This is a genomic window from Serratia sp. BW106 (assembly GCF_002607755.1).
Classification (GTDB): Bacteria; Pseudomonadota; Gammaproteobacteria; order Enterobacterales; family Enterobacteriaceae; genus Serratia; species Serratia proteamaculans.
Genome location: NZ_MCGS01000050.1, coordinates 1 through 55,082 on the forward strand (window position 1 = coordinate 1; position 55,082 = coordinate 55,082).

Annotated in this window: 49 protein-coding genes and 1 pseudogene; 14 read left to right on the forward strand and 36 right to left on the reverse strand. The window is 56.4% G+C overall.

The features are described 5' to 3' along the window. Positions 1 to 24 precede the first annotated feature (24 nt). From hemG to BEI65_RS24490, 5 genes are all read right to left on the reverse strand, one after another. Positions 25 to 558, reverse strand: coding sequence for a menaquinone-dependent protoporphyrinogen IX dehydrogenase (hemG, locus tag BEI65_RS24470; RefSeq protein WP_099065465.1), 534 nt, complete (start codon positions 556 to 558; stop codon positions 25 to 27). A 22-nt stretch (positions 559 to 580) separates the two neighbouring features. Then, positions 581 to 2,032: a Trk system potassium transporter TrkH gene (trkH, locus tag BEI65_RS24475; protein WP_012004734.1), complete on the reverse strand. Its 1,452-nt coding sequence runs from the start codon at positions 2,030 to 2,032 to the stop codon at positions 581 to 583. Between the two features lie 34 nt (positions 2,033 to 2,066). Beyond that, positions 2,067 to 2,681: an IMPACT family protein gene (locus BEI65_RS24480; RefSeq protein ID WP_099065466.1), complete on the reverse strand. Its 615-nt coding sequence runs from the start codon at positions 2,679 to 2,681 to the stop codon at positions 2,067 to 2,069. After that, positions 2,681 to 4,012: a Xaa-Pro dipeptidase gene (gene pepQ / locus BEI65_RS24485; protein ID WP_099065467.1), complete on the reverse strand. Its 1,332-nt coding sequence runs from the start codon at positions 4,010 to 4,012 to the stop codon at positions 2,681 to 2,683. Before pepQ ends, BEI65_RS24480 begins: the two co-directional genes overlap by 1 nt. A 117-nt stretch (positions 4,013 to 4,129) precedes the next feature. Continuing rightward, the gene (locus BEI65_RS24490; RefSeq protein WP_099065468.1) at positions 4,130 to 5,326 is read right to left on the reverse strand and encodes an MFS transporter; all 1,197 of its coding nucleotides are present in this window, start codon (positions 5,324 to 5,326) and stop codon (positions 4,130 to 4,132) included. Between the two features lie 233 nt (positions 5,327 to 5,559). On the opposite strand from BEI65_RS24490, the gene fadB reads away from it, so the two are divergent. Further along, positions 5,560 to 7,749, forward strand: a complete 2,190-nt coding sequence (fadB, locus tag BEI65_RS24495) for a fatty acid oxidation complex subunit alpha FadB (RefSeq protein WP_099065469.1) — start codon at positions 5,560 to 5,562, stop codon at positions 7,747 to 7,749. Positions 7,750 to 7,759: 10 nt separating this feature from the next. Then, the gene (gene fadA / locus BEI65_RS24500; RefSeq protein ID WP_012004729.1) at positions 7,760 to 8,923 is read left to right on the forward strand and encodes an acetyl-CoA C-acyltransferase FadA; all 1,164 of its coding nucleotides are present in this window, start codon (positions 7,760 to 7,762) and stop codon (positions 8,921 to 8,923) included. 171 nt (positions 8,924 to 9,094) lie between these two features. Here the strand turns inward: fadA and fre are convergent, their stop codons facing one another. From fre to pepE, 3 genes are all read right to left on the reverse strand, one after another. Then, entirely contained in the window at positions 9,095 to 9,796 is a 702-nt protein-coding gene (fre, locus tag BEI65_RS24505) for an NAD(P)H-flavin reductase (protein WP_085116546.1), read from the reverse strand. Positions 9,797 to 9,846: 50 nt separating this feature from the next. Continuing rightward, the gene (ubiD, locus tag BEI65_RS24510) at positions 9,847 to 11,343 is read right to left on the reverse strand and encodes a 4-hydroxy-3-polyprenylbenzoate decarboxylase (protein ID WP_099065500.1); all 1,497 of its coding nucleotides are present in this window, start codon (positions 11,341 to 11,343) and stop codon (positions 9,847 to 9,849) included. A gap of 88 nt (positions 11,344 to 11,431) precedes the next feature. Continuing rightward, positions 11,432 to 12,157, reverse strand: a complete 726-nt coding sequence (gene pepE, locus BEI65_RS24515; protein WP_099065470.1) for a dipeptidase PepE — start codon at positions 12,155 to 12,157, stop codon at positions 11,432 to 11,434. A 244-nt stretch (positions 12,158 to 12,401) separates the two neighbouring features. On the opposite strand from pepE, the gene rfaH reads away from it, so the two are divergent. Beyond that, the gene (rfaH, locus tag BEI65_RS24520) at positions 12,402 to 12,890 is read left to right on the forward strand and encodes a transcription/translation regulatory transformer protein RfaH (protein WP_099065471.1); all 489 of its coding nucleotides are present in this window, start codon (positions 12,402 to 12,404) and stop codon (positions 12,888 to 12,890) included. 44 nt (positions 12,891 to 12,934) lie between these two features. On the opposite strand, the gene hemB is transcribed toward rfaH, so the two are convergent. From hemB to udp, 12 genes are all read right to left on the reverse strand, one after another. Further along, on the reverse strand, positions 12,935 to 13,957 hold the full coding sequence (gene hemB, locus BEI65_RS24525) for a porphobilinogen synthase (RefSeq protein WP_099065472.1): 1,023 nt from the start codon (positions 13,955 to 13,957) through the stop codon (positions 12,935 to 12,937). Positions 13,958 to 13,971: 14 nt separating this feature from the next. Beyond that, on the reverse strand, positions 13,972 to 14,754 hold the full coding sequence (tatD, locus tag BEI65_RS24530) for a 3'-5' ssDNA/RNA exonuclease TatD (protein ID WP_099065473.1): 783 nt from the start codon (positions 14,752 to 14,754) through the stop codon (positions 13,972 to 13,974). Between the two features lie 52 nt (positions 14,755 to 14,806). Beyond that, the gene (tatC, locus tag BEI65_RS24535) at positions 14,807 to 15,577 is read right to left on the reverse strand and encodes a Sec-independent protein translocase subunit TatC (protein ID WP_099065474.1); all 771 of its coding nucleotides are present in this window, start codon (positions 15,575 to 15,577) and stop codon (positions 14,807 to 14,809) included. Positions 15,578 to 15,580: 3 nt separating this feature from the next. Continuing rightward, positions 15,581 to 16,147 (reverse strand): Sec-independent protein translocase protein TatB, encoded by a 567-nt coding sequence (gene tatB, locus BEI65_RS24540; RefSeq protein ID WP_099065475.1) that lies wholly within the window; start codon positions 16,145 to 16,147, stop codon positions 15,581 to 15,583. Positions 16,148 to 16,150: 3 nt separating this feature from the next. Next, a complete protein-coding gene (gene tatA, locus BEI65_RS24545) occupies positions 16,151 to 16,414 on the reverse strand; it encodes a Sec-independent protein translocase subunit TatA (RefSeq protein WP_085116539.1) in 264 nt (87 codons plus the stop codon). Positions 16,415 to 16,494: 80 nt separating this feature from the next. Further along, positions 16,495 to 18,126 (reverse strand): ubiquinone biosynthesis regulatory protein kinase UbiB, encoded by a 1,632-nt coding sequence (gene ubiB / locus BEI65_RS24550; RefSeq protein WP_099065476.1) that lies wholly within the window; start codon positions 18,124 to 18,126, stop codon positions 16,495 to 16,497. Beyond that, entirely contained in the window at positions 18,123 to 18,731 is a 609-nt protein-coding gene (locus tag BEI65_RS24555; RefSeq protein WP_099065477.1) for an SCP2 domain-containing protein, read from the reverse strand. Before BEI65_RS24555 ends, ubiB begins: the two co-directional genes overlap by 4 nt. 13 nt (positions 18,732 to 18,744) lie before the next feature. Beyond that, positions 18,745 to 19,500: a bifunctional demethylmenaquinone methyltransferase/2-methoxy-6-polyprenyl-1,4-benzoquinol methylase UbiE gene (gene ubiE / locus BEI65_RS24560; RefSeq protein WP_085116537.1), complete on the reverse strand. Its 756-nt coding sequence runs from the start codon at positions 19,498 to 19,500 to the stop codon at positions 18,745 to 18,747. 79 nt (positions 19,501 to 19,579) lie between these two features. Further along, positions 19,580 to 21,127 carry a DNA recombination protein RmuC gene (rmuC, locus tag BEI65_RS24565; protein WP_099065478.1) on the reverse strand — a complete coding sequence of 516 codons (1,548 nt, stop codon included), beginning with the start codon at positions 21,125 to 21,127 and terminating at the stop codon, positions 19,580 to 19,582. A 140-nt stretch (positions 21,128 to 21,267) separates the two neighbouring features. Continuing rightward, entirely contained in the window at positions 21,268 to 21,798 is a 531-nt protein-coding gene (locus tag BEI65_RS24570) for a DedA family protein (RefSeq protein ID WP_085116535.1), read from the reverse strand. Positions 21,799 to 21,885: 87 nt separating this feature from the next. Continuing rightward, complete coding sequence (locus tag BEI65_RS24575) at positions 21,886 to 22,668, reverse strand: tyrosine-protein phosphatase (RefSeq protein WP_099065479.1); 783 nt, start codon at positions 22,666 to 22,668, stop codon at positions 21,886 to 21,888. 172 nt (positions 22,669 to 22,840) lie between these two features. Further along, positions 22,841 to 23,602 carry a uridine phosphorylase gene (udp, locus tag BEI65_RS24580; protein ID WP_085116533.1) on the reverse strand — a complete coding sequence of 254 codons (762 nt, stop codon included), beginning with the start codon at positions 23,600 to 23,602 and terminating at the stop codon, positions 22,841 to 22,843. Between the two features lie 508 nt (positions 23,603 to 24,110). Here udp and BEI65_RS24585 point away from each other — a divergent pair. Then, entirely contained in the window at positions 24,111 to 24,947 is an 837-nt protein-coding gene (locus BEI65_RS24585; protein WP_099065480.1) for a dienelactone hydrolase family protein, read from the forward strand. A gap of 36 nt (positions 24,948 to 24,983) precedes the next feature. On the opposite strand, the gene fsa is transcribed toward BEI65_RS24585, so the two are convergent. Together fsa and ptsP are read right to left on the reverse strand one after the other, a co-directional pair. After that, positions 24,984 to 25,649, reverse strand: a complete 666-nt coding sequence (gene fsa / locus BEI65_RS24590) for a fructose-6-phosphate aldolase (protein ID WP_099065481.1) — start codon at positions 25,647 to 25,649, stop codon at positions 24,984 to 24,986. Positions 25,650 to 25,698: 49 nt separating this feature from the next. Then, positions 25,699 to 28,200, reverse strand: a complete 2,502-nt coding sequence (ptsP, locus tag BEI65_RS24595; protein WP_099065482.1) for a phosphoenolpyruvate--protein phosphotransferase — start codon at positions 28,198 to 28,200, stop codon at positions 25,699 to 25,701. 361 nt (positions 28,201 to 28,561) lie between these two features. Between ptsP and BEI65_RS24600 the strand changes: the two genes are divergently transcribed. The 5 genes and pseudogenes from BEI65_RS24600 to BEI65_RS27045 form a co-directional block, all read left to right on the forward strand. Then, on the forward strand, positions 28,562 to 29,641 hold the full coding sequence (locus BEI65_RS24600; protein ID WP_099065483.1) for a PTS fructose transporter subunit EIIC: 1,080 nt from the start codon (positions 28,562 to 28,564) through the stop codon (positions 29,639 to 29,641). Positions 29,642 to 29,659: 18 nt separating this feature from the next. Continuing rightward, positions 29,660 to 29,980 (forward strand): PTS fructose-like transporter subunit IIB, encoded by a 321-nt coding sequence (locus tag BEI65_RS24605; RefSeq protein WP_085116528.1) that lies wholly within the window; start codon positions 29,660 to 29,662, stop codon positions 29,978 to 29,980. Positions 29,981 to 30,041: 61 nt separating this feature from the next. Continuing rightward, the gene (locus BEI65_RS24610; RefSeq protein WP_099065484.1) at positions 30,042 to 32,339 is read left to right on the forward strand and encodes a formate C-acetyltransferase; all 2,298 of its coding nucleotides are present in this window, start codon (positions 30,042 to 30,044) and stop codon (positions 32,337 to 32,339) included. Beyond that, complete coding sequence (locus BEI65_RS24615) at positions 32,305 to 33,201, forward strand: [formate-C-acetyltransferase]-activating enzyme (protein ID WP_099065485.1); 897 nt, start codon at positions 32,305 to 32,307, stop codon at positions 33,199 to 33,201. Before BEI65_RS24610 ends, BEI65_RS24615 begins: the two co-directional genes overlap by 35 nt. Positions 33,202 to 33,229: 28 nt before the next feature. Then, a pseudogene (locus BEI65_RS27045) lies at positions 33,230 to 33,544 on the forward strand (PTS fructose-like transporter subunit IIB); the annotation flags it as partial. 18 nt (positions 33,545 to 33,562) lie between these two features. On the opposite strand, the gene BEI65_RS26925 reads toward BEI65_RS27045, so the two are convergent. Beyond that, a complete protein-coding gene (locus tag BEI65_RS26925; protein ID WP_085116524.1) occupies positions 33,563 to 34,429 on the reverse strand; it encodes an AraC family transcriptional regulator in 867 nt (288 codons plus the stop codon). 166 nt (positions 34,430 to 34,595) lie between these two features. Next, positions 34,596 to 36,872 (reverse strand): 5-methyltetrahydropteroyltriglutamate--homocysteine S-methyltransferase, encoded by a 2,277-nt coding sequence (gene metE, locus BEI65_RS24630; protein ID WP_099065488.1) that lies wholly within the window; start codon positions 36,870 to 36,872, stop codon positions 34,596 to 34,598. Between the two features lie 105 nt (positions 36,873 to 36,977). Between metE and metR the strand changes: the two genes are divergently transcribed. Beyond that, entirely contained in the window at positions 36,978 to 37,928 is a 951-nt protein-coding gene (gene metR / locus BEI65_RS24635) for an HTH-type transcriptional regulator MetR (RefSeq protein WP_099065489.1), read from the forward strand. A 32-nt stretch (positions 37,929 to 37,960) separates the two neighbouring features. Here the strand turns inward: metR and BEI65_RS24640 are convergent, their stop codons facing one another. Next, on the reverse strand, positions 37,961 to 38,824 hold the full coding sequence (locus BEI65_RS24640; protein ID WP_085116521.1) for a carboxylate/amino acid/amine transporter: 864 nt from the start codon (positions 38,822 to 38,824) through the stop codon (positions 37,961 to 37,963). Positions 38,825 to 38,975: 151 nt separating this feature from the next. Between BEI65_RS24640 and BEI65_RS24645 the strand changes: the two genes are divergently transcribed. Continuing rightward, positions 38,976 to 39,305, forward strand: a complete 330-nt coding sequence (locus BEI65_RS24645) for a hypothetical protein (RefSeq protein ID WP_099065490.1) — start codon at positions 38,976 to 38,978, stop codon at positions 39,303 to 39,305. Positions 39,306 to 39,364: 59 nt separating this feature from the next. Here BEI65_RS24645 and ugpQ read toward each other — a convergent pair whose 3' ends face one another. The 11 genes from ugpQ to BEI65_RS24700 form a co-directional block, all read right to left on the reverse strand. Beyond that, the gene (ugpQ, locus tag BEI65_RS24650; protein ID WP_099065491.1) at positions 39,365 to 40,111 is read right to left on the reverse strand and encodes a glycerophosphodiester phosphodiesterase; all 747 of its coding nucleotides are present in this window, start codon (positions 40,109 to 40,111) and stop codon (positions 39,365 to 39,367) included. Then, the gene (locus tag BEI65_RS24655; RefSeq protein ID WP_099065492.1) at positions 40,108 to 41,184 is read right to left on the reverse strand and encodes a sn-glycerol-3-phosphate import ATP-binding protein UgpC; all 1,077 of its coding nucleotides are present in this window, start codon (positions 41,182 to 41,184) and stop codon (positions 40,108 to 40,110) included. The genes ugpQ and BEI65_RS24655 overlap by 4 nt, the downstream gene beginning before the upstream one ends. A 16-nt stretch (positions 41,185 to 41,200) precedes the next feature. Continuing rightward, positions 41,201 to 42,046, reverse strand: coding sequence for a sn-glycerol-3-phosphate ABC transporter permease UgpE (ugpE, locus tag BEI65_RS24660; RefSeq protein ID WP_085116517.1), 846 nt, complete (start codon positions 42,044 to 42,046; stop codon positions 41,201 to 41,203). Continuing rightward, positions 42,043 to 42,930: a sn-glycerol-3-phosphate ABC transporter permease UgpA gene (gene ugpA, locus BEI65_RS24665; protein ID WP_099065493.1), complete on the reverse strand. Its 888-nt coding sequence runs from the start codon at positions 42,928 to 42,930 to the stop codon at positions 42,043 to 42,045. The genes ugpE and ugpA overlap by 4 nt, the downstream gene beginning before the upstream one ends. A gap of 113 nt (positions 42,931 to 43,043) precedes the next feature. Beyond that, on the reverse strand, positions 43,044 to 44,363 hold the full coding sequence (gene ugpB / locus BEI65_RS24670; RefSeq protein ID WP_099065494.1) for a sn-glycerol-3-phosphate ABC transporter substrate-binding protein UgpB: 1,320 nt from the start codon (positions 44,361 to 44,363) through the stop codon (positions 43,044 to 43,046). A 315-nt stretch (positions 44,364 to 44,678) separates the two neighbouring features. Next, complete coding sequence (locus BEI65_RS24675) at positions 44,679 to 45,866, reverse strand: PLP-dependent aminotransferase family protein (RefSeq protein WP_099065495.1); 1,188 nt, start codon at positions 45,864 to 45,866, stop codon at positions 44,679 to 44,681. A 198-nt stretch (positions 45,867 to 46,064) separates the two neighbouring features. Beyond that, positions 46,065 to 46,766: a high-affinity branched-chain amino acid ABC transporter ATP-binding protein LivF gene (gene livF / locus BEI65_RS24680; protein WP_085116513.1), complete on the reverse strand. Its 702-nt coding sequence runs from the start codon at positions 46,764 to 46,766 to the stop codon at positions 46,065 to 46,067. A gap of 3 nt (positions 46,767 to 46,769) precedes the next feature. After that, complete coding sequence (livG, locus tag BEI65_RS24685; protein WP_099065496.1) at positions 46,770 to 47,537, reverse strand: high-affinity branched-chain amino acid ABC transporter ATP-binding protein LivG; 768 nt, start codon at positions 47,535 to 47,537, stop codon at positions 46,770 to 46,772. Further along, positions 47,534 to 48,817, reverse strand: a complete 1,284-nt coding sequence (locus BEI65_RS24690) for a high-affinity branched-chain amino acid ABC transporter permease LivM (protein WP_085116511.1) — start codon at positions 48,815 to 48,817, stop codon at positions 47,534 to 47,536. The genes livG and BEI65_RS24690 overlap by 4 nt, the downstream gene beginning before the upstream one ends. Then, the gene (livH, locus tag BEI65_RS24695) at positions 48,814 to 49,740 is read right to left on the reverse strand and encodes a high-affinity branched-chain amino acid ABC transporter permease LivH (protein ID WP_012004699.1); all 927 of its coding nucleotides are present in this window, start codon (positions 49,738 to 49,740) and stop codon (positions 48,814 to 48,816) included. The genes BEI65_RS24690 and livH overlap by 4 nt, the downstream gene beginning before the upstream one ends. A 116-nt stretch (positions 49,741 to 49,856) precedes the next feature. Beyond that, entirely contained in the window at positions 49,857 to 50,972 is a 1,116-nt protein-coding gene (locus BEI65_RS24700) for a branched-chain amino acid ABC transporter substrate-binding protein (protein ID WP_099065497.1), read from the reverse strand. Between the two features lie 406 nt (positions 50,973 to 51,378). Here BEI65_RS24700 and panM point away from each other — a divergent pair, with 406 nt between their 5' ends. The 3 genes from panM to BEI65_RS24715 are packed head-to-tail and all read left to right on the forward strand — an operon-like array spanning position 51,379 to position 55,029. Beyond that, the gene (gene panM / locus BEI65_RS24705) at positions 51,379 to 51,771 is read left to right on the forward strand and encodes an aspartate 1-decarboxylase autocleavage activator PanM (protein ID WP_085116510.1); all 393 of its coding nucleotides are present in this window, start codon (positions 51,379 to 51,381) and stop codon (positions 51,769 to 51,771) included. Continuing rightward, positions 51,768 to 52,985, forward strand: a complete 1,218-nt coding sequence (locus BEI65_RS24710; protein ID WP_099065498.1) for a DUF3142 domain-containing protein — start codon at positions 51,768 to 51,770, stop codon at positions 52,983 to 52,985. Before panM ends, BEI65_RS24710 begins: the two co-directional genes overlap by 4 nt. Before the next feature lie 46 nt (positions 52,986 to 53,031). Continuing rightward, entirely contained in the window at positions 53,032 to 55,029 is a 1,998-nt protein-coding gene (locus BEI65_RS24715; RefSeq protein WP_232519156.1) for a hypothetical protein, read from the forward strand. Positions 55,030 to 55,082 lie beyond the last annotated feature (53 nt).

A 55,082-nucleotide genomic window follows, 5' to 3' on the forward strand; every position in this document is an offset into this window, starting at 1 on the left:
GCGCTGCACAAGTCAGCGTTTCCGTCATTTTTCATACTGAATATGGCCAAACTCCTGAGCAAAACGGTCCACCTGCTGCCAGTCGGTATACTCCACTTCTTTACTGGTATCCGTTTCGCCGCCCGTCATTCGCATAATAAGTTGAATCATGACTCGATCGAACCAGCGATAACGTGGATAACGAAGCGCGCCGGCAAACACGACACACTGTTTTGGCTGCCAGGGGGAAGACAACAGGAACTTGCGGGTATAGGCGTTAGTCTGTGGGGAACGCTTGTCTGCCTTACGTGCGGTCAGGTTCACGCTAAAGAATGCGCTCGGCATCAGGTTCAACTGTTCGGCATGACGCTTAACGAACTTTTCCAGCGTCGGATGGAAATGGCCATAGCGTATTGAGGCACCAATCAGTACCTGCTGATACTGATTGAGGTCGACATTGTCCGCCTGCAGCAAATCGATCACGTCGCAGCGCAGCGTATCCTGCAATTTGTTTGCTATATAAGAAGCGATAGAACGTGTTTGCCCATCACGGCTAGAATAAAGAATCAGTGCCTTCACGGCGTTACTCCTTCTATCAGGATCATTCACGCCAGAACGTCGGCGTAAACAGAACCAGCAGTGTAAAGACCTCAAGGCGCCCGAACAGCATCGTCAGAACCAGGATCCACTTCGCCGGTGCAGGCATAGTGGTAAAGTTATCCGCCACCACTCCCAGCCCAGGTCCAAGGTTGTTCAACGTCGCCGTTACGGCAGCAAAGGCAGAGAAATCATCAACGCCGGTAGCAATAATTGCCAGCATGCTGACGATAAACACCAGCGCATAAGCAGAGAAGAATCCCCAGACCGCCTCCAGGATACGTTCCGGCAGCGCGCGGTTACCCAATTTAATAGTGTAAACCGCATTAGGGTGCACCAACCTTTTTAGCTCACGCGAACCCTGTAAATACAGCAGCAGGATACGGATCACTTTCAGGCCGCCACCGGTCGAGCCGGCACAGCCACCTATAAATGCGGAACACAGCAACAGCATCGGCAGGAATAACGGCCATTTGGCAATGCTGTCAGTGGTAAAGCCCGCCGTTGTCGCCATCGACACCACCTGGAAGAACGCCTGATTGACCGTTTCCATTCCGGTTTTGTAGACCCCATGTCCCCACAGCACGGCGGTGCACACCACTACCAGCGTCAACTGCACGGCAATAAACATACGGAACTCAGGATCTCGCCAATACACTTTCAGACTGCGGCCGCTCAGCAAGGCGAAGTGCAAGCCATAGTTACAACCGGAGATCAGCAGGAAAATCGCAATGATGGTGTTGATGGTCGGACTGGCGTAATAGCCGATGCTGGCATCGTGGGTAGAGAAACCGCCAATAGCGATGGTCGAGAAACTGTGGCCGATGGCGTCAAACACCGACATGCCGGCGCCCCAAAGTGCCAGCGCACAGGCAATGGTCAACAGAACGTAAATCAGCCACAGAGTTTTGGCCGTTTCGGCAATGCGTGGACGCATTTTGTTATCTTTCAACGGCCCTGGCATTTCTGCGCGGTACAGCTGCATGCCACCGACGCCGAGGATGGGCAGTATCGCGACTGCCAACACAATGATCCCCATCCCGCCCATCCATTGCAGCATCTGACGATAGAACAAAATGGCTTTGGGTAGTGAGTCCAACCCCACCAGCGTCGTCGCCCCCGTGGTGGTTAAACCGGAAAACGATTCGAAGAAGGCATCGGTCAGCGAAAGATTAGGTCGCTCCGAAAATAAAAACGGTAATGCCCCGACGCTGCCCAGCACCGTCCAGAACAACACCACAATCAGAAACCCCTCTCGTGGCTTCAACTCATGCTTTTGTTTACGGTTAGGCCACCACAGCATCAGGCCAATAGTTACCGCCACAAAGAAGGTCTGGCTGAATGCCCGCCCCGCCCCATCGCGGTATATCAATGCCACCAGACCAGGAATAAACATCGTCCCGGAGAACAGGATGACCAGCAAACCAACGATACGGGTTATAGCGCGAAAATGCATTTCAGCACGATCCTTAGCAATTCAGTTGGGGGAATTATTGCGAAATGGGGGTTAATTGCAAATTACCGCGACTGAGATCACGTAATTTATTCCCGAACGCTTCAACGCCGGTGACCGGTAAAGCCAGATGCAGCATGACGAAAGCGCCATATTCCCCCTGTACAATCCGCCCTTCAGTTTGCTGCAACAGATTCTCTACCAACGCCAACTGAGCATAGTCACATTGCAAAGTATATTCGGCCTGCGGAATTTTGTAGCTCACGGCCAATTGCTTTAATGCCTGCTGCACACCACTGCCGTAGGCTCTCACCAAGCCGCCGGTACCCAACTTGATACCGCCGTAGTAACGTACCACCACGGCGGTGATTTCGCCGATGCCGCTGCCCATCAGTTGGGCCAGAATGGGTTTACCCGCCGTGCCGGAAGGTTCACCGTCGTCGGAAAAACCCAACTGCTGTGAGTCCGTCGGTGGCCCGGCGACAAATGCCCAGCAATGGTGCCTGGCCGCCGGATGTTCATCACGAACCTGCTGGATAAACGCCTTTGCCACATCAACCCCGCCGGTCGGTGCCAGCAGGGTGATGAAACGGCTCTTCTTTATTTCTTCGCTGACACTGACGGGGCCTGCCGGGATCGGATAAGGCTGCATCAGGCCAGATTCAGATCGCGCGTCATGTTCTCGATACGCTTTTCGTGGATCACAATATTGTCTTCAATACGGATACCACCATAAGGTTTCAGTGCATCGATGCGATCCCAGGCAAAGTGTTGACTGAATTCACCGCTGCGCCATGGCGCCAGCAGGGACTCAATAAAATACATGCCAGGCTCAATGGTCAATACCATGCCTGGTTGCAACACCCGGGTGCAGCGCAGGTACGGATATTTGGACGGGGCGGCCAGATGGGTCCCCTGTTCATCCTGCATAAAGCCGGCTGAGTCGTGTACCTGCAACCCCAGAGGGTGGCCCAGACCGTGTGGCAGGAATGGTGTGGTCAGCCCCTGCTCTACCATGGCTTCTTCACTGATGCCACTCACCAGCTTGTGGCTCTTGAGCAGTTTGGCGACGCGTTGATGCATTTGCACATGGTAATCGGTGTAACGCACGCCAGCTTTGATGGTAGCCATCAGCGCCAGTTGCTCAGTGTTAAGATCTTTTATCAGGTGTGCAAAATCACTGCCGCTCTGGCCCGCGTAGGTGCGTGTCAAATCAGCGGCGTAACCGTTATATTCGGCACCGGCGTCAAGCAGGAAGCTCAGCATTTCGGACGGTGGCTGATGATCCAGCGTGGTGTAATGCAGCACTGACGCATGCTCATTCAGCGCAACAATGTTGTCATAAGGCACATCGGTATCGCGATGCCCCGTCGCCGTGAGGTAAGCCTGGTTGATATCAAACTCACTCATGCCGGACAGGAAGGCCTCATGAGCAGCACGGTGCCCCATTACAGCGGTCTTCTGTGCTTCGCGCATACAGGCCAGCTCGTAGCCGGTTTTGATGGAACGATGGAAATCGAGGTAGTTCAACACCGCTTTCGGGTTGACGTTTTCCGCCAGGATACCCAGATCGCGAGCACGCTGCTGCGCATAGCCGATATAACCCACACGCTCACGCTGAGCAGGAAGCTGCTGCGCGATTTCATCAGCATTGGCCAGCGGTATCAGTTCAACGGACTTGGTCCAGAAACTCTCCGGCAGTGGCTCAACGCTGTGCCAGTAATCTACCGGCGAATAGAACCACAGCTTCGGTTTGTTAACGCCATCCACCCACAGCCAGCAGTTTGGCACTGAAGTGACGGGCACCCAGGCCTTAAAGTGTGCGTTCACTTTGAACGGGTAGCTACGGTCATCCTGGAATATCCGCTGCAATTCCCCGGAGTGAATCAGCAACGCATCCAATTTGTTACGCGTTAACACTTCACGCGCCCGCTTTTGTAGCTCTGCCAGGTGGTCGTTATACAAAGAAGCCAGTGTTTCCATCACAATACCCTTATACATACCATTAGAACGGAATGAGTCATCTTAGCACACCGTTCAGGTGCACCAACCCCATCAGCTCTGGCATGCGGAGCGGTTCGCAAATCACTGTAAACGTCGTTACATCCGCAGCTTAACAATTAGCCAGGCAATCAGTCCCAGTAACGCGATCGCGACCGCCCACAGGCCGTGATGTTCGAGCAAAACCGCACCGGCAGCGGCAATACCCGCCAGACACTGCTGCAGAAAACCACACAGTGCCATAGCATAAGCACCCTGTTCTTTGGCATCGCTCACCGCCATCGCCATGCTGTTGGGGAACAGTATCGCCTGGCCAAAGATCGTCAGGCAATACAGCGCGATGAAAACTGTCATACCGGAAAGCCCCACCAGCGTACCGCTCCACCACAGCAGCATAATCGCAGCGGTGGTGACGGCGACGATACTCGTCCCTGCCTGCATCAGCCACTTGCCGCCAATACGTGCCACCGTCCGGTTTACTGCCATTGCCCCGGTAAAGTAAGCCACGCCGATCACCAGCCCCAGCGCCCCAAAGGCGGTAACGTTGAGGCCAAACCCCTGCTGCATGATAAACGGGCTCACTTCCTGCAAGGTGACAGTGGTAGCAAACCCCAACCCGCCGACAATCGCCGGCCAGAAGAATCCCGGTCGACGCAGAATAAGCCAATAGGTTGCCACCATGGCCGGGCGCTGGCCCAGGGTGCGACCCGCTTCCAGTGGCAGCGCCACCATTAATAGCAGGATCGCCAACCCGGTCAGCCCCATCAGGACAAAACCCATTTGCCAGTGTGAGTACTGGCTAAGCAGCCCGCCGACAAATTGCCCACCGCCCAACGCGGCGATAAAGGCTATCGACAGAACCGAGAGACGCCTTGCCAGCTCATCACCACTCCAGTTATCACGAACAATAATTCGCGCGATGATCGCAGCACCGCCGGCGGCCACCCCCTGCAGCGCCCGCAGCATCAATAATTGAGTACCGTTACTGCAAAACGCCAGCAGCGCACTGCAACTGATAAACAGCGCCAGAGACAATGTCAGCGGCAGGCGACGGCCAAAACGATCGGCTGCCGCCCCCCAGAACAATACCGGCAGGGCGGCACCTATCACGAATATCGATATCGAAAGCTCGGTGGCGCGGCGCGTCATTCCCAGTTCCTGCATCACCGTCGGTAATGAAGGTAAATACACCGTCGTTGCCATCTGAGCCATAAACACCAGCAGGCAAGCCAACGTCATGGTTCTGGCGGGAATACTCCAGAAACCGCTGTGTTTTACACATACCGCTTTACTCATTTCACACCTCTGCGTGGGCAGCGCTCTGCTTTGGCAAGAGTAATAGGGCTTTCACACGCCGACAAATCACCATAAAGCATAAAATATAACTTCGTTTTAAATCAAAACACTAACCCAACGCCATGTGATCAGACCAGCAAAAATGCAATCTCTCATTTGCATATTGTTAACATAAAAACCACACTCCTCATCATCTGGTCATACCAGATCAAACGCTGATTCAGGAGATAGACATGCTCTACCAAGGCGAAACATTACAACTACATTGGCTCGACAACGGCATCGCCGAGCTGGTGTTCAATGCCCCAGGCTCGGTCAACAAGCTGGATACCCGCACCGTTGCCAGCCTGGGCGAAGCGCTCGCGGTGCTGGAAAAGCAGACCGAGCTGAAAGGCTTGCTGCTGCGTTCCACCAAGGCCGCCTTTATTGTCGGCGCCGACATCACCGAATTCCTTTCGCTGTTCGCTGCCCCGGCTGAAAAGCTGCAGCAGTGGCTGACCTTCGCCAATGCGATCTTTAACCGGCTGGAAGATCTGCCGGTACCGACCATTTCGGCCATTAATGGCTATGCGCTCGGCGGCGGCTGTGAATGCATTCTGGCAACCGACTTCCGTGTCGCGTCACCGGATGCGCGCATCGGCCTGCCGGAAACCAAACTGGGCATTATGCCGGGCTTCGGCGGTTCGGTTCGCCTGCCCCGCCTGCTGGGTAATGACAGCGCGCTGGAAATTATCGCCGCCGGTAAAGACGTCAGCGCCAAAGACGCGCTGAAGGTCGGCCTGGTGGATGCGGTCGTTGCACCGGAAAAATTGGTGGAAGCTGCGCTGAAAATGCTGCAACAGGCCATTGAGGGCAAACTGGACTGGCGCGCTTATCGCCAACCCAAGCTCGAGCCGTTGAAACTCAGCCCAATCGAAGCGGCCATGAGCTTCACCACCGCCAAAGGCATGGTGCTGCAAACCGCCGGCAAACATTATCCGGCGCCAATGACCGCAGTTAAAACCATTGAGGCCGCCGCCAGGCTGGGCCGGGATGAAGCTCTTAAACTGGAAACCGCCAGCTTTGTGCCATTGGCCCGTTCCAAAGAGGCCCGCGCATTAGTCGGTATCTTCCTTAATGACCAGTTTGTGAAGGGTCAGGCGAAGAAGCTGGCAAAAGGTATCGAAGCACCGAAGCAGGCTGCAGTGTTGGGGGCCGGTATCATGGGTGGCGGTATCGCCTACCAGTCCGCGCTCAAAGGCGTGCCGGTGATCATGAAAGACATCAGCGACAAGTCCCTGACGCTCGGTATGAATGAAGCCGCCAAACTGCTGAACAAGCAGTTGGAACGTGGCAAGCTGGATGGCATGAAGATGGCCCAGGTGCTGTCGACCATTCAACCGACGCTGGATTATGCCGGTATCGAACGCGCACAGGTGATCGTCGAAGCCGTGGTCGAGAATCCAAAGATTAAGGCAGCAGTACTGTCCGAAGTGGAAGGCCTGATCGGTGAAGATACCGTGCTGGCGTCCAATACCTCGACCATTCCGATTAATCACCTGGCAAAATCGCTGAAGCGCCCACAGAATTTCTGCGGTATGCACTTCTTTAACCCGGTACACCGTATGCCACTGGTGGAAATTATCCGCGGTGAGCAGACCAGCGACAGCACCATCGCCGCCGTGGTGGCCTATGCCAGCCGTATGGGCAAAACGCCAATTGTGGTTAACGATTGCCCAGGGTTCTTCGTCAACCGCGTGTTGTTCCCGTATTTTGCCGGTTTCAGCATGCTGCTGCGCGACGGTGCAGACTTCCGCCAGATCGACAAAGTGATGGAAAAACAGTTTGGCTGGCCAATGGGCCCGGCTTACCTGCTCGACGTCGTGGGGATTGATACCGCACACCACGCTCAGGCGGTAATGGCAGCCGGTTTCCCGGAGCGTATGGGTAAAGATTACCGTGATGCTATCGACGTGATGTTCGATAACCAGCGTTTTGGCCAGAAAAACCAGCTGGGCTTCTATCGTTACAGTCAGGACAACAAAGGCAAGCCGCGTAAAGACAACGATGAGCAGACCGATGTGCTGCTGGCCGAAGTCAGCCAACCGCGTCAGACCATCAGCGACGAAGAAATTATCGCCCGCATGATGATCCCGATGATTAACGAAGTGGTGCGCTGCCTGGAAGAAAACATTATTGCCAGCCCGGCCGAAGCCGATATGGCGCTGGTCTACGGCATCGGTTTCCCTCCGTTCCACGGTGGGGCGTTCCGCTACCTGGATACGCTTGGCACCGCCAATTATGTTGAACTGGCCCAGCGTTATGCGCATCTTGGTGCCCTGTATCAGGTGCCTGCCGGCCTGCGCGCCAAAGCCGAACATAATGAAAGCTACTACCCGGTGGCAGCCCCGCTGTCCGATGTCTCCACTGGCCAACCGGCATGAGGTCATAAAGATGGAAAACGTAGTTATTGTTGATGCCGTACGCACGCCGATGGGCCGCTCCAAGGGCGGCGCCTTCCGCCAGGTACGTGCTGAAGATCTTTCCGCTCACCTGATGCGCGCCGTACTGAGCCGCAATCCGTCGCTGGATGCCGCCGAAATTGACGACATCTACTGGGGTTGCGTGCAGCAAACGCTGGAGCAGGGCTTTAACATCGCCCGTAACGCTTCCCTGTTGGCCGAGATCCCGCATAGCGTTCCTGCGGTCACCGTCAACCGACTGTGCGGTTCCTCCATGCAGGCGCTGCACGATGCCGCACGCGCCATTATGGTCGGCGATGCACACGTCAGCCTGATTGGTGGCGTAGAGCATATGGGCCACGTGCCGATGAATCACGGCGTGGATTTCCACCCGGGTCTGAGCCGCAGCGTGGCAAAAGCCGCTGGTATGATGGGCCTGACGGCCGAAATGCTGGCCAAGATGCACAATATCAGCCGCCAGATGCAGGATGAGTTCGCAGCACGCTCGCACCAACGCGCGCATGCCGCCACTCTGGCCGGCTATTTCAAGAATGAAATCATCCCAACCACCGGCCATGACGCCGACGGGGTGCTGACCCGCTATGACTTCGACGAAGTGATCCGCCCGGAAACTACCGTCGCCAGCCTTGCGGCTCTGCGTCCGGCATTCGACCCGGTCAACGGTACCGTCACCGCCGGCACCTCTTCGGCCTTGTCTGACGGTGCTTCCGCCATGCTGTTGATGAGTGAGTCACGAGCCAAAGCGCTGGGCCTGAAAGCCCGAGCCCGCATTCGTTCGATGGCAGTGGTCGGTTGCGACCCGTCCATCATGGGTTATGGCCCGGTACCTGCCAGCAAGTTGGCGTTGAAACGCGCCGGACTGAGCGTGCAGGACATCGATCTGTTTGAACTGAATGAAGCCTTTGCCGCCCAGTCACTGCCGTGCATCAAGGATCTGGGGCTGTTGGACAGCATTGACGACAAAATCAACCTGAACGGTGGCGCCATTGCTCTGGGCCATCCATTAGGCTGCTCGGGTTCACGTATCTCTACCACCCTGCTGAACAATATGGAACGCCGTGACGTGCAGTTTGGTCTGGCAACCATGTGCATCGGTCTGGGTCAGGGGATTGCCACCGTCTTCGAACGCGTTTAGCTGTGTCTATTTGGGATGACTGCGTCAACACTTAAAACCGCAGCATCCCGCCAAGTTTAGTTGCCGTACTTCCCGCCTGTCAGGGGCGGGTTTTTTTATGCCTGAAATTCCGCTGACGCCCCAATAAAAAGGGGCAGCCATTGGCCACCCCGTTTGATACCGCTTCGCGCCTCAGATAAACGAGAAGGCGTCGCCAAACATATGCGCTTCCAGTGCGCCACGTTCGGCACAGAAACGTTCACGAGCGATTTTTGCCATCTCGAAACGGCCGGCAATATAAATGTCGTGTTCTGCCAGCGTGCCGAAGTCCTGCAACACCGCGCTGAGCACCGTGCCACTACGGCCACGCCACTCTTCTTCCGGCTGTTCAACCACCGGGATCACTTTCAGATTCGGGTGCTGCAACGACAAGGCTTCCAGTTCACTCAGGTCATACAGGTGCTTCAGCTCACGCCCGCCCCAGTAGATAGAGATATCGCGATCCGGCTGCTGTTCCAGTGCGGCCAACAGAATCGAGCGCGCGTAGGAGAACCCCGTACCGCCGGCGATCAACACCAGCGGACGGCTGCCTTCTTCACGCAGCCAGGCGTCACCGTGCGGAATATCAACGGTAATCGCCTGCTCTTTCAGAATACGATCCATCACCGCCATGGCGTACAGATTCAGCTCCGAAGCGCCAATATGCAGCTCAATGTAATCCTTGTCTGTCGGAATCGATGCCAGTGAGAACGGACGCTTGTCGCGCTCATCCATCACCACCATCAGATACTGCCCTGCCTTGAAAGAAAACGGTGCCTCAGGCACCAAACGTACCCGATAAACCGTATCGGTAATGGCCTCTACGGAGGTCACTTTACAGCTCAATATTGTCATGCGTTCCCTCTGTCGGGTCATCAATGCAAAACTGAGAACAAAGCCTGGCGCTACAGCGTCGGTTCTCTGTCACTGAAAATTGCGAGCTCATCCCAGATGTCATCGACGCGCGCACGCACCTTTTCATCCATCTGAATCGGACGGCCCCATTCGCGCTGGGTTTCACCCGGCCATTTATTGGTGGCATCCAGCCCCATCTTCGATCCCAAACCGGAAACCGGTGAGGCGAAGTCCAAATAATCGATCGGCGTATTCTCCACCAAAACGGTATCCCTTGCCGGATCCATTCGGGTGGTGATCGCCCAAATCACATCATTCCAGTCGCGTGCGTTGACGTCATCGTCACAGACGATAACAAACTTGGTGTACATAAACTGACGCAGGAACGACCAGACACCCATCATTACGCGTTTGGCATGACCGGCATACTGTTTCTTGATAGTGACTACCGCCAGGCGATAAGAGCAACCCTCAGGCGGCAGATAGAAATCAACAATTTCCGGGAACTGCTTTTGCAGGATCGGGACGAAGACTTCATTCAGCGCCACGCCCAACACCGCCGGTTCATCCGGCGGACGACCAGTGTAGGTCGAGTGATAAATGGCATCACGACGCTGGGTGATATGGGTGATGGTGAATACCGGGAAGTGGTCTATTTCGTTGTAGTAACCGGTGTGATCGCCATACGGACCTTCAGGCGCCATTTCACCCGGCTCGATATAGCCTTCCAATACGATTTCCGCACTGGCGGGCACTTCCAGATCGCAGGAGATGCACTTGACCACTTCGGTTTTGTTGCCGCGCAGCAGCCCGGCAAAGGCATATTCAGACAGGGTATCCGGCACCGGTGTTACCGCGCCGAGAATAGTGGCGGGATCTGCGCCCAGCGCAACCGCAACCGGGAAACGCTCACCGGGATGCGCCTGGCACCATTCCTGGTAATCCAACGCGCCGCCGCGGTGCGACAGCCAACGCATGATGACTTTATTCTTGCTCAGCACCTGTTGGCGATAAATACCCAGGTTCTGTCGCTCTTTTTGCGGCCCGCGGGTCACGGTCAGGCCCCAGGTGATCAGCGGTGCGGCATCTTCCGGCCAGCAGTGCATCACCGGGATACGGCTGAGATCGACATCATCCCCCTGCCATACCTGCTCCTGACAAGGTGCTGAACCCAACACCTTGGTCGGCATGTTCAACACTTGCTTGAACTTCGGCAGTTTATCGAACAGATCGCGAAAGCCCTTTGGCGGCTCCGGCTCTTTAAGGAACGCCAGCAACTTGCCGACCTCGCGCAACGAGCTGACATCCTCCTGGCCCATCCCCAGCGCTACGCGACCGGGAGTACCGAACAGATTGCACAGCACCGGCATGTCGTACCCTTTAGGGTTTTCGAACAGCAACGCCGGGCCGCCCGCACGTAAAGTACGATCGGCAATTTCTGTCATTTCCAGATAGGGATCAATCGGCTGGCTAATGCGTTTTAGTTCGCCTCTCTTTTCCAGCAACGAGAGGAAATCGCGTAAGTCACGGTATTTCATGCTGATCATTATAACGGCCAGTGAGAAGGGCATTATAGGCCCTCTTCACGGTTGTTGCTGCACTTTTGTTAAACACCGGTAAAGACCTCACCGGCACTCAGTGGCACGTGAACGGCACCAGCGGGCTTAATGCCTGCGTATCCTGATACTCCTGGGTCTCCACGCCGTGGCGGAACACCTTGAAGCCCTGGTCTCTGGCACTGAAATAACGCAGATCATTGCCCTCAACGTGCAACAGGCTGCCTTCGCGCAGCGCCACCACAGATTCGCTCGGATTGACTGCACAGAACTCCGCCAGCCGCTCATCACGGGTTTCACCCATGTGGCCACTGATATGGGCGTCAATGTAATGCGGGTTAATTTGTACCGGGAACAGGCTCAACGCCGGCAACACGACGCTGTTGCGCACCGGCATATCATTGGTGGTACGAATGCTCGGCGTGGCCACGTTACACCCGGCGCTCCAGCCAACATAGGGAATGCTGCGTTCACCAACGGCTCGCTGGATCGGAACGATCAGGCCCTTCTCATGCAGCATCTGGTTCAGCATCCAGGTATTGCCGCCGCTGACCAAAATACATTCTGCCTGTTCAATCGCCACCGCAGGAGACTCGGCATGGTGAATACTGGTGACCTTGATGCCTAAAGTTTGCGCCAGATCCTGCGCGCGCTGATCGTAATCACTGCGGATCATGGCATATGGGATGAAAACGGCGGACGTAATACCGCGACGCGCGATCATCGCCAACAGGTGGCTCTTGGCATAGCCCAGCAGTTCACTCTCACCGGACAGCTTGCCGTTGCTCAACAGAAATAACTCCATTTCTCCCCCTCAATCAAAAACGATGAATACCGTCACATCAGGCGACAGCGCCTCAAGGCATACTGCGACGGTAGCAAATTTTCAGCCCTCTGTTATACCCAAGCCGTGCGGATAAGTGTGTGACCCCTCGCTAATTGCTAACGATTCATACAGATAGCGGCTGTTACATGCTGAAACTTGCATCACTATGTATCCGTAATGGCTTTTGATATGCTTACCGGCTGACAGAAAGGCATGTGAAATTATGGAATCCTGGTATCTACTGTATTGCAAACGCGGCCAACTTTTACGGGCGCAAGAACATTTGGAACGGCAGGAAGTGAACTGCCTGAGCCCGATCATTACGCTGGAAAAGATCGTGCGTGGTAAACGCATCGCGGTCAGCGAACCTTTGTTCCCCAACTATCTGTTTGTGGAATTTGATCCGGAGCGTATCCATACCACCACCATCAGCGCAACACGTGGTGTCAGCCACTTCGTGCGCTTTGGTTCGACGCCGACCACCATCCCACAGAAGGTGATTGAAGAGTTGCAGACGCATACCTGCGAAACCTACTTCGATCCGGAAACGCCGCAACCGGGAGACAGTGTGTTGATCGTCGACGGTATGTTTGAAGGCCTGCAGGCGATTTACACCGAGCCGGATGGTGAAGCACGCTCAATGCTGTTGCTGAATCTGATCAACAAACAGGTCAGTCAAAGCGTGGATAATCGACAGTTCCAAAAACTGTAATGCAAAAAGGCGCCTAGGCGCCTTTATTATTGGAGACAGACAGCTTAGCGCTGCATGGCTTCGTCATGCATCCACTGAGCGACCCGCTTGGCGAAGTAGGTCAGCACACCATCGGCACCGGCACGCTTGAAGCACATCAACGACTCCATCACCGCCGGCTGTTCCTGCAACCAACCGTTCTGAATCGCCGCCATGTGCATCGCATATTCACCGGAAACCTGGTAGGCGAAAGTCGGCACACCGAAGGTGTCTTTTACCCGACGCACCACGTCCAGATACGGCATGCCTGGCTTCACCATCACCATATCCGCGCCTTCCTGCAAGTCCTGCGCAATTTCCTGCAGGGCTTCGTCGCTGTTGGCTGGGTCCATCTGGTAGGTTTTCTTGTTGCCGCCTTTCAGATTGCCGCTGGAACCGAGCGCATCACGGAACGGGCCATAGTAGCAGGACGCATATTTCGCAGAGTAAGCCATGATCTGAGTATTAATCAGGCCCTGATGCTCCAGTTGATCGCGGATCGCACCGATGCGGCCATCCATCATGTCGCTTGGCGCCACGATTTCTGCCCCGGCTTCGGCATGGGACAGTGCCTGACGCACCAGGATCTCTTTGGTGATGTCGTTAATGACATAACCCTGCTCGTCAATGATGCCATCCTGACCGTGGGTAGTGTACGGGTCGAGCGCCACATCCGTCAGAATGCCCAGCTCAGGCACCGCGTCTTTCAACGCGCGTACCGTACGCTGCACCAAACCGTCCGGGTTATAGGCTTCTTCTGCGTGCAGTGACTTCAGGCCAGACTCAATCACCGGGAACAGGGAGATCACCGGCACGCCCAGTTTGGCGATGGCTTCTGCTTCTTTAACCAGCAGATCGATGCTCATGCGCGATACACCAGGCATGGATGACACCGCTTCCTGACGGTTACTGCCTTCCATAACAAATACCGGATAGATCAGGTCGTTAACCGTCAGTTGGTTCTCCGCCACCAGACGACGACTGAAATCATGACGGCGCACGCGGCGCATACGGCGACCTGGGAAGGTACCCGGAAATGCATAGCTCATAGTTTTCTCCTAACTCATTCCAGCCGGAATAACCGGCGGGCGTTCTCATCGGTTTTCTGCCCCAGCCATTCGGGGTCTTCTTGTCGCCAGGCGGCCACTTGCCGGACGATATGAGGCAAAAAACAGGGTTCGTTGCGGCGAGATGCAGGTTTCGGATGTAAATCCCGGGGCAACAGATAGGGGGCGTCGGTTTCCAGCAACAGACGATCCGCCGGAATATGCGGCAACAACGCACGCAATTCCAGGCCACGCCGCTCATCACAGACCCACCCGGTAATCCCCACAGACAGGCCTAGCGACAGGCAGCTTTCTAATTCTTCGGCGGTGCCGGTAAAACAGTGCACCACGGCCGCGGGCAGTTTATCCAACCACGGCGCCAGCAGCGCGGCAAAACGTGCGTGTGCATCACGGCAATGAAGAAAAACCGGCATCGCCAACTCTGCCGCCAGCGCCAATTGTGCGCTGAAGGCCACTTCCTGCTGCTCTGGAGTAGAAAAATTACGGTTGAAATCCAGTCCACATTCGCCAATCGCCGCGACCTGCGGCAGGGAGGCCAACTCACGGATTTGGTCGGCGACTCTATCGTCCCAACTGCTGGCATGGTGCGGATGCACCCCGGCGGTAGACCAACAAAAACCCGCATGCTGTTGCGCCAGTTCACTGGCTGCCAGACTTTCCTGCAGGTCGGTGCCGGTAATCAGCAATCCTTTCACGCCGGCGGCGCGGGCACGATCCACTACCGCAGGGCGGTCTTTGGCAAACTGTGAACTGGTGAGATTGACGCCGATATCAAACATGGTTTTTCCAAAGCAAAAGCCGCCCATCGGGCGGCTTGCGACATACTAATTTTTAAACGGCCGGGGGTTCGTCACCCTCGTCTTCTTCTTCCGGTTGCGAACGACGCTTGCCGGTATAGAAACGGGCAAAGAACACGCCCACTTCAAACAGCAGATACATAGGGATCGCCAACAGCGTCTGCGAGAACACATCCGGCGGGGTCAACAGCATGCCAACCACAAATGCCCCGACCAACACGTAAGGCCGTTTCTTTTTCAGGTCTTCCGGCGAAGTGACGCCACTCCAGCACAGCAGAATAATGGCAACCGGCACCTCAAACGCCACGCCAAACGCCATAAACAGCGCCATGACGAAATCGAGATAGTTATTAATATCGGTCGCTATCATCACCCCGGCCGGTGCGGTCTTGGCAAAAAAGCCGAACGCCAGCGGGAACACGATAAAGTAGGCAAACGCCATGCCGAGATAAAACAGCAGGCTGCTGGAAACCAGCAAAGGCATCATCAGGCGGCGTTCATGCTTGTATAACGCCGGTGCAATAAATGACCAGACCTGGTACAGGATCACCGGCGCAGAAACAAACACCGAGACGATCATGGTCAACTTGATTGGAGTAAAGAAGGGTGAAGCCACGTCGGTGGCAATCATGCTCGCCCCGGCGGGCAACTGCTTGATCAGCGGCGCTGACACCAGTTGATAAATGTCATTGGCGAAAAAAACCAGCACCAGGAAGATCGCCAGTATGCTGATAATCGAGTTTAACAACCGCTTACGCAGTTCTATCAGATGACTGATAAGGGGTTGGGTATCTTCAACAGCCATGTTTTAACGATCGCCACTAGGTTGGTGAGACGCTGGGGTTTTATCCACAACAGGTTCTGGGGTCGCCTGAGCAGCCGAAGCGGCCGGTTGTTTAACCGGTTCGACTACGGGTTGTGCAACCGGCGGCGTTACTGAAACCACCGGCTCCGGCACGGCAGCCGGGGACGATGCCACGGCCGCGGCTTCTGCTGGCGTCACGCCGTCATGAATGGCTTCAGGATCGGTGACCAGAGGGTTATGGATGGTGTGCGCAGGTTCGGTTTTGATGTCACTGTCGCCCTGATAAGAACGTTTCAGCGATTCCGCCGCGTCTTTCAGCTCATCCATTGACGCCTTCAGCTCCGGCGACAAATTCTGCATGCCCGCCTTCTCTACCTTTTTCAGGCTGTCCTGCAATTCCTGCAGCTTCAGCTCCTGAGAAAGTTCGTTCTGCACCGAAGCCGCCAACGAACGCAGCGCGCGGATCCAGCCCGAAACTGTTCTTACCGCTACCGGCAACCGTTCCGGCCCGAGTACCACCAGGCCGATAACCAGAACCAGCAGCAGTTCACTAAACCCAATGTCAAACACGGTTTATACCTGCTCTTTGTTCTTCGACTCTTCCGTTTTCACTTCCGGCTGCTTATCGGTAATAGGCTTGGCCGTGAAGTCAGCGTCGTCCAGGCTGCTTTTCTCAGCCGTGTTGGTCGGTGGTGTATTTTCGTCACCGATCGCCTTTTTGAAGCCCTTGATTGATGCACCGAGATCAGAGCCCAACGTACGGAGCTTTTTGGTACCAAACAGCAGCACCACGATCACTGCGATGATCAACAATTGCGTAATACTAATACCGCCCATTGCAATTACCTCTATTTTTACAGGGTTTTCTCAAAATCCGCCGCATTATACGGCAGATTTTACCAGAGTTTCGAATCAATTCAGGTGGTTCGCTTCCAGCCAATCACCCAGGATACGATGCCGGCCGCTATCAGCCATGCTGGGAACACTTCAACCTCCCCCAGCAGCAAAATCGTACCGCTTACCAACAGTGTAGCGCCAACGCCGAACAAATAACGCGATTGTCCCTGACGGACGCGCTGGGCCTGCATCTGATTGGTCAGCTTATCAACGCTTTGTTGCAACAGTTTATGCTGCTGCAGGCTATCGTAAAATAATTCAGGCAGTTCGGGCAGTTTCTCGGCCCAAAACGGCGCTTTTTCTTTCAGTGCGCGGATCACCGCCGGTATACCGACCTGATCGCGCATCCAACTTTCCAGGAACGGCTTGGCGGTGGTCCACAAATCCAACTGTGGATAGAGCTGCCGCCCCAGACCTTCAACATACAGCAAGGTCTTCTGCAATAACACCAGTTGGGGCTGGACTTCCATATTGAACCGGCGTGCAGTATTGAACAGGTTCAACAGCACGTTGCCAAACGAAATTTCCGACAGCGGCTTCTCGAAGATCGGTTCGCACACGGTGCGGATAGCGAACTCGAAATCCTCCACATTGGTATCCCGTGGCACCCAGCCAGAATCAACGTGCAGCTCCGCGACCTTGCGGTAATCACGATTGAAGAAAGCGATAAAGTTTTCCGCCAGATAGCGTTTATCGTCTTTGTTCAGCGAGCCGACAATACCGCAGTCGATGCCGATGTAGCAGGGATCTTCAGGATGCTCATAACTGACAAAAATATTACCGGGATGCATGTCCGCATGGAAGAAGCTGTCACGGAATACCTGGGTAAAGAACACCTGTACCCCGCGTTCGGCCAACAGTTTCATGTTGGTGCCCTGCTTTTCCAACGTCGGGATATCCGAAACCGGGATCCCGTAGATGCGCTCCATCACCAACACGCTTTCGCAGCAGTAATCGGAGTAAACCTCCGGCACATACAGCATCGGGCTACCGTCGAAATTGCGGCGCAGCTGGATGGCGTTGGCCGCTTCACGCAGCAGGTTCAACTCGTCCAGCAAGGTCTTTTCATATTCGCGCACCACTTCGCGCGGACGCAGACGGCGGCCATCCGGCATCAGCTTTGGCACCCAGGCTGCCAAACGGTACATCAGGCGAACGTCAGCCTTGATGATCGGCCGGATATCGGGCCGAATCACCTTGAGTACCACTTCCTGCCCGGTCGTTTTTAGCCGGGCGGTATGAACCTGGGCTATCGATGCCGAGGCCAGCGCCTGTTGGTCAAAATCATCAAACCAGGTTTCCAGCGGGCCACCCATCGCCAACTCAATATGCTTGCGCGCCAGTGCCCCGTCGAACGGTGCAACCCGGTCCTGCAGCAGCGTCAGTTGATCGGCGATCTGTGGTGGGAACAGGTCGCGACGAGTGGACATCATCTGGCCAAACTTAATCCATACCGGTCCCAGTTCCTGCAGAGCCAAACGCAGACGTTCACCCAGAGGTTTATCCGCATGGCGGTTTGGCATCCAGAACAGCAGACGGCGGCCAAATCGCAGCGGCAACGTCAAACGCATCTGGGGGATAAGTTCATCCAGGCCATAGCTGAGAAAAACGCGGACGATCAAATACAGGCGGCGTAGTTCGCCAGGGGTCATCGTTTACCCTCCAACTTGTCCATGCGAGCAATCAGCGTTTCAAGGTTACGAACGGTGGCGTCAACTTCCTCGTTGAACCACACCACTTCCAGTGGGCCTGGCGCCACACGCCACTCTTCCGTCAGCGTTTCCGCCACATAATGCTGTTGCCGCTGGAAGCCGGTCTTCAGCAGGTTCGCACCTTTACCGAGCACCTGCGTGACGCCCTGCGCGGCAATATCGCCGATGTAGGGGGCCAGCCATTCAGCCGGATCCCACTCCGCCAGATCGAGCAACCCAACCAGTTGCTGAACCACCTGAATATCACCTTCGACAATCAGTTCACCGCTGCGCATCAATGGCGAGAGCTGTTGGCGATCTCGCAGCTTCAGCAACACCGAAATACGGCTGCGCACCGTGCAGTCGGCGGTATCGTCAGACTGGCCAAGGACATCGACGCGTTGCTCACTGAAGATCAGCACCAGCGGTGAAGCAAGCTCCTGCAACTCAATACGCAATACCTTACCCGCCAGGCGCAGACGGGCGGCCTTCATGCTGCGATCGCGGAACAGCAGGCTGTTGAGCGATGTTTCCAGCACGCCGGTTAACAACGGGGTTAACAGCATCGGCATATCCATATCAGAACTTGAAGCCGCGATGCAGGGCCACAATACCGCCGGTCAGGTTAAAATAGGTCACGTTGTCAAAACCGGCAGCCCCCATCATGCCCTTCAGGGTTTCCTGATCGGGATGCATGCGGATCGACTCGGCCAGATAACGGTAGCTTTCCGGATCCTTCACCACCAGCTCGCCGATTTTCGGCAGCACATGGAAAGAATAAGCGTCATAGGCTTTTCTCAGCGGTGCCAGCAGCGGCTTGGAGAACTCCAGTACCAGCAAACGACCGCCCGGCTTCAGCACGCGGAACATGGAACGCAGCGCTTTGTCTTTGTCTGTGACGTTGCGCAGGCCGAATGAAATGGTGATGCAGTCAAAATAGTTATCCGGGAACGGCAGCGCTTCGGCGTTGGCCTGCACGTAACTGATGTTGCCGATAATGCCGCGATCGCGCAGCTTCTCGCGCCCCATCTTCAGCATCGAATCATTAATGTCCGCCAGTACCACCTGCCCCTGCTCACCGACCATGCGGGAGAACTTGGCGGCCAGGTCACCGGTACCCCCGGCCAGATCCAACACCCGCTGCCCACGGCGTACGCCGCTGCAATCAATGGTAAAACGCTTCCAGACACGGTGGATGCCAAACGACATCAGGTCGTTCATCACGTCATACTTTGCAGCTACCGAATGAAAAACGTCTGCCACCATGGCCTGCTTCTCGTCTCGAGCTACGGTGCGAAAACCAAAGTCAGTGGTTTCCTGCGGTTGATCTGCCATTGTCCTGCCTGCTATTCAGTCAATTTAGTGTGGATGAGTGTACCAGAACCCCACGGAATACCCCACCTCGCAGCGGTTGTCATGCCTGCGATGCGGAGCGGGGTTCCTCTGCGGAGTCGTCGTATTCCGCCTCCGGCAGCGCGTCAACTTCATCGTCGCCCGCCGCCTCGAATTCATCATCATGCTGCGCACTGGCCTGTTGAGCCAGCAGCGGGTTGATCGGCCTTTTCACCTCAACCCCCAACGCACGGAACCCCTCGGTCTGGCCGATAAGATTACCACGGCCTTCACTCAGTTTGTTCATCGCCTGGCGATAACTCCCCTGAGCCTTATCCAGGCTCTGCCCCAGTGCCGACATATCGTCAACAAACAGCCGCATTTTGTCATACAACCGCGCCGCTCTGTCGGCAATGCGCTGAGCATTCTGACTCTGATGCTCATAGCGCCACAGGTTGGTAATGGTGCGCAGCGCCACCAGCAAGGTGGTCGGGCTGACCAGCATGATATTGTGCTTGAGTGCCTCGCTGATCAGCTCCGGCTCACGGTCGATGGCCAACAGGAAAGCCGGCTCGACCGGAATAAACATCAACACGTAATCAAGCGAACGCAGGCCTGGCAACTGCTGGTAATCCTTGCGCCCCAGCAGGCGGATATGGCCGCGCAGCGAGCCAATATGCTCACTCAGCGCCGCCTCGCGCTCGGCTTCATCTTCGCTGTTGAAGTACCGTTCGTAGGCCACCAGCGACATTTTCGCATCGATGACCACGTCCTTGCCCTGCGGCAGACGAACAATAACGTCGGGTTGCATACGGCTCTGATGGTCCAGCCGCACATTGACCTGGGTTTCGTATTCATGCCCTTCGCGCAGGCCTGAGGCCTCCAGCACCCGGCTTAACACCACCTCACCCCAGTTACCCTGAGTTTTATTGTCCCCTTTCAGGGCCTTGGTGAGGTTAATCGCTTCGCGCGCCATTTGTGCATTGAGCTGCTGCAGATTACGTATTTCGTGGGTCAGCGTATGGCGTTCGCGTGCTTCCTGGCCAAAACTGTCCTGCACCTGGCGGCGGAAACCGTCCAGTTGCTCGCGCAGCGGCAACAACAGACGATCCAGACTTTGCTTATTCTGCTCGTCAACCTTACGTCCGCTGTGTTCAAAAATGCGGTTGGCCAAATTTTCAAACTGGGTAGTGAGACGCTGTTCGCTGTTGATCAGCAGACGCTGCTTCTCTTCTGCCGCCATGCGAGTTTCTTCCAGGCGAATAGTCACCTCCCGCAGCTCGGCCTCTTGCGCGCTGTTAACCTCACGCTGGGCCCGCAGCTCCTGATTCAGCAACTCACATTCGTTACGCCAGTGATCGAGCTGTTGCAGTTTTTCATGTCCGGCCGCCAACTGGCTGTGCAAATTGCGCAGTTCCAAATCGCTCTGCCGCATTTGCTGCTCATTACGCTGCAGGGTTTCTTGTCGGGCCGCAATTTCCTGCTGCGCCTGTTGCAGTGATTGTTCCAACAGCCGTAGCTCGGTTTCATGCTGTGCATGTGTCTGCTGCACCCGCAGGCTGGCGATTAGCCACCCCAGCAGCAGGCCGATTGCCACCCCGCCCATACCGTAAACCAAACTGGTATCCACTCTGCCTCCTGTTACACCTGACCGTTCCGGCGTTTTATGCGCCTGTTGCCCGTCACGTTAAGGGGATGCTGTATGGATGTCCAGTCTGTTTTTGCCCCAACGGCGCAAAATTGCGAAACGCTACGCAAGTCAGACCCAAACTAGCCAAACCACTGGCTTAACCACTTGATGCCAAACGCCCCCGGCGCGAGAATGCCGAACGCCCAGATCATCGCCGAAGTGATATTCGCCACCTGAAAATAACGCTGGGGCATGCCGCAAATGCCACCGACCAGCGGTACCACAGCACGCAACGGGCCGAAGAAGCGGCCGATGAAAATACCCAGTACGCCCCAACGTTCAAAGAACGCATGGCCACGCGTCAACAATTGCGGATTACGCGATAACGGCCACATGTGCGCCACACGATCTTGATAGTGGTAGCCAATCCAGTAAGAAAGCCAGTCGCCGAAGAATGCCCCTGCGGCGGCGGCGGCCCAGATCGGCCAAAATGCAATGCCGCTTTCACCAATCAACGCTCCCAGCGCCAGCAAGATCACCGTGGCCGGTAACAACAGCGACAGAAATGCCAGTGATTCACCGAACGCCAGGAAGAAGATAATCGGGATAGCCCAGCCTTCGTGCTGACGCACGGTTTCGCTGACCCAGTGGATAATGTCATTGAGGCTCAATATAGGCTCCTGATGCGGGATTTATGGCCCCAAGAATACGCAATGTCGGCCGGGGTCGGTTAAACCCCGGCTAAACACCTGCGCGGTTTACTCGAGGTAGAATGCCTGCAACGCTTCACGCTGGTGTTGGCCCAGGCCGTACTCAGCCTCCAGCCAGCGATCGGTAGAACCATATTGGTCACGGATGCAGCTCAGTGCGGTCATCAGGAACTCTTCGCGAGCACTGAGCACGTAGGCAAACTGCCCCAATGCAGAGGCGTTGAGGCGAATCGACAGTTGATCCAGCATCTGCTCGCGGAAGGTCGCCAGCGTGGTTTCGGTCAGCAGGTAATCTTCTACCACCGTCGCTTCATCAGCCCCCAGCGCAAACAACACCAGCGCCGATCCGACGCCGGTGCGATCCTTGCCCACCGCACAGTGCTGGACGATGGCACCGTTATCGACGTTGCTCAGCAATTGGGCCAACTGTTTGTATGCCGCATTGCCGAAAGGCAGCCGACGGTAAAGCTCCAGCATAAACGCCTGTGCGTCGAAACCGGCCAGCGTATCGCTGGTCAGTTTTTCCAGATTGGCATTCACCTCATTGCTCAACGGATTGGCCGGAAAATGATGGTAATCGGCACCGCGCCACAGGATGTCTGGCTTGGCCTGAACTTCATCAGGGTCCCGGTAATCCAGCACCGAGCGTACCGGCACACCGGCCAGGAAGGTGCAGTCGTTTTCCGTCAGACGTTCCAGCGAGCCGGAGCGGAATAGCAGGCCACGCTTGATACGGCGGCCGTCGGCGACGCTGTTGCCGCCGAGATCGCGAAAGTTAATGCCGCCATCAAGCGGCGCCAATGAGGGATGAAGCAAGATCTGGGCGGTCATAGACGTCCTCGTGGTGATTGTCTGAAAAAACGCAACCAGAGAGCAGCAGCAAAGCCGGGCTCAACGGGTCATAGAGGTGGCCATAAAGATGGCGCTGATGAGGTTAACCGTAACAGATTACGGTTGAATGGAGAAACGGGCCGCGTCGGCGACCCGTTGAACTGCGGGGTAATTACAGCAGGCGACGCGCCGCATCAACCACGATCTGCACCGCTTTGCTTTCGGTGTTTTTCATGGTTTCTGCGTTCGGGATTTCCTGCTGGGTGCGGTTAACAATCACACCGGCAACCATACCGGCACGCAGGCCCTGGCTGGCGCACATGGTCAACAGCGTGGCAGATTCCATTTCATAGTTCATCACGCCCATCGACTGCCATTCTTCCATCGAGCCTTTGAAGCGGCTGACGACGCGACCGGAGTAGGTATCATAACGCTCCTGGCCCGGATAGAAGGTATCGGAAGACGCGGTCACGCCAATGTGCGTGGTGGCGCCGGCAGCCTTGGCGGCTTCGACCAGTGCCGTAGTACAGGCAAAGTCGGCCACGGCCGGGAACTCCATCGGTGCGAAGTGCAGGCTGGCACCGTCGAGGCGAACCGCTGCGGTAGTGACCAGGACATCACCAACGTTGATGTTCGACTGGATCGCACCGGTGGTGCCGATACGCAGGAAGGTACGGATACCCAATTGCGCCAGTTCTTCAACCGCGATTGAGGTAGACGGGCCGCCGATACCGGTAGAGCAGACGATCACGGCTTTGCCGTCCAGTTCTGCGCGCCAGGAGGTAAATTCACGATGGGAAGCCAGATGCACCGGATTTTCCATCAGCTTGGCAATTTTCTCTACGCGCTGTGGATCGCCTGGAACGATGGCAAGCTGGGCCCCTTGTAAATCTTTTTTAGTGAGGCCGAGATGAAAAACGTCAGATTGGGACATACGAGACTCCTCATAGATCATGTTTATTGGGAGGAACAAAAAAGTACTCTACTGAAAATTGCCACGGAATTTCGTGACAACCATCACTATGGATAAAGAAACAGGCTGCAATCTACATAACTTTTGTGATTTAAGTCACAAAAACAAAGTGAGCAATCGATATGAACGTCTCAGATGCCCAAAGTCTAGTCGACAAAATGCACCGCCGTTTTTCACTCTGTTTCCTGAGCTCAGGGCTGATTACCTGATGAAACTATTTACCAGATGACAGAAAATAACCTTATTTTATCGGTGACTTAGCCACAATAAAGGGAGCTAACGCACCTTATGGTGCTAATGCGGGTCAACAGGCGTAATAACATGATAAAAAGACAACAAAAATGCGCTAAAGCCAGATAATTATTCGTTTTTTACAGACTTGACTGAAAATGCTCCACCCGGTGCCAATAACCGCTAATCTTTCCTATAGTTAATCTCAGCGCTTTTCTCGATTGCATGGAGCCCCGCAATGAAAACCGATCAAGTGATGACATTAAAACAGGCCCAGGGGGGATTCACCCCGGCCGTTACACCCTTGGCTGCTTCGACCATTCTCACCGATGAACAAGGCATTCATGCCGGGGAAACCACCATTCCTTCACAGGGTGACAATCTGCCAGCCTATATCGCCAAACCTGCAGATCACAGCGGCCCCTTCCCGGTGGTGCTGGTGGTACAGGAGATTTTCGGTGTTCACGAACATATTCAGGATATCTGTCGCCGCCTGGCGAAACAGGGTTATCTGGCGATCGCGCCGGAGCTGTATTTCCGCCAGGGGGATGCCAAAGATTACACCGACATCAGCGAGCTGTTCCAAAAGCTGGTGCTCAAGGTGCCAGATCGTCAGGTGCTGGCGGATCTGGATCATGCCGCTCATTGGGCGATGCGCCACGGCGGCGATGCCGGCAAGTTGGCGATTACCGGTTTTTGCTGGGGCGGGCGCATTACCTGGCTGTATGCCGCGCATAACCCGCAGTTGAAAGCCGCTGTTGCCTGGTACGGCAAACTGGTGGGTGAGAAAACGCTGAATTCGCCAAAACATCCGATCGATGTCGCTACGCAACTTTCTGCGCCGGTGCTGGGATTATATGGCGGGCAGGATACCAGTATCCCGCTGGATTCGGTGGACAGCATGCGTCAGGCGATCCGCGCGGCCAATGCCGAAGCCGAGATCGTGGTCTACCCCGAAGCCGGCCACGCCTTCTATGCCGATTATCGACCAAGCTATGATGCGGAAGCGTCAACAGACGGTTGGCAACGCATGCTGGCATGGTTCGCCCAACATGGCGTGCCGGGCGTTAAATAAGGGGCAGGGGCAAACATTGCCCCGTCCCTTTTACCATTAACCTAAGGTCAATCCCCCGAACGCGGCGCGCCAGTCGCACTCAAATTTATCCACGGCGGCCTGTACCGCCGGCGTACAAATAAACTGCTCCGCCACATCTACCGGTAGCGTAATGGCTTCACAACCTGCCAGCAGGCATTCCAGCGCCTGACGAGGTGTTTTGAAGCTGGCGGCCAATACTTTGGCCTGTGGCGCATGCAGCGTCAGCAATTGTTGCAGCTCTTGCACGGTAACCATACCGTTGCCGCCCTGGGCATCCAGTCGATTAACATAGGGTGCCACATACTCCGCCCCAGCCAGAGCAGAAAGCAACCCTTGCGCCGCGCCATACACCGCCGTACCTAACGTCGGGATACCCATGCCATGCAGCGTCTTGATCGCCGCCAACCCCTCAGCCGTCACCGGCACCTTCACCACCAGGCCAGGAACCCGCTGGTTAAGCATTACCGCTTCCGCCACCATCTGATCTGCCGTAGCGGCCAGTACCTGAGCGAACAATTTGCCTTCCCCACCCAATGCATCACGCAATGCCGGCAACACTTCCCATAATGAGGTATGTGACGCAGCCACTATGCTCGGGTTAGTCGTCACCCCCTGCAGCGGTAACACTCGCGCCAAACGCTTTACTGCACTGATATCCGCAGTATCCAGATAGAGTTCCATAATTGTCCCTCGAAGCTAAAATGAAGGGCGCCGCAGCGCCCTGAATGGATCACAGTTCCAGTTCTTGTTTCAGCAATGCTTCCACCTGTTGGGCCGTCACGGCTTTCACCAGCGCATCGCGGAAGCCTTCATGCATAATGCGTCGTGCCAGTTTGGAGAAAATGCGCATATGTTGATCACCCGCGGCATGCTTGTTGAGTGTCAGCATGATGATGAACTGCGCCTCTTCATCACCCCAGACGACCGGCTGCGCAAGCTTGGCCACGCTAATAGTGGACTGCTCAATGTGTTCGGATTTGGTATGTGGAATGGCAAAACCAAAACCCAGACCGGTGGAAAAGACAGCCTCACGGGCCCACAAATCGGCAGCCAACTTGCGGGGATAACGACAGCGCCCAGCCAGGAGCAAGTTATCCGCCATACCTTTGATCACTTCTTCTTTACTGCACCAGTCAGCCCCTAGCGCAATACAATCTGGCGTAATCAACGGTGCATCGCTTTGCTCCATACGGAATTGCGCGAGCAGATGTTCCACTTCCAATGAAGTACGGCAAGCCATCGCCCGGTTCAGCAGCAGACGGCATTCACGACTGTCCAATTTGGCCAAGCGGCTTTTAGTGGCGGCAATCGCAGGCGCACTCATGCTGATCTCGTCCAACCCCATGCCTACCAGCAACGGCAGCACCGAGCCCTTGGCCCCCAGTTCACCGCACAACCCTATCCATTTGCCGTGGCGATGCACCTCGCGCACCGCACTGTCCAGGCTGCGTAAGAAGGCCGGGTTCAGACTGTTGTAGTGTTTGATGACTTTGGCGTTATCGCGATCCACCGCCAGCAGGTATTGCGTCAGGTCGTTGCTGCCGATGCTGAAGAAATCAATCTCCTCGCAGCACTGATCGATGATAAACAGCACCGAGGGGACTTCCAGCATGATGCCGAGGGGGATTTTTTCATCAAAAGGGATTTGAGCAGCGCGCAGTGATTGCTTCACTTCCGCCAATTGGTCTTTCACCCACAGGATCTCTTCCATCGAAGAGATCATTGGGATCATGATCTTCAACGGGCCATGTGCTGAAGCCCGCAGGATCGAGCGCAGTTGGGTACGGAAAAGGGGCAAAAACTCCTGATAGATACGCACCGCCCGGTAGCCGAGAAATGGATTGTTCTCCATTGGGATGTTCAGGTAATCCACCGGTTTGTCACCGCCAATATCCATGGTGCGCACGATAATCGCCTTGCCACCGGCCGCCTCTATCGCCTGGCAATAAATGTTATACAGCTCATCTTCCGCAGGTGCGGTCAGGCGATCCATATACAGCATTTCAGTACGGAACAGGCCCACCGCTTCGGCACCATTGCCAAATGCGGCCTGCGCTTCCACCGCATGGGCGATATTAGCCGCCACTTCCATACGGATACCGTCTGCCGTGCGCCCCGGCTGATCAAGATAAGCACTTTGCTGCTGGCGGATTTGCGCGCTCAGCCATTGCTCCTGTTGATAATAGCGGTGAACCGATTCGCTGAGATCGCAGACCACCAGCCCGAGATCGCCATCGATCTGCACCGATTGATTCAGGTAGGGCTGCAATGCCGCGGCATCTACCCCCACCAATGTCGGAATATTAAATGAACGAGCCAGGATCACCGTATGCGAGGTACTGCCGCCACTGCCCAGCAGCAAGCCTTTCAGATAGCGCTTATCCAACTCGAGAAACTGGCTCGGCGTCAGTTCATCGGTGATGCAAATGCTGTCGACATTCAGTGCCTGCTGCGCCGGGAAGCAGCGCTCGCCATAAATATGCTGCAAAAGCTGAAAACTGACATCACGAATATCCAGTTCACGTTCACGCAGATAAGCACTGGCAGACTGCGCCAACTGCCGACTAAAGTGAGCGGCGGCGCTCACAATCGCTGCCGCACAACTTTCCCCACACAACACGGCTTCAAGCAGGTGCTGGCGGAATGCGCCGTCACGTAATAACGAACGGTGCGCTTCCAGCACCGCCGTCGTGGTGCCGCTGCCTGCCATCAGTTGCAGATCCAGCGCCTTACCGAAACGCGCCAGGCCGTCCGCCAGTTGATTTTGTTCCTGTTCAACGCTTTTGGCCGTTGGTAAATCCAGCGAGTTCAAATCGACCCGCGCCAGGTGCACCAGTTTACCGCCGGCAGTGCCCTGGTTGACCGGGCGTGCTCGCAGCAGCCAGGGATTGAGATTGGCCAGAGAGGCCGGGATGGGCTCCTGCTCGGCAGAATCATCCACCTGTGGCAATGCTTCGTCACAGTGTGGGAATTCATGTTCAATGAACTGGCTCAGGCGTTCGGACGCCGCCTGCTCATCTTCCCCTTCAATCGTTACCCGACATTCATCCCCCAACAGGATGTCAGCGCCGATCAGCGACAGCACGCTTTTGCCATCACCGCTGATACCGCGGCGCGGGTTATACCATTCAAAGCGGGAATGAAAACCGTTACAGAGTTTTTCGATATGACTCGCTGGGCGAGCATGAACGCCATTAGGCAGCACGCAGGTAAACGTCACAATTTTAGCCATCACTCTTTCCTCATGCCTTGGCAGCAGTGAACAACACCAATTTGTCACAAGGATAAAAGCCCAACGCGGGTGGCGGCTATCGGACAAAAATGCCAAACACTGGACAAATGTATGATGACGGCATAAATGAGAAGCCGCTCACAAAGCCTTTCTATCAAGGCCGCTTTATCGGGACCCACACTTTGAGGTTGATCGCACTTTTACTCGGACATTACAAAAATCCAGTAAATGGCAATTTTATCCACTGTTTGTTGCTCGGGCAGATGCCTATTGTGATAGCCAACAACCTTTCTCCATCAGGGGTTATTACCCCGATGGTTTTGTCCCCAGAAGCACGCTGGTTGCGGCCAGGGAGTGAGCAATGAAAGATTTGATCGGCATACTTAAAAATACGCGTCAGCATTTAATGACCGGCGTCTCCCATATGATCCCGTTTGTCGTCGCAGGCGGCATTCTGCTTGCCGTCTCGGTGATGTTATACGGCAAAGGTGCCGTACCCGATGCCGCCACCGATCCTAATCTGAAAAGACTGTTCGACATCGGGGTGGCGGGGCTGACGCTGATGGTGCCCTTCCTGGCAGCCTATATTGGCTACTCGATTTCCGATCGTTCCGCATTAGCGCCTTCCGCCATTGGTGCCTGGGTGGGTGCCTCTTTCGGTGCCGGCTTCTTTGGTGCCATCATCGCCGGTTTGCTGGGCGGCATTATCGTGTTCTACCTGAAAAAGATCCCAGTGCCGAAGATCCTGCGCTCGGTGATGCCGATCTTCGTGATCCCGATTATTGGCACCCTGCTCACCGCAGGCATCATGATGTGGGGGTTGGGGGAACCGGTCGGTGCGCTGACTAATGGCCTGACTCATTGGCTGCAAGGCATGCAGCAGGGCAGCATCATCGTACTGGCGATTATCCTGGGGTTGATGCTGGCATTTGATATGGGCGGCCCGGTCAACAAGGTGGCCTATGCCTTTATGCTGATTTGCGTGGCACAAGGCGTTTACTCGGTGGTTGCCATAGCGGCCGTTGCCATCGCCACCCCGCCGCTCGGTCTGGGGTTCGCCACGCTGATGGGCCGTAAATACTACAGTGCAGAAGAACGCGAAGCCGGTAAAGCCGCCTTGTTGATGGGCTGCGTCGGCGTGACCGAAGGCGCTATCCCCTTTGCCGCCGCCGACCCACTACGGGTTATCCCTTCCATCATGATCGGTTCCGCCTGTGCCGCCGTTACCGCCGCATTGACCGGAGCGCAGTGCTATGCCGGCTGGGGTGGCCTGATTGTGCTGCCGGTGGTTGAAGGCAAGCTGGGCTTCGTCGCGGCCTTGCTGGTAGGCATGGTGGTCACCGCCCTGCTGGTTAACCTGCTGAAGCGCTTTGCCGCCAGGAAACAGGCCGCCAATACACCGCAGGAAACCAGCCTGGATCTGGATTTCGAAATTAACTGAATAAAAAAGGAGCTGATTATGACGACAATTATCGCAGTTACCGCTTGTCCTTCCGGTGTTGCCCACACCTATATGGCTGCCGAAGCCCTCGAACGTTCAGCCAAAGCCAAAGGCTGGCAGTGCAAGGTGGAAACCCAGGGCTCTATTGGCCTGGAGAACGAACTCAGCACCGAAGACGTGGCAGCCGCCGATGTGGTGATCCTGACCAAAGATATCGGCATCAAATTTGAAGAGCGTTTCAAGGGGAAGACCGTGGTGCGCGTAGCCATCAGCGACGCGGTAAAACGCGCCGACGCCATCATGGACAAAATTGCAGCCCATCTGGCGCAACTGGCCTGAACGTATGCCCGGCCCCATGCCGGGCGCTACCGCCCGCAGACCCTCACAGAAGGAAAACGTGATGACCTCCCGAATCGAACGCCTGAAAACTGCGTTGTTCTCCGCCCCACGTGAAATATCGCTGGAACGTGCGCAGCTTTACACTAACAGTCACCGGCAAACTGAAGGGGAACCGACCCTCATCCGCCGTGCCAAAGCCACTGCGTATATTCTGGATCACGTTGAGATTTCGCTGCGGGCAGACGAGTTAATCGCCGGTAACCGCACGGTGAAACCACGTGCGGGGATCGTATCGCCAGAAATGGACCCCTACTGGCTGCTGGAAGAGCTGGATGCCTTTCCAACTCGTCCACAAGATCGCTTCGCCATTTCTGATGCCGACAAACAGCTTTACCGTGAACAGCTTTATCCCTACTGGGCAACGCGCTCGATGAAAGACTTCATCAACAGCCAAATGCCGGAAGAGGTGAAAACGGCTACGCAAACCCAGATTTTCAGCATCAATCAGACCGACAAGGGCCAGGGGCATATCATTATCGATTATCCCCGCCTGCTGAACCATGGACTGGATAGCTTATTAGCCGAACTGCAACAGCATGTAGTGCAGCAACCGGACAACCCGTTCTACGCCGCCGCGCTGCTGTTGTTACAAGCCTCACAACGCCATATCCTGCGCTATGCCACACTGGCAAGAGGTATGGCGGCCGAGTGCAGCGACGGAACCCGCAGCGCCGAATTGCTGCGTATTGCCAGGGTTTCTGCCCAGAACGCACACCACAAACCACAAGATTTCTATCAGGCTTGCCAGCTATTTTGGTACATGAATATTATTTTGCAGTACGAATCCAACGCCAGCTCGTTATCACTGGGCCGCTTCGATCAGTACATGCTGCCGTTTTACCAGGCCTCCCTCAATCAGGGAGAAGATCCGGCCTTCCTGCGGGAGTTACTGGAAAGCCTGTGGGTGAAATGCAACGACATCGTCCTGCTGCGATCCACCTCCAGCGCCCGTTATTTCGCCGGCTTCCCTACCGGTTACACCATTTTGTTGGGCGGCCTGACGGAAACCGGCCGCAGCGCGGTCAACCTGCTGTCGTTCCTGTGCCTGGACGCCTATCAGACTATCCGTTTGCCCCAGCCGAACCTGGGCGTACGGGTTAATGAATTTATCGACCGACCGTTCCTGCTGAAAACCGCCGAAACTATTCGTCTTGGTACCGGCATTCCGCAAATATTCAACGATGAAGTGGTCGTGCCGGCATTTCTTAACCGTGGGGTGTCGCTGGAAGATGCGCGTGACTATGCGGTCGTCGGCTGTGTTGAACTGTCGATCCCCGGACGGACCTACGGCCTGCACGATATCGCCATGTTCAACCTGCTGAAGGTAATGGAACTGACGCTGTTGGACAATGAAGGCAATAGCAGCCTTACCTATCCACTGTTATTGGAACAGATCCGTGAGAAGATCCGCCACTACGTTCGGCTCATGGCGCAAGGCAGCAATATTTGTGATATCGGCCACCGCGACTGGGCACCGGTTCCGCTGCTGTCTTCGTTTATCGAAGACTGCCTGAAAAACGGCAAAGACATTACCGACGGCGGAGCACGCTATAACTTCTCCGGCGTACAAGGTATCGGCATCGCTAACCTGAGCGACTCGCTATTTGCCCTGAAAGGATTGGTATTTGAACAGCAGCGTCTGAGTTTTGACGACCTGCTGGCGACGTTAAAAGCCAACTTTGCCACGACAGAGGGGGAAAAAATCCGGGCCAGACTGATTAACCATTTCGATAAGTATGGCAATGATATCGACGAAGTTGACCTGATCAGTGCCGATTTGCTGCGTTTTTACTGCAAAGAAGTGGAGAAATATCGCAACCCGCGCGGCGGCCAATTTACACCAGGTTCCTATACCGTATCCGCCCATGTCCCCTTGGGTGCCGTGGTGGGGGCAACGCCGGACGGACGCTACGCCGGAGAACAACTGGCGGACGGAGGGCTTTCACCGATGCTCGGCCAGGATGCTCAAGGGCCGACGGCAGTGCTGAAATCGGTAAGCAAACTGGATAACTATTTGCTTTCGAACGGCACGTTGCTGAACGTGAAGTTCACACCCGCTACGCTGGAGGGTCAGCAAGGGCTGAACAAACTGGCGGATTTCCTCGGGGCCTTCACCAAGCTCAAATTGCAGCATGTTCAGTTCAATGTGGTGAATGCCGAAACACTGCGGGAAGCGCAAGCCCGGCCGCAGGATTTCGCCGGATTGGTGGTGCGGGTCGCCGGCTATAGCGCATTCTTCGTAGAGCTGTCGAAGGAGATCCAGGATGACATCATCCGCCGTACAGCGCATCAACTGTAACCTTATTGCGCCCGGGTTTGACCGGGCCACTACCGCCGCCCCCCTGGGCCGTATTTTCAACATTCAGCGGTTTTCGCTGAATGATGGACAGGGCATACGTACCCTGGTGTTTTTTAAAGGTTGCCCCCATACCTGCCCATGGTGCGCCAATCCGGAATCGATGTCGGGCAAGTTCCACCTGGTGCGGCGTAAAGCCAAATGCCTGCACTGCCAACCTTGCCTGAATGATGCACAAGAGTGCCCAAGCGGGGCGATGGAGCTTATCGGTCAGAGCATGACGCTGGATGCCCTGCTGCTGCAAATTTTAAAAGATGAGGTGTTCTACCGCAGCTCCGGCGGTGGCGTCACGCTTTCCGGCGGCGAGGTACTGATGCAGGCCGAGTTTGCCGGCCAACTGTTACAGCGCTTGCAGGCATTGGGCATCAATACTGCGATAGAAACTGCCGGGGATGCGCCGTTAGCCAGCGTGCTGGCCCTGGCAGAACATTGCGATCAAGTGTTGTTCGACTTGAAAATCATGAACACCAATGCTGCAAAACGCCTGTTGAACATAAATCAGCCGCGGGTATTGGCAAACTTTACCATGCTGGCACAGCGCGGCATTAAGCTGCTCCCTCGCCTGCCGTTGATCCCCGGCTACACCCTGGACCAGGAGAATATGGCTCAGGTACTGGCATTCCTGGCACCTTTTGGGCTGTCGGAGATCCACCTGCTGCCTTTTCATCAATATGGCGAGGCCAAATATGAACTGCTGGGGCGTGAATATACACTGCGCAATGTTGCTCCCCCGTCAGAGCAGGAGATCGCGCCGTTGCAGGCCATGGCGCAACAGGCAGGGTTCCGGGTAACGATGGGTGGATGACTGGCGATAACAGAGGAAGGGGTATCTTATGGCGATAAAACTGGTAGCCGTGACGGCTTGCGTCAGCGGGGTTGCCCATACCTATATGGCTGCCGAAAGGTTGGAAAAACTCTGTGCTCAGGAAAAGTGGCCGCTGAAAGTCGAAACTCAGGGCGCGCTGGGGATTGAAAATCCGCTGACGGTAAATGACCTGTCTGAGGCCGACGTAGTACTGTTAATCAGCGATATCCTGCTGGCGGAAAGTGAACGCTTTGAGCACCACCGCTGCGTGCAGATCGGCATCAACACTTTTTTACATGCCCCGGAAAAGGCGCTAAGTGCGGTACGTAAAGCCACCGCAGCAAACGCATATCCGGGTGGTTTAATCCGCCTCGTCCCGCGCTTTCAGTTCGCTATGGTATTGCCCACGATATTCCGAGGGAGAGCGCTCGGTGTTTTTGCGAAACAGGCGGCAGAAATAGTTACTGTCGACAAATCCGCAGGCATGCGCCACCTCTTTTACCTTCATGTCATAGCGTTTAAGCAAATGCTTCGCCTGCTCCAGCCGCACGTGATTTAAATACTCGTTAAACCCAACCCCGCCGGTTTTTTGAAACAGGTGAGAGAGGTAGTTTGACGAGATATAAAATGCCTGAGCTACCGACTCACGGGTTAGAGGTTCGCGATAATGCTCTTCCAGATGGCAGCGCACTGCGTCGAACAAAGCCTGGCTGCGGGAAGCGGTTTTCACTGAGCTGCCGAACAGATCGAGCGCATGGCTCAACAATCCCTTGGTCAGAAAACGTGCGGTAGCTTGATCGCTTTGACGCCAGGCCAGTTCGTTGAGCGCCTGCAACATAAATGACCCCACACGAGGGCCACGACGCGCCACGTTATCTTTCCCCAACGGCCGCGTATTTTCCCCATCCCAGCCCACCAGGCTGTACCCCAGTTGCTGTTTGCCAAACAACAGGCTGAGCGTGGTTACGGGCCGTTGCCAACGCGGGCTGTTCCACCCTTGCGCCGGAACAAACAGCACATCTCCCGGCAGCAGCAATTGTTGCTGGATACCCTGACCGCCCTCCCAAGCCATCTCCTGTTCACCTTCGATCACCATTTCAAGACGCGGAAAATCCACCTGATAAGCCAGTTCGGGTGCCGGTTGCTGATTACCGGCGAAATACACCTGCCGAATACCCTGCACATCATTAAGCAGTGGTGCCAGCAAGGTTGCAAGCGGGTGTTTCATCGAAGCAATCCTTCAAATCGGGGGTAAAGCGATAGCCGATCATAACCAAAAGCGACAACGAAAACGCGGGGGAAGAACAACAAATGACATCAGCAGCAAACGCCAACAAACTCGACATAAAAAAGGGCGCCGAAGCGCCCAGAATCAGCTCACCAAAATAGGGTTATCAGGCCTGCTGTTCGCGCAGGCGCTGCGCTGCCAGCACCATGTTGGCCAGCGACTGACGGGTTTCCGGCCAGCCACGGGTTTTCAGGCCGCAGTCCGGGTTGACCCACAGACGTTCTGCCGGAATGTTCTGCGCAGCCTTACGCAGCAGCGCTTCGATCCACTCCACGCTTGGCACGTTTGGCGAGTGGATGTCATACACGCCCGGGCCAATTTCGTTTGGATATTCAAACTCTTTAAAGGCCTCTAACAGATCCATATCGGAACGTGAAGTTTCAATGGTGATCACGTCGGCATCCAGCGCGGCAATCGAATCCATGATGTCGTTGAACTCGCAGTAACACATGTGGGTGTGGATCTGTGTGTCGTCTTGCGCCACGGCGGCATTCAGTTTGAACGCATCCACCGCCCAATTCAGGTAAGCAGCCCAGTCGGATTGACGCAACGGCAGACCTTCACGCAGTGCCGGTTCGTCAATCTGGATGATGCCGATACCGGCTTTTTCCAGATCTTGCACTTCATCACGCAGTGCCAGGGCGATCTGTTTGGCAATCACTTCACGGGTCACGTCTTCACGCGGGAACGACCAGCAGAGAATGGTCACCGGACCGGTCAACATGCCTTTTACCGGCTTGTCGGTCAGTGACTGAGCATACTTCGCCCACTCAACGGTGATGGCTTCCGGGCGGCTGATATCGCCGATGATCACCGGGGGTTTTACGCAGCGGGAACCGTAGCTCTGTACCCAGCCGTTTTGGGTGAAGACGAAGCCGTCGAGGTTCTCGCCGAAGTATTCCACCATGTCGTTGCGCTCGGCTTCGCCGTGCACCAATACGTCCAGACCCAGACGCTCTTGTTCTGTGATCGCCTGTTTGATGTGCTCGCTAATGCTGGTGCGGTAGTTATTGCCGTCCAAACGCCCCTGTTTGAAGTCCAGACGCAGGCCACGGATTTCGGTGGTCTGTGGGAATGAACCGATAGTGGTGGTCGGCCAGGCCGGCAGGTTAAAACGCTCACGCTGTGCCTGAGCACGCTCGACGTAAGGACGCTGACGTTCGCTGTCCTGGGCAGTAATTGCCGCCAGGCGTTGACCAACCTGCGCATTATGCACGCGGCTGGACTGACGACGGGCACGGATTGGCGCGCTGTAGGCGTCCAGTTCGGCCTGTTTTGCTGCGCCCGGGGCATTCAACGCTGCGCTCAGCAACGCCACTTCGGCACATTTTTGCAGAGCGAAGGCGAACCAGCTTTTCACTTCTTCATCCAGGCGGGTTTCCACGCTCAGATCGATTGGGCTGTGCAGCAGTGAACAGGAAGTCCCGATCCACAGCGGGCGGCTGCCCACTAATGGCTGCAAACGCTCAAACCAGCTGCTCAGATCGGCGCGCCAGACGTTGCGTCCGTTGATCACACCCAGTGACAGCAGCCACTCTTTCGGCAGCGCTTTATTCAATACCTCGATATCGTCGTGGCCGCCGACCAGGTCAACGTGTAGCCCCTGCACCGGCAGCTCACGGAGGGTGTCAAGATTGTGGCCAACGCTGTCGAAGTAGGTGGTCAGCAGCAGTTTTACCTGGCCCTGCAGCGCGTCATAAGCCGGTTTAAAGGCGTTCAGCCACTCCTGCGGCAATTCCAGCACCAGCGCAGGCTCGTCGATCTGCACCCATTCAACGCCACGTTTCGCCAGTTCGGCCAGTACCTGCTGGTAAACCGGCAGGATATCGTTCAGCAGCGACAGGCGGTCAAACGACTCACCCTTCACTTTGCCCAGCCACAGATAAGTGACCGGCCCCAGCAGTACAGGCTTGATTTTGTGACCCAGCGCCAGCGCTTCGTCAACTTCGTCCAGCAATTGGGTCCAGCCCAGTTTGAACTGCTGGCCCTTATGGAATTCAGGCACCATGTAGTGGTAGTTGGTGTTAAACCATTTGGTCATTTCCGCCGCTGCCGCCGGTTCGCCGGTCGGTGCACGGCCACGGCCCAGACGGAACAACGTGTCCAGATCGATTGAGCCGTCCGCATTCTGATGACGCGCCGGCACGTTGCCCAGCAACAGGCTGGTGGTCAACACATGGTCATACCAGGCGAAATCGCCGACCGGCACTAAATCCACTCCGGCCTGCTGTTGCTGTTGCCAATGTCGAGCGCGCAGCTCGCGGCCAACCGCCAGTAGTTCTTCCTGCGTTGAGTTACCTGCCCAGTAGCTTTCCTGAGCTTTTTTCAGCTCACGTCGTAGCCCAACGCGTGGAAAACCGAGTGTGTGATTTAAAATTGCCATCGTCATATTCCCCATTTAGCCGTCCAGATGTTTACACATCCATAATCCGCAGGTACTGTATTAACCACAAGCGCAATTTATTCACTGTCACTGTGAAGGACTCTCATGATCGAACTGAAACACTTACGGACGCTGCAGGCTCTGCGCAATACCGGCTCGCTGGCGGCCGCAGCAGCCCAACTCCATCAGACGCAGTCTGCTCTGTCGCATCAGTTCAGCGATCTGGAGCAGCGTCTGGGCTTCAAGCTGTTCGTTCGCAAAAGCCAACCGCTGCGCTTTACCGCGCAGGGAGAGATCCTGTTACAGCTGGCGGAGCAGGTGCTGCCACAAATCCAGCAGGCACTGCAGACTTGCCACGAGCCGCATCAAGCCACGTTGCGCATCGCCATTGAATGCCACAGTTGTATTCAGTGGCTGACACCGGCGCTGGATAACTTCCGGCAGAGTTGGCCGCAGGTGGTGATGGACTTCAAGTCCGGCGTCACCTTTGACCCGCAGCCGGCATTGCAGCAGGGCGAGCTGGATGTGGTGCTGACCTCCGACATTCTGCCGCGCAGCGGTCTGCATTATTCACCGATGTTTGATTTTGAAGTACGGTTGGTGCTGGCGCCGGACCACCCGTTAGCCAGCAAGCTGCACATTGAGCCTGAAGATTTAATCGATGAAACGCTGATGATTTATCCGGTACAGCGCCAGCGGTTGGATATCTGGCGTCATTTCCTGCAACCGGCGGGCATCAGCCCGGCGCTGAAAAACGTCGATAACACTCTGCTGCTGATCCAGATGGTGTCGGCGCGGATGGGGATTGCGGCATTACCGCATTGGGTGGTGGAAAGTTTTGAACGCCAGGGGCTGGTGGTGACCAAAACCCTGGGGGATGGCCTGTGGAGTCGTCTGTATGCGGCGGTACGTGATGGCGAGCAGCGCCAGGCGGTAACCGAAGCCTTTATCCGTTCGGCGCGCCAGCACGCCTGCAATCATCTGCCCTTCGTGCGTGATGCCGACCGCCCAAGCGCCGGTGTTGCCAGCGTCAAACCGCTGGCTTCACAACCCTGAAAACAGGGCTGCCTGCGCTTGGGCGGCCCGGTTTATTTACTGATTATCTTGGGTGCCACCCAACGACGATGCACCCACAGCGAAGCGACAATCACCGCCCCACCGATAATAAAACTTGGCCAGTGCGGTTGTTGCTGCCAGATGGCCAGATTCACCAACAGCCCGGCGGGCACATGCATGTTATTCATGATGCCAAGCGTGCCGGCATCCACCTGCGTTGCACCGTAGTTCCACATGAAATACCCCAACCCGGAAGCCACCACGCCCAGCCATACCAGAATGCCCCATTGCAGGTTGGTGGTCGGCAACTGCTGAGGATTGCCCCACAGGCACCAGGCCACCACCGCCACCACTAACGCGCCCAGGTAGAACCAGGAGAACGCGGTGTGTTGCGGCAACGGGTGCACTTCCATCAGGCGCTTGTAACCGACCATGCCGATGGCAAAGCTGATGTTTGCCGCCTGCACCAGCAGTAATCCCCACCAGAAATGCTCGCTAAGCTGATGGTAACGGATGATCGCCGCCCCCAGCACTGCCAGCAGCGCACTGAATACGTAGCTCCAGCGCAGACGCTGGCCGCTGATCAAATCATAAATCAGCGTGACGTACAGCGGTGTCAGCACGGTAAACAGCAGGAATTCCGGTACCGTCAGGTACATGTAGGCACGGAAGCTGAACAGATACATGATGCCGAGCTGACAGGCCCCCACCAGCATGTACATCAGGATCACTTTCGGTTTGATATTGCGCCAGCGCAGGAACGGCAGGAACACCAATGCCGCCAGGCCGATACGCATCAGCACCGAAAACCAGCTGTCGACCTGACCCGCCAGATATTCGCCAATCAGGCTGAAAGAGAACGCCCACAGAATGGTAGTAATCACCAGAAGTAGCACGATGGGTTCACCCTAAAAATTCACAAAGGGCGATTGTAACGGAAGGCAGGAAAGGTCGTGACGAAAAGGCGGTTTACATCTGTGCAAAATACAAACTGTCGGCAAAATTTCACCGGTGAGTTAGTCTTAATAGAAAACGGAGGTAAAGATCATGAAGCGTTATCACCTGCTCTACGGCCTGTTGCTGCTGTCCGGGTTGGCCACCGCAGCCAACGGCGTCACCGAGCTCAGCTCGCAACAGCAGTTTTTCAACCAACGCAATCAGCAAGCGCAGCAACAGCGCATGCTGAATAACCAGCAGTTGGATCAGCGCCGCCTGCAACAACAGCGGCAGTTCGACAACAATCAGCAGCAACTGCAGCCAAATTTGCCGAACGGCGGGCAACTGCTGCCAAATGGTAACCAACCACGTAACCCGTTCAACCGCACCACGCCTTCGGTGCCGCAGGCTCCGTTGCCGGCTACGCCGATGCGCCCATGAGGATGATCGTAGCCGCTGTCAGCAGGGTAGAGCGGACAGCGGCAAATTTTTAACCCAGGTTAACCATTCGGAAAATCGAGGCCAATCAAATCTATCCGGTCAGTACAAATACAATCAACGCCCCAGTTCAACAACAGGCGCGCACGCGCCGGTTGGTTAACGGTATAAACCAGAATACGTAATCCCGCCGCTTTCAGCGCCGCCACCCGCTCTTCCGTCAGCTCTTTGTGGTTGATGTGCAACGATACGCAGCCCAGACGTTCGGTCAGCGCCGGCCAGTTGTCATCCCACTGATCCAGCAGCAGGCCACGTGGCAGCTCCGGCACCGTGCGCTGTGCCGCCTCAAGTGCCTCAACCGAGAATGATGAAAGCAGCGGATCGGTTTGTCCCTGCCACAGCAGACGCGCCGCCAACGCCACCACCCGGCCGGTTTCGTCATCGCTGCCGGTGGTGGGTTTGATTTCAATGTTCGCCATCATGCCATGCTGCAGGCAGCGTTCCGCCACCTCGGCCAGCAGTGGCAAACGCTCGCCCTTGTAGGCGGAGTTATACCAATTGCCGGCATCCAGTTGCACCAGCTTGTCCCACGGCAACTCACCCGCCACGCCCCAGCCGTTGCTGGTGCGATCCAGGGTATCGTCATGCAGCAGAAAAATTTGCCCGTCCTGCGCCAGTTTGGCGTCGAACTCAATCATTTTGTGGCCGTGACGCGCGCCAACGTCGATCGCCGCCAGAGTATTTTCCGGCGCCAGAGAACCGCCGCCACGGTGGGCGACAATGTGTGGGTAAGGCCAGGCTGTGGTCATTGTTCCATCCGTAATCCGCTATCGGTATCAAAAAAGTGCAGTGCCTGTGCAGGCAGCTGTAAATATAGCGTGCTGCCCGCCGCCGGCATAGTTTCATGCGACAGCCGCGTAATCACGCCGTGACCGCCCCACTGCCCGTGCGCCATATTATCTGCGCCCAACAGCTCCAGCGTTTGCAGCACCAGCGGTACGCCGCCCTGTTGCTCGGTAGTCAGTTGAATATGCTCCGGACGGATACCGAGCGTCAACGGGCGGCCGCCCCACTGCGCTTTCGCCTGCGGCAAATTCAGCATCATGCCGTCTGCCAGCCGCAGTTGGCTGCCGTCGGCGCTCAGGGTGCCAGGCAACAGATTCATCGCCGGTGAGCCAATAAAGCTGGCAACAAACAGCGATGCCGGGCGCTGGTAGACCTCGCTTGGGGTACCAATCTGCTCCGCCACGCCCTTGTTCATCACGATCACCCGCTGTGCCAGCGTCATCGCCTCCACCTGATCGTGCGTGACATACAGGCTGGTGGTTTTCAGTCGACGGTGCAGTTGCTGTAATTCCAGACGCATCTGCACACGCAGCTTGGCATCCAGGTTGGACAAGGGTTCATCAAACAGGAACACCGCCGGTTCACGCACGATAGCGCGCCCCATTGCCACCCGCTGGCGCTGCCCGCCGGAAAGCTCACGCGGCTTGCGCTGCAACAGCGGTTCCAGTTCTAAAATGCGCGCCGCTTCTTCAACCCGCTGTTGGATATGCTGTTTGCCAAAGCCGCGAATTTTCAGGCCATAGGCCATGTTGTCATACACGCTCATGTGCGGATACAGCGCGTAGTTCTGGAACACCATCGCGATGCCGCGATCTTTCGGCTCCATATCGGTCACGCGTTGACCATCGATATAAATATCGCCACTGGTGGTACGTTCCAGCCCGGCGACCATGCGCAGCAGCGTCGATTTGCCACAGCCGGACGGGCCGACCATCACGATAAACTCACCGTCCGCCACATCGAGATCGATCTGCTTAATCACCGGCGTTTTACCGTCGTAAGATTTGGTGACTGCCTGTAGTTTTAAACCTGCCATGTGAAAATTTCTCTCGTTACTTTTCGCTGTCGACGAGACCGCGTACAAACCAGCGCTGCATCAGAAGAACCACCGCCAGCGGTGGGATTAAAGTCAGAATCATCGCTGCCATTACCTGATTCCACTGGGTCGGCGCGCCGGAGGTGGAGATCATGCTTTTGATCCCCGCCACCGCGGTGCCCATTGAGGCGTCGCTGGTGATCAGGATCGGCCACAGGTACTGGTTCCAGCCGTAGATAAAGGTGATGACAAACAGCGCCGCCAGGTTGGTTTTCGACAGCGGCAGCACGATGTCCCAGAAGAAGCGCATCGGCCCCGCGCCATCAATACGCGCGGCTTCCAGCAGTTCGTCCGGCAAGGTCATAAAGAACTGGCGCAGCAGGAAGGTGGCGGTGGCAGAAGCCATCAGCGGCAGCGTCAGGCCGGTGTAACTGTCCAGCAGGTTGAGGTTGGAGATCACCTCCACCGTCGGGAAGATACGCACTTCCACCGGCAGCATCAGGGTGAGGAAAATCAGCCAGAAAAACAGGCTGCGCAGCGGGAAACGGAAGTAAACGATGGCGTAGGCCGACAGCACCGACACCAGGATTTTGCCAAAGGTGATCGCCAGCGCCATGATCACGCTATTCAGCAGCAGCAGCGAAAACGGCACCTTGAGGTTGCCCACGCCACCCTGCCAGATATTGCTGATGTTTTCCCACAGGTGGCCGCCCGGGATCAGGGTCATCGGCACCTGGAACACCTGTTTGTCATCCAGCGTGGCGGCGACAAAGGCCACGTACAGCGGGAACAGCACCACCAGCACGCCGATAATCAGCATTACGTGGCTGAAGATATCCAGCCCGCGTCGGTTCTCAATCATTGGTAGCGCACCTTACGTTCGACAAAACGGAACTGGATCACCGTCAGGCCAATCACCAACAGCATCAGGATCACCGACTGCGCTGCGGAGCTGGACAAGTCCAGACCGGCAAAGCCTTCACGGTAGATCTTGTAGATCAGCGTGGTCGTGGACTGTACCGGCCCGCCGCCGGTCGCGGCATCGATCACCGGGAAGGTATCGAAGAAGGCGTACACCAGATTCACCACCAGCAGGAAGAAGCTCACCGGCGTGATCAACGGCAACACCAGATTGAAGAAACGCCGCACTGGCCCGGCACCGTCGATGGCCGCCGCTTCCACCAGCGAGCGCGGAATGGACTGTAATGCCGCCAGGAAAAACAGGAAGTTATAGCTGATTTGCTGCCATACCGAAGCCAGCACCACCAGGAACATCGCCTGCCCGCTGTTCTGCGCGTGGTTCCAGTTGTAGCCCAAGCCGCTGAGGAAATGGGTAATCAACCCCAGACCAGGGTTAAACAGGAAAATCCACAGCACCGCCGCCACCGCAGGGGCCACCGCATAAGGCAGGATCATCAGCGTCTGGTAAATTCGGCTGCCGCGCAGCACGTAGTCCACCAGCGCGGCGAAAAACAGGGACACCACCAACCCAATCCCCGCCACCAGGAAGCTGAAGATCAGCGTGGTGTAAAACGAATCGAGGTAGTAAGGGTCCTGGAACAGCTGGGTAAAGTTATCCAGCCCGACAAACTGGCTGGACAGACCGAACGGATCTAGGCTCTGCACCGAATACCACAGTGCCTCGCCGGCGGGCCACAGGAAGAAGATTGCGGTGATCAACAGTTGCGGCAGCACCAATACGTAGGGCAGCCAGCTACAGCCGAAACCGGGACGGGAAGATGACATAGGGGTTAACCGTTAATGTGGGGAGAGGGCTGACTGAGCCCCTCTCCCCGGCCCTCTCCCAGGGGAGAGGGGGTGGATCGGTGTCGTTCGCCGGAACGGAGTCCCGGTTGACGCTACTTGGTCTGGGATTCGAAGCGACGCAGTAACACGTCACCGCGCTGTACGGCAGCGTCCAGTGCCTGCTGTGGCGTTTTCTTGCCGGTCCACACACCCTCCAGCTCTTCATCCACCACAGTACGGATCTGCGGCATATTGCCCAGGCGCAGGCCTTTGGTGAACGCTAACGGCGGCTTGTTCAGCATCTGACGTGTCGCCACATCGGCGCCCGGGTTCTTGTCGTAGAAGCCCTGTTGCTTGGTCAGATCGTAAGCGGCGGTGGTGATCGGCAGATAGCCGGTCTTTTGGTGCCATTCGGCGGCAATTTCCGGCTGCGCCAGATACTGCAGGAACTCGGCGACCCCCTTGTAGGTGGCGGCATCTTTGCCATTCATCACCCACAGGCTGGCACCCCCGATGATGGCGTTCTGCGGCGCATTCTTGGCGTCGGCGTCATACGGCATCATGCCCACGCCGTAGTTGAATTTGGCGTAGTGTTTGATATCCGCCAGTGAGCCGGATGATGCGGTAGTAATGGCGCAGTCACCGCTGTAGAACTTCTCGGTGGATTCATCTTTACGGCCGAAATAGGTGAAGTCACCCTTCTTGTTCATCTCTTCCAGCAGTTGGATATGCTTGACCTGCAACGGCTTGTTGAACTCCAGCTTGGCGCTGGTACCGCCAAAGCCGTTGTTTTCCGTAGCGAATGGCACCCCGTGCCAGGCGCTGAAGTTCTCGAGCTGGATCCAGCCCTGCCAACCGCTGGCGTAGCCGCACTTCATGCCGGCCTCGCGCAGTTTGGCGGTATCCGCCGCCAGTTCCTGCCAGGTTTTTGGCGGCTGGTCCGGGTTCAAACCGGCTTTTTTAAACGCATCTTTGTTGTAATACAGCACCGGGGTGGAGCTGTTGAACGGCTGGGACAGCAGGTGCCCGCTCTTGTTATCGGTGTAGTAACCGGACACCGTCGGCACGAATACCGACTCGTCAAAGTTGATACCGGCGTCTTTAAACACCTCATACACCGGCTTGATTGCCTTGCTGGCCATCATGGTTGCCGTACCCACCTCGTACACCTGCAGGATCGCGGGTGCTTTACCGGAGCGATAGGCCGCAATGCCCGCCGCCAGGCTCTGTTCGTAGTTACCTTTATAAACCGGGACAATTTTGACGTCGGTGTGCGACTGGTTAAAGCGGTCCGCCAGGGAATCCACTTCTTTACCCAATTCACCTTCCATCGAATGCCAGAACGGGATCTCGGTCGCCGCCAGTGCCTGAGTGCTGACCGCCAGGGTCAACGCGACGCACAGCGTAGTTTTGCGAATAGCGTAGGTGAGCATGCCTAACTCCTGAAAAAAGCTGGTGTAATAAGCGCGTGAGCGAAAAGAATCAATTCTTGTTCGGAAGTGTTCCCCTATAGCTTTCAAGTTGCAGCCAGGCGGCAACCTGATGGATCCCTCGGAGCTTAGTTAACTAAGTGACAGGGAAACATCAGGGCAGGCAACAACGCTGCGGCTTGAAAGATGACGGGGATAACATGCCATGCTCGGATGACAGAAATATAACCGTCAGATGACAGCCATATGACGGGAGAGTGAAGTGCAGATTGCGGTTTGATGTCGGCGACGGGGAAAAGTGCCCCGCCGCCGTGGGAATTACAGTGAACGACGCAGGCGGGCAACGGCTTCTTGCATCTGCTGTTCAGTGGCGGTAGCGAACGACAGGCGGAAGGTCGAGCGATCCGGATTGTCAGAGAAGAAGTATTCCCCCGGCACGAAGACCACGCCCTGCTGCAGAGTGGTTTTCAGCCATTCGGTGGCATTGAACGGCTGACGGAAACGCGCCCACAGGAACATACCGCCCTTCGGCATATCAAAGCTGATGTGGTCGCCCAGCTCTTGCTCCACCAGCCCGGCCAGGATCTCACCTTTTTGCTTGTAGGCTGCGCGGATCTTTTCGATCTGCGTCGGCAGACGATCCAGCCCCAGGTAACATTCTACGATGCTCTGCGACAGCGCGCTGGCGTGCAGATCCGCCGCCTGCTTGATGATCGCCACTTTGTGCAGCAGGAACGGCGGCAGAATTGCCCAGCCCAGACGCAGGCCCGGCGCCAGGATCTTGGAGAAGGTCGAGGTGTAGATAATGTTATCGGTATGGCCCAGCACCTGCTGCGAAATCTGGTGCAGCGTGGCGTGGCGCTCTTCGGTAAAGCGCAGCTCGCCGTACGGGTCATCTTCGATGATCAGGAAATTGTGCTCTGCGGCCAGCTTCACCAACAGCTCGCGACGGGCTGCACTCAGGGTGATACCGCTCGGGTTGCCAAAGTTCGGCACCACATACACGCCCTTGATACGCTGGGTTTTCAGTAGCTCGGCCAGTTCTTCGACCACCATGCCATCGCTGTCGGACGACACCGACATGATGTTGGCTTCCGCCAGCTCCAGCGTCTGTAACGCCGCCAGATAGGTCGGACGCTCCACCACAAACACGTCGCCCGGGTTGACGATGGCACGCATCACCAGATCCAGCGCCTGCTGAGATCCTGCTGTCACCATCACTTCTTCGGCGGTGGCAGAAACACCACGCTGGGCGCACAGCTCACAAATGCGCTCACGCAGCACCGGGCTGCCTTCGGTCAGACCATACTGGAAGGCGCTTTTCGGCTGCTCGGTGATCGCCTGATGGGTAGCGATGCTCAAACCTTCGAAATCAAACAGGGCATCAGAGGGGATGCCGCCCGCCAGCGAAATGACGTTTTCCATCTTACTGTGCTTGAGCAATTCACGGATTGCCGAGCTTTTTACTTTTACGATGCGCTGCGCGAGTAACCCTTCTGTGTTCATTTCTTCTTCTTCTCGTAATCGTTAAAAATGCAGGTGCAGCCTGAGTTACCTTTATCGGTAAATTCCCTCTAATACCCTATGGATTTCCAGTTACAGCCAGGCGACCAACTCGCTTATCCTCCAGGAGCTTACTTTAGTAAGTGACTGGGGTAAGCGAGTGCAGTTAACAACGCTGTAGCTTGAAAGACGACGGGTATTTCAGCCGCCCAGATATGCCGACCTAACTGCTTCGTTTGCTAACAATGCGGCTCCCGTATCTTCCAACACCACGCGGCCGTTTTCCAGTACATAACCACGATCTGCCAGTTTCAGCGCCTGATTGGCGTTTTGCTCCACCAGGAAGATGGTCATTCCCTCTTCGCGCAGTTGCTGAATGATGTCAAAAATCTGTTGAATAATGATCGGTGCCAGCCCCAGGGAGGGTTCGTCGAGCAACAGTAACTTTGGTTGGCTCATCAGCGCACGACCGATCGCCAACATCTGTTGCTCACCGCCGGACATCGTGCCGGAGCGCTGAGCACGGCGTTCCAGCAAGCGTGGGAACAGCTCGAACACCCGCTCGATGCGTTGCTGATACTGCTGACGGTCGGCAAAAAAACCGCCCATCGCCAGATTCTCTTCCACCGTCATGCGCGAGAACACCCGCCGCCCTTCTGGCACAATAGCCACCGCCTCACGCATGATGCGCGAGGTCTGCCACTGGGTGATGTCCTGATCGAGGAAGGTGATGCTGCCTTCGCTGGCGCGAGGTTCCCCGCACAGCGTGCCGAGCAGCGTGGTTTTACCGGCTCCGTTAGCGCCGATCAGCGTGACTATCTCGCCCTGCTTAATGTTCAGGCTGACCTGATGCAGCGCCTGGATTTTGCCGTAATGGGCGGATACCTGATTAAATGACAACATAAATTATTCGCCCAGATAGGCCCGGATCACGTCCGGGTTGTTACGGATTTCTGCCGGGGTGCCCTGCGCCAGCGGCGTACCCTGGTTCACCACGTAGATGCGGTCGGAAATGCCCATCACCAGCTTCATGTCGTGTTCAATCAACAGTACCGACACCTTATGCTGATTACGCAGTTCGACAATCAGGTGGTCCAGCTCGTCGGTTTCCTTCGGGTTCAGCCCCGCCGCCGGCTCGTCCAGCATCAGCAGTTCCGGCCGGGTGACCATGCAGCGTGCAATCTCCAGCCGCCGCTGTTGCCCGTAAGCCAGGTTACCCGCCGAGCGGTTAGCCATCTCCAGCAGGCCAACCCGTTGCAACCACACCGCAGCACGATCCAACGCATCGGCTTCGGCGCGACGGAAAGCCGGCGTTTTTAGCAGGCCGGCGAAGACGCCGCTTTTCAGATGCTGATGCTGCGCGACCAACAGGTTTTCGATCACCGTCATTTCACGAAACAGCCGCACGTGCTGGAAAGTCCGCACCACGCCCATGCGAGCAATCGTCTGGCCGGGCAACCCTTCCAGGTGACGTTCGCGCAGTTTGATGGTGCCACCAGTCGGGCGGTAGAAGCCGGTCAGGCAGTTAAACACCGTGGTTTTTCCGGCACCGTTCGGGCCAATCAGCGAAACAATTTCGCCTTCATTCAGCTCCAGCGCCACGTTATTGACCGCCAGCAGGCCGCCGAAACGCATCGACAGCCCTTCGACCTTCAGCAAAGGTTGCACACTCATGCCTGCTCTCCCTTGCCCGCGTGGATATCTGCCGCTTTCAGTTTGAGCTGTGGCCGTTTCATCGGCAGCAGCCCCTGCGGCCGCCAAATCATCATCAACACCATCAGGGCACCCAGCAACAACATGCTGTATTCGTTCAGATCACGCATCAGTTCGCGCGATACCACCAGCAGAATAGCCGCCAGGATCACTGCAAACTGTGACCCCATGCCACCCAATACCACAATCGCCAACACGAAGGCCGACTCGACGAAGGTAAAGGATTCCGGGCTGACAAAGCCCTGACGCGCAGCAAACAGCGTGCCGGCAAACCCGGCGAAGGCGGCGCTGATGGTGAAGGCGGTCAGTTTGATTTTGGTCGGGTTAAGGCCCAGTGAACGGCAGGCGATTTCATCTTCGCGCAGCGCTTCCCAGGCACGGCCCAGCGGCATGCGCAGCAGACGATTAATCACAAACAACGTCAGCACCACCAACAGCAGTGCCACCAGGTACAAAAACACGATGCGATCGCTCGGATCGTATTTCAGACCAAAGAAGTTATGGAAGGTGTCCCAGCCGCCGTCACGCAGGCTGCGGTTGAACTCCAGCCCAAAGAAGGTCGGTTTCGGGATCTGGCTGATACCGTTCGGCCCGCCGGTGATCTCGGTATTGTTCAGCAGCAGGATGCGCACGATCTCACCGAAGCCCAGCGTCACAATCGCCAGGTAGTCGCCGCGCAGTCGCAGCACCGGGAAACCGAGCAGGAAACCAAAGATGGCGGTGACTATGCCCGCCAGCGGCAGGCTTTCCCAAAAACCCAGACCATAGTAGTGGTTCAGCAGCGCGTAGGTGTAAGCGCCGATGGCGTAAAAGCCGCCGTAACCCAGCACCAGCAGCCCGGACAGCCCAACCACCACGTTCAGGCCCAGACCCAGCATCACGTAGATCAGCGTCAGGGTGGCGATATCCACCGTGCCACGCGACACCAGAAACGGCCAGGCGACGGCGGCAACAATGATCGCCGCGGCCAGCAGCTTCTGACGCGCGGTGGTGCCATCAAAGCTAGGTAACACGAATGAAGGGCCGGAGATTTTTTTCAGCCCCTGCTGCATCAGCGGGCGCAGTAACTGGAAGAAGAACACGATGACGCAGCCAATGCCGATCCACATCCAGCGGACTTCCGCCGCGCCATGCACCACCAGTTTGGTGCCGTCGAGACTCAGCTGCATCCCCATCAGGAATGAAGCCATCACAAACAGCACCAGGGTGGCGATCAACGCATTGAGCAGATTGAGTTTCATACCTTCTCAACCTCCGGACGCCCAAGGATGCCGGTTGGCATGATCAGCAACACCACGATCAACAGCGCGAACGACACCACGTCTTTATATTCGGTGCTCAGGTAGGCTGAGGTCAGCGCTTCCGCCACGCCCAGTACCAGGCCGCCAATCATTGCGCCGGGAATGCTGCCGATGCCGCCCAGCACGGCCGCGGTAAAGGCTTTCATACCGGCCATAAAACCGATGTACGGGTTGATCACCCCGTAGAACTGGCCCAACAGCACGCCGGCCACCGCCGCCATCACTGCGCCAATCACGAAGGTCAGCGAGATTACCCGATCGGTATTGATACCCAGCAGGCTGGCCATCTTCAAATCTTCCGCGCAGGCACGGCAAGCGCGGCCCATGCGCGAGTAACGAATAAATATCGTCAGCGCCAGCATCGCCAGGAAGGTGACGACCCAGATAATCAACTGCATGGTGGTGATGGTGGCGGCAAAGCCGTTGCTTTCACCCAACACCCACTGGCCGGTGACCAGGCTTGGCAGCGCCAGATCGCGCGAACCCTGCGTCAGGCTGACGTAGTTTTGCAGAAATATCGACATCCCGATGGCGGAGATCAGCGCGATCAGACGTTTGGAGTTGCGCACCGGCTTGTAGGCCACTCGCTCAATACTCCAGCCGTAGGCACTGGCAATGACGATCGACACCAGGAAACCGGCGCCAATCAGCAGCCAGCTAACGTCGATACCCACCATCATCAGGGCGGCGATAACAATAAAGGAGACATAGCTGCCGATCATATACACCTCGCCGTGGGCGAAGTTGATCATGCCGATGATGCCGTAGACCATGGTGTAACCGATGGCGATCAATGCATAGGTGCTGCCCAACGTGACGCCGTTGAACATCTGCTGCAGAAAATAGAGAACCTGCTCTGACATACTCTAACCCTTGGCTGCGAAACCTGAACGCGAAGATCATTCAGGTAAAGGGATACGGAGCCGGCGAACCGGCCCGCGGGCGCAGCAGAACTGCGCCCTACCCTGATGATTATGGCTTATTTAATCGGTGTTGATGTGCCGTCTGCATGCCACTCGAACACGCCGAACTCGAAGCCTTTCAGATCGCCTTTGTCATCCCAGCTCAGCGGCCCCATCACGGTGTCCACCGGCTTGCCGGTTTTCAGATCCTTGACGATGTCGGCCGGCTCCTGGCTGCCGCTGCGCTCCATCCCGGTGGTCAGAGATTGCAGTGCGGCGTAAGTCGTCCAGACGAACGGACCGGTCGGATCCAGTTTCTTGGCTTTCAACGCATCCACGACAGGTTTGTTGGCCGGAACCTGATCGTAGCGTTTCGGCAAGGTCACCAGCATGCCTTCAGAAGCGGCACCGGCGATGTTAGACAGTGAGGAGTTGCCCACACCCTCTGGCCCCATAAAGCGGGTGGTCAGGCCGGCCTGTTTGGCCTGGCGCAGGATCTGACCCATTTCCGGGTAGTAACCGCCGAAGTAAACGAAATCGACGTTCTCTTTCTTCAGACGCGCCACCAGAGTGGAGAAATCTTTATCGCCGGCGGTGATGCCTTCAAACATCACCACGTCGGTACCCTGTTTTTTCAGGCTGTCACGCACCGAGCGCGCCAGACCTTCGCCGTACTGTTGTTTATCGTGGATCACCGCAATGCGCTTGGGTTTGATCTCACTGAGAATGTATTTGGCCGCCGTCGGGCCCTGATCGGAGTCCAGGCCGGTGGTGCGCATGATCATCTTGTAGCCGCGGGTGGTCAGATCGGCGTTGGTGGCCGCCGGGGTAATCATGATCACGCCTTCATCTTCATAAATATCGGAAGCCGGCTGCGTCGAGGAAGAGCACAGGTGGCCAATCACATAGCGGATACCGTCGTTGATCACCTTGTTGGCCACCGCTACCGCCTGTTTCGGGTCACAGGCGTCATCGTATTCCACGGCGACCAGCTTATCGCCCTTGATACCGCCCTTGGCATTGATGTCGGCAATCGCCTGACGGGCACCGGTGAACTCCATGTCACCATACTGTGCGACCGGCCCTGACATCGCCCCGACGATCGCAACCTTAATGTCTTTGGCCATTGCCGCATGCCCGATAGCCATCGCGATACAACCTGCCAACAGCGCCTTACCTTTTGTTAATTTCATCCGCAAATCCCCATCTGTCGTTGTGAACGTACCTGTTGTGTTTGCCTGCACCTGACCCTTATTTACTGCTTTTATTCATAAGTAATAATGATTTAGGTGTTTTCATGGCAATATTTTCTAATAAGACTTTATTTTTCATGCCATTAAACAGGAATTTTCTGCTGCAAATCAACTTGCACAATCAGGAACAAGCGGTGTAAACAGCATAAAATCCGGATTAAATCTGCGCTGTTTAGCATCAGGCGCAGCGTGTTATGCTGGTTCTCGATCGATTCACTACATATTTACTCGGAAAATGCGTCTTGCAAAAAACATTTCGCCCAGTAATCGTACAGAAAAACTTACACATCGCTCTGCGCAAGATCTATTACACTGTCGGCATCGATTAGCCGTTCGGAAATCCTGCATGAAACTGACCATTGAGCGATTAACCACGCTGTCCCCACAAGACCTTATCGACCTTGGCAAAATCTGGCCGCATCAGCAGCCGGAACAGTGGGAAAGCTGGCTGGGCGGCGATAAAGCGCTGTTTGCCGCTCGCTTCAACGAACGCCTGCTGGGCGCGGTGAAAATCGAGCTGAATGGTGATCACGCCAAGTTGCAGGATTTACTGGTGCGCGAAGTGACGCGCCGCCGCGGTGTCGGGCTGTATCTGGTACAGGACGCCCAGCGCCAACTGCCGCAGATAACGCACTGGCAGCTTTCTACCGCCGGTCTGACGCCACGCGAACGCGGTGAGGTGGATAACTTTATGCGCGCCTGCGGGTTCACACAGCAAGGCGAACTCTGGCAGCAATGAAACGCAGGCTAATGGCGTTATTAATGCTGGCCCTGGCATCGCTCGCCTGGTTCGGCGGCCGTCAGCAGGCACTGCAGTTACCGCAGCCCTGGGATAACCAGGTCTACGTCTGGCAACGGGTCTGGACGCCGCAACATGCAGTGGCGTTGGCGCAAAGCCGCGATCTGTTCCCTGCATTGCGGGTGCTGGGTTTGCAGGTGCATCCGCGTGAAGGCTGGCGTGAGATCCCGGTCAATCTGCCGTTACTGAAACAAGATGGCCGCCCGCTGTGGTTAGTGGCTCGTCTGGACGGACAACTGGCGCAGTTGGATGAGCCCGCCATTCGCCAGCGCCTGCTAAAGCAGGTACAGCAGTGGCAGGCCGCCGGGCTGCAGGTCGTCGGCGTTGAAATAGACCATGACGCCGCCACCGCACGTCTGCCTGATTATCAGCATTTCCTCCAGCAACTGCGTCAACAGCTCCCTCACTCACTGCAACTGGGCATTACCGCCTTACCGGCCTGGATCGGCTCCGCGGCGTTGCCGGGTGTATTACAACAGGTGGACAGTTCGGTACTGCAGGTGCATGCGGTGCTGTCTCCTCTGCAAGGGTTATTTTCCGGCCCGTTGGCACTGCGCTGGATAAAACAGTACGCGAAAATCACGCCAAAACCCTTCCGGGTGGCATTGCCCGCCTATGGCATGGGTCTGGTGGGGTCTGATGCGCAAGGTGCACAGGTTGAAAGCGAAGCCTCGCTGCGCGTCGCAGGCACCTCACGCGAGCTGACGGTCGCGCCGCAACAGGTGGCTGATTTTCTGCATCAGCTGAACGCGCAGGCCATACCGCACCTGCGTGGCATTATCTGGTTCCGGCTACCGCTGGCGGAAGATCGTCGTGCCTGGTCGCTGGCTACGCTGCGGGCGGTGATAGAAAACCGGCCGCTCAGCGTCAACTGGCAGGTAAAATTTAGCCCTCAGCCACAGCAAAATGGGTTGAATGATCTGATAATTCATAATAACGGGCCGGTTGACGCCCCGCTGCCCCATGAAATCGTCATCACCGCCAGCGAGTGCCTGGCGGGGGATGCCGCGGGCAATTACCGGCTGGAAAGTGAGCCTCAACGGCAACGCTTTGTCCTGATTAGCGGCGACCAACTACGCGCCGGGCAATCCCGGCCACTGGGCTGGCTACGCTGCCAACAACTGACGCCAGGAGGCACCCTTGTCACACCTTAATACTCGCACCCTTCCACTGGCTGCACTGATCGGCTCAGCGTTAGCGATGCCGATTAACGGTTACGCCTGCGGGCCGGATTTCCCTAACCGGTTGCTGGTCGATCGCAATGGCACGCTGCTGTACATGCCGGAGGGCAACTTTGCCTTTGAAGCCGGCCGCCTGGTCGCCGTGGATAAACAGCTGCCGTTATGGAAAGCGCCACCGCCGCCTATGCCGCCGAAACCCATGCCGCAGCCGCCGGAGACCATCATCATTGGCAAAATGCGCGCCGCCAAAACGGTTGAGGAAGCCGATGCGGTCAATACCCAGGGGCTGTCTGACGCTGCGCGCCTTTACCAATTGGGCGCCGTAGCTTTTGCCGGTGAAGATCCACGTGCCGGCGAATACTTTAAACAGGTGCTGGCACTGCCCACCGCAGAGCAGGGCGACTGGGGGCTGCGGGCGCAGTACTCACTGGGTCGGTTGCTGATGAACGACCATGGCACGCCAGAGAACGAGAACGGCGCGGCGACCACGGTAGTTAAACACCCGGCGAAACCACAGCTGGAGCAAGCGCTGGCGGCTTTCCAGCAGGTGATTGAGCGAGTGAAAACCGGCACGGCCGATCCGGATCAGCTGGCGCTGAGCAGCCTGGGGCAACAGGCACGTATTCACCTGTGGCTGAATGACGTCACTCAAGCGGCGCGGCTGTATGCGCAGCAGGCGGCACAGGGCGATCAAGAGGGTGGACTGTCGCTGCAGTACGTCTCCAGTTATCTGGTCAACCCTGACCACTTCGAGGTGCTAAAACAGGCGATTGCCGATCCGCTGATCCAACAGCTGGTGACCATCGAACTGTTCGCCCGCAGCAGTAATCTGCAAATGGCCGACACCGACGGCACCAGCAGCCGCTCAACGCAGATCGTCAGCCAAATTCTGACGCTGTTGGATGCCTCGGTGAAAAGCGGCTTCAGCGGCAGCGATCGATTAGCGGCATTGGCTTACCGCGCCGGACAATATCCGATGGCGGCCAGCCTGCTGAAACACGCCGGTGACAGCGGCCTGGCCTGGTGGCTACGCGCCAAGATGGCGCTGCGTGACGGTGATGTTAAGGCCGCGACTGCAGACTACGCCAAAGCGGCGGCCGCTTTCCCATCCAGTGAAAGCTGGGGTGAGCAGCGCAATGCCGACTTTACGCCGGAAACTATCGTCCCCGAGTGTCGGGTGGCCGGGGAACAGGCGATCCTGGCGTTGGATCGCGGTGACTATCTGCAGGCGATGGATTTCCTGTATCGCGGCAAAGCGCTTTATTGGGCGGACGTCGCCGACGTGGCCGAACGGGTGCTGACCGTCGACGAACTGAAAGGCTTTGTCGATAAGCATGCGCCTGCGCCGACCACGCCGCTGAAACCGGTCAATCCGGACGAATACAACGGCCAGCCCCTCACGCCGGAAGTGCAATTGCGCGAACTGCTGGCGCGGCGGCTGATGCGCGCCGGACGTCCTCAAGAGGCCATGGGTTATTTTGACATCCCTAACTATCGCCAGGTGGCGCAACAGTACGCCGATAAGCTGAAAACGGCTCAGGACAAAACCACCGATAAACTGGCGCGCGCCCAAGCCTACTATCAGGCGGCAACGCTGCTGCGCACCCAGGGGTTAACCTTCACCGGTTATGAAATGACGCCGGATTACGCGATTTATGACGCGGGCTATTCCTATCTGGGGGATGCCTTTGATACCCGTGAATTGAAGCATAAGAGCTGGATCAGCAGCGCAGAGGCCGCGCGGGCCAAAGCGGCATTGCCACCGCAGGATAATCGCTTCCTGCATTATCGTTGGCAGGCCGTCACACTGGCCCAGCAGGCGGCCGATTTGTTGCCGCCTAAAAGCCAGGCCTATGCTGCCGTGCTGTGTAATGCCGCCGGTTGGGTGATCAAACGTGATGCAAAAACCGGTCAGGCGTTGTACCAGCGCTATATCAACACCGGGACTCGTTACCCCTGGGCCAACAAGTTTGGCTATAGCTGCCCGGCACCGGACTTCGCCGCCGTTGCGCCATAACGCCGAATTTCAGGCACAAAAAAGCCCGGCTAGCCGCAATGCCGATCAGTTAA

Excerpts from the sequence above, each read along its gene's own strand:
- trkH (WP_012004734.1), bottom strand. The coding sequence starts at position 2,032 with ATGCATTTTCGCGCTATAACCCGTATCGTTGGTTTGCTGGTCATCCTG.
- BEI65_RS24480 (WP_099065466.1), bottom strand. The coding sequence starts at position 2,681 with ATGCAGCCTTATCCGATCCCGGCAGGCCCCGTCAGTGTCAGCGAAGAA.
- pepQ (WP_099065467.1), bottom strand. The coding sequence starts at position 4,012 with ATGGAAACACTGGCTTCTTTGTATAACGACCACCTGGCAGAGCTACAA.
- BEI65_RS24490 (WP_099065468.1), bottom strand. The coding sequence starts at position 5,326 with ATGAGTAAAGCGGTATGTGTAAAACACAGCGGTTTCTGGAGTATTCCC.
- fadB (WP_099065469.1), top strand. The coding sequence starts at position 5,560 with ATGCTCTACCAAGGCGAAACATTACAACTACATTGGCTCGACAACGGC.
- fadA (WP_012004729.1), top strand. The coding sequence starts at position 7,760 with ATGGAAAACGTAGTTATTGTTGATGCCGTACGCACGCCGATGGGCCGC.
- fre (WP_085116546.1), bottom strand. The coding sequence starts at position 9,796 with ATGACAATATTGAGCTGTAAAGTGACCTCCGTAGAGGCCATTACCGAT.
- ubiD (WP_099065500.1), bottom strand. The coding sequence starts at position 11,343 with ATGATCAGCATGAAATACCGTGACTTACGCGATTTCCTCTCGTTGCTG.
- pepE (WP_099065470.1), bottom strand. The coding sequence starts at position 12,157 with ATGGAGTTATTTCTGTTGAGCAACGGCAAGCTGTCCGGTGAGAGTGAA.
- rfaH (WP_099065471.1), top strand. The coding sequence starts at position 12,402 with ATGGAATCCTGGTATCTACTGTATTGCAAACGCGGCCAACTTTTACGG.
- hemB (WP_099065472.1), bottom strand. The coding sequence starts at position 13,957 with ATGAGCTATGCATTTCCGGGTACCTTCCCAGGTCGCCGTATGCGCCGC.
- tatD (WP_099065473.1), bottom strand. The coding sequence starts at position 14,754 with ATGTTTGATATCGGCGTCAATCTCACCAGTTCACAGTTTGCCAAAGAC.
- tatC (WP_099065474.1), bottom strand. The coding sequence starts at position 15,577 with ATGGCTGTTGAAGATACCCAACCCCTTATCAGTCATCTGATAGAACTG.
- tatA (WP_085116539.1), bottom strand. The coding sequence starts at position 16,414 with ATGGGCGGTATTAGTATTACGCAATTGTTGATCATCGCAGTGATCGTG.
- ubiB (WP_099065476.1), bottom strand. The coding sequence starts at position 18,126 with ATGACCCCTGGCGAACTACGCCGCCTGTATTTGATCGTCCGCGTTTTT.
- BEI65_RS24555 (WP_099065477.1), bottom strand. The coding sequence starts at position 18,731 with ATGCTGTTAACCCCGTTGTTAACCGGCGTGCTGGAAACATCGCTCAAC.
- ubiE (WP_085116537.1), bottom strand. The coding sequence starts at position 19,500 with ATGGCAGATCAACCGCAGGAAACCACTGACTTTGGTTTTCGCACCGTA.
- BEI65_RS24575 (WP_099065479.1), bottom strand. The coding sequence starts at position 22,668 with ATGACCGCCCAGATCTTGCTTCATCCCTCATTGGCGCCGCTTGATGGC.
- udp (WP_085116533.1), bottom strand. The coding sequence starts at position 23,602 with ATGTCCCAATCTGACGTTTTTCATCTCGGCCTCACTAAAAAAGATTTA.
- BEI65_RS24585 (WP_099065480.1), top strand. The coding sequence starts at position 24,111 with ATGAAAACCGATCAAGTGATGACATTAAAACAGGCCCAGGGGGGATTC.
- fsa (WP_099065481.1), bottom strand. The coding sequence starts at position 25,649 with ATGGAACTCTATCTGGATACTGCGGATATCAGTGCAGTAAAGCGTTTG.
- ptsP (WP_099065482.1), bottom strand. The coding sequence starts at position 28,200 with ATGGCTAAAATTGTGACGTTTACCTGCGTGCTGCCTAATGGCGTTCAT.
- BEI65_RS24600 (WP_099065483.1), top strand. The coding sequence starts at position 28,562 with ATGAAAGATTTGATCGGCATACTTAAAAATACGCGTCAGCATTTAATG.
- BEI65_RS24605 (WP_085116528.1), top strand. The coding sequence starts at position 29,660 with ATGACGACAATTATCGCAGTTACCGCTTGTCCTTCCGGTGTTGCCCAC.
- BEI65_RS24610 (WP_099065484.1), top strand. The coding sequence starts at position 30,042 with ATGACCTCCCGAATCGAACGCCTGAAAACTGCGTTGTTCTCCGCCCCA.
- BEI65_RS24615 (WP_099065485.1), top strand. The coding sequence starts at position 32,305 with ATGACATCATCCGCCGTACAGCGCATCAACTGTAACCTTATTGCGCCC.
- BEI65_RS26925 (WP_085116524.1), bottom strand. The coding sequence starts at position 34,429 with ATGAAACACCCGCTTGCAACCTTGCTGGCACCACTGCTTAATGATGTG.
- metE (WP_099065488.1), bottom strand. The coding sequence starts at position 36,872 with ATGGCAATTTTAAATCACACACTCGGTTTTCCACGCGTTGGGCTACGA.
- metR (WP_099065489.1), top strand. The coding sequence starts at position 36,978 with ATGATCGAACTGAAACACTTACGGACGCTGCAGGCTCTGCGCAATACC.
- BEI65_RS24645 (WP_099065490.1), top strand. The coding sequence starts at position 38,976 with ATGAAGCGTTATCACCTGCTCTACGGCCTGTTGCTGCTGTCCGGGTTG.
- ugpQ (WP_099065491.1), bottom strand. The coding sequence starts at position 40,111 with ATGACCACAGCCTGGCCTTACCCACACATTGTCGCCCACCGTGGCGGC.
- BEI65_RS24655 (WP_099065492.1), bottom strand. The coding sequence starts at position 41,184 with ATGGCAGGTTTAAAACTACAGGCAGTCACCAAATCTTACGACGGTAAA.
- ugpE (WP_085116517.1), bottom strand. The coding sequence starts at position 42,046 with ATGATTGAGAACCGACGCGGGCTGGATATCTTCAGCCACGTAATGCTG.
- ugpA (WP_099065493.1), bottom strand. The coding sequence starts at position 42,930 with ATGTCATCTTCCCGTCCCGGTTTCGGCTGTAGCTGGCTGCCCTACGTA.
- ugpB (WP_099065494.1), bottom strand. The coding sequence starts at position 44,363 with ATGCTCACCTACGCTATTCGCAAAACTACGCTGTGCGTCGCGTTGACC.
- BEI65_RS24675 (WP_099065495.1), bottom strand. The coding sequence starts at position 45,866 with ATGAACACAGAAGGGTTACTCGCGCAGCGCATCGTAAAAGTAAAAAGC.
- livF (WP_085116513.1), bottom strand. The coding sequence starts at position 46,766 with ATGTTGTCATTTAATCAGGTATCCGCCCATTACGGCAAAATCCAGGCG.
- livG (WP_099065496.1), bottom strand. The coding sequence starts at position 47,537 with ATGAGTGTGCAACCTTTGCTGAAGGTCGAAGGGCTGTCGATGCGTTTC.
- BEI65_RS24690 (WP_085116511.1), bottom strand. The coding sequence starts at position 48,817 with ATGAAACTCAATCTGCTCAATGCGTTGATCGCCACCCTGGTGCTGTTT.
- livH (WP_012004699.1), bottom strand. The coding sequence starts at position 49,740 with ATGTCAGAGCAGGTTCTCTATTTTCTGCAGCAGATGTTCAACGGCGTC.
- BEI65_RS24700 (WP_099065497.1), bottom strand. The coding sequence starts at position 50,972 with ATGAAATTAACAAAAGGTAAGGCGCTGTTGGCAGGTTGTATCGCGATG.
- panM (WP_085116510.1), top strand. The coding sequence starts at position 51,379 with ATGAAACTGACCATTGAGCGATTAACCACGCTGTCCCCACAAGACCTT.
- BEI65_RS24710 (WP_099065498.1), top strand. The coding sequence starts at position 51,768 with ATGAAACGCAGGCTAATGGCGTTATTAATGCTGGCCCTGGCATCGCTC.
- BEI65_RS24715 (WP_232519156.1), top strand. The coding sequence starts at position 53,032 with ATGCCGATTAACGGTTACGCCTGCGGGCCGGATTTCCCTAACCGGTTG.